Raw genomic sequence first — 57671 nt, 5'->3', positions numbered from 1 at the left:
ACATTGATGCAAATTCGTGCAGATAGAATTCTCACAACCAGAACCGCGTACGATGCTCAGATTTGCACACTTTTGGGTGGGTTAGCCGCCGAGAAGGTTGTGTTTGGGGAGATCAGTGATGGCAGCGGCGGCGGATCTCATTCTGATCTAGCAGAAGCGACCCGAATTGCAATTCGAATGGAAGCCTCGTTCGGCTTTGGCAAAGGTCTAGCTTTATTAGCTACAATGAATTTGTGCGACGACAACCTGTTACGTCAAAATTCCCACCTCGAACAGCGTGTGAATGAAATCCTTCAAACTCAGTTTGACAGAGCGGTCGACATCATCGAGAAAAAAGCAAAAGCCGTTTCCGCAATTGCCGCGAAGCTTGAACGTTATTCGGCACTCAACGAAAGGCAACTGAAAAGGATATTCCTGCGCGAATAGGTATCTATTGAACCGCAGAATAACCTGCTAATTGAATCACGATACAGCCCAAGTATTTGCTGCATATCTGTACGAGAATGGCGTCAAATTCCAGGAAATACGATCAATTGACAGACTTCAGTAATTACGACGTTATATCACTTCTTATTTACATGGGGTTTGTCGAGACGACGTCAGTGTAAAATGCAAAAACCATGACAAACTTCCTGAAAGATAGATTTTACAATCCTGCAATAAATCGGATCACTAAACTTCTGACATCTAATTATTCAATAAATAAATGAATTTCACATTTCCGCCGATGGGAATTTCATTTATTAATATTTACTATTAGAAAAATTGGTTTTGGTAATGTTTTTAGCATATAGCATAGATACACGTTGGAAAAAAGGACAATTCGAGTGTTATTTCGATATTGGTCCCTATAGGGACGCACATCTTGCTGCCCAGATCGCCGAAAAAGTTAATCTATTAAGCACCTACTGCGATAGAGCAGTAGTTGAACTTACCGATGGCGAAATTTTAAATGTAGATCACAGGAATGTTCATATAATAAGAGTTTTTGATAACGGAGATATTGACTATGGCGTTAATCTTCCCGGCGGCTTAGAGTCACTAATAGATAATAATTTATCGTTCACGATGATTTCTAAACCGATAGTTACACCGGTCAGTGTTCTGTTCGAACGCGACATACTTGATGCCTAGAATTAACTGTTATATTTAAATTTCTGAAAGCCCCATTTGACGAAATATTGTTTACCGCTGCAAAAATTAGGTATGTTCCGCTTTCTACGAATAGCGCCGCTAGGACCGGATCGCTTACCCAGATCGTGGGGGCGAAATAGACCATACTTCCATTTTCGTCGATATGTTCTCCATGACAATTAATAAGATAGTTCGCTTTTTTTTCCTTTGGAAAAACTTTTTTGACGGTTATCTCCATCGCAATTGGAAATTCAATTCCTCTATTTGCCTGACGATAAAGCCGCAGATTTCTGTCAGATGGAAAATAGAAATCTCGCCACGGAATTGTCCTTCCTTTATGGTCCAAATTGATCAATTCGCTAAGCTCCGCAGTATTCTCAATTCTGCTAACTAGCCCCAGAATGGCTTTCGCTGTGCGTAACGACTGCGATCTCACTCTCTGTGGACTGATCACTACGTTTCCTTCAGCGTCACGTACAGCTTCTGGGAGTAAGCCAGATTTCTCTAATCGCAGGATTCCTCCGATTACCTGCAGAAGAAATTTAGCCTTTCCGTCATTACCCAACGCGATAGGTTGCTGGTTGGAGAATTCAGTGGAAAATCGAACGATGCGGTTAACTCGCTGGCTCTCATTGTATTTGCAAACGCCATGCGAAACTCCCGCCCGACGCCGGTAGAAAGCGCCAACCGCAGCATTGTGCCTTTGATAAGGGGGCATATGAACAAGGCGAATGCCGCAATACGGACAATGAGCAGGTCCTCCGTTGTATGCGGTAGCGTGCACCAGCGTACCGAATACATCCGCTTCCATGATCCGACCAGCCATATAACCTCCATTGGAAAAGTTGTTTCCCATCGCTGATACCGAACCGTTAAGGTGCACCTCACAACGAAAAGTCTGATACTCATCCCAATAGAGCCGATAAAATTATTATATGGTTAACTCAAATTTAGATATTGCAATCAAATTGAAATGCTGCCATATGCAGCGCCCTGAGCTTAAACGCTCAAGCAAAAGGATAATATCACCATGATACGCAAACCGACTACCCAGTGGAGCACAAGCAAGGCCTAGTATTGGCGTCGGTTTAATACCCGTTGCGCAATTGCATCGGCTTATCCTTGTGTTCCCCATTTGACAGACTTTCGGCCATCCTGGCCACCAGAAGCTTTCAGGGGACAGCTATGAATTTTTCTCGTCAAGTATCTCGAAATGTCAGTCTTCAACGTGCTGGTCTCGGTTTCATCGCCGAAGCTGATGCTTCACGTGATCTGCAGCAGCTCATTGACCAAGATTGTCACGGCCTGACCAAGGTCGGGGGCTTGGAAATATAAGGCAACCTCATCCGAAAGTGGCGGCTCTTCCATCAAGTTTTGGAAAGAACCCTGCCCTGGATTTGCAACACGTGAACCTCAGCAGAAGAATGCCAAAACCGCTCGTGGTTCCACCGTTCATGAAGTTACAGTTGTCTTCCATGAAAGTGAACTTGAGCACCGGGTTTCGACATTAATTCAGGCGCGACGAGACGTTCAGGAACTTCATTCACAGTACCCGGTAATGGGCTACGTCGACGCTTTTGGCGTCCGACGAAAGCATATCTTTGACTATTACGTGGTGCTGAAAAGCGGAGTGCAACTGGCCATTGCAGTTAAGCCGTTCAAGAAAAAGGCGGCCATGCAAGATGTGCTGGACCGCATTCAACAGGCAGGCATGGAATGCGTCGGGACACTGGGTGAGATTGAAGCTCTACACCCCGACATCAAGCTAAGCCTTCTCACCGAAGTCGAGGCTAACATCGATGCATTTTTGAACGCCATGAACATCCTACGCGCCCGTTCTCATTACAATGAGAGCGAGTATCTGGCGCTGGTCAAAGCGATCAAGGATTGGCCGGGCCACTTCCGGTTTGGGCAATTGTTCAAGAACTGCACGAGCCGTTCAAGCCGCTGGACTGCGGCTTGGTCGCTTATCGACCACGAAATTATCAGGCCCGTGAATCCGGGACAGATCAACGAACTCAGTTGGATGACTGTGGTTCGCTAGACGACGACCAATACAGCTACGTTCAAAAAGGAGGTTAACATGAACAGCTATTTTGCACAGCCAGCCACATTTCAGCGCTCTTTGGTGAACATGCGCAAGGTCGACAGGCTTAGCTATAAGAACGCCCATTGGATTCCAGTCTGCAGAGGCGACGAGGGATGGCACATCAAGAGGGAAGACGACAGCCACGAAGTCGTTGTCGGCCATCAGGAGCTCTATAATGAAATTTCTGCTGGTCGCGCCTCGGTTCGGTATGGATATCAGGAACCAGAGCAACAGAAGCTACGCATTATCTTCGGCGATAAAAAGTTCTCTGATTTCCCTGAGAAGGTTCAGAAGCTGGCTCTCGTTCGTGAAAAGCTGATCAACCGTTATGACGCGGAATTCCCGGAATATGGGCGGAAACGTTGGAATAATGAGAAGCTCCAGCGTCTTCTGAATACTTGGCACGCCGAGATCCAGTCAAACCTTCTCCCAAGCGCCAGTCGCGCAGACAGGCCGATGGAACTCACGTTCTATCGCGCCCCATCGGTCAAGACTTTCTGGAGAGATTACACCAAGTACCACGGATGCGGAGGCGACGTCCTCGGATTAGTTCAACGTCACCATGGTCCTGGAATCTATTATCGTTCCGCTGATCCGGAATCGATTGCATTCGCTCATAGCGAAGCTCTTCGGTACATGGATAACAGGAAGAAATCGAAGGCACAGGTTTATCAGGATTATCTGGCCAAGCTTTTTGAGATGAACTCATCACCGGATTCTCAGATCAAAAAAGTTTCGCGCACAAAATTCGAGAGCATCATTGATGGTTTTGATGAGTACGCGAAGGTCGCTGGACGACATGGGGAGGCGTACGCCAAGAGACGACTTTCTTCCGTAAAGCGGAGCTTCCACTTCGAGGTGCCGGGTGACCGGATCGAGATGGATTTCTGGAATGTGGAATTGATGTCCTTGTTCGTAGAAACGGGGATGTGGTCCCTGTTACCAGAAAGCTATCGTAATCAGATCGGAAGCACTCGCATTTGGTTCGTTGCCGCCATCGACGTGTCCACTCGCTATGTGTTGGCTTTTAAGGCGAGCACCAATCCGAATGCGGCCAATGCCGTCGAAGCAATCAGAATGATCATGTCCGACAAAACGCATATTTCCACTGCGTTGGGTTGCGAAACGCCCTGGATTGGACGCCTTCGTCCTCGCCAGATCTATTGCGATAACGGCAAGGAGTTCGTCAGCCAGCGGACGCAGGAAGTTTTGAGGAATGCGCGCATTGCGTTTACCCGACCACCAGCGGGTGAACCACAAGCCAGACCATTTATCGAACGGCTTTTCAAGACCATTGGTCCGATGGTGGCCCACCATTTTGATGGCCGAACCTTCGGTTCTATTCACGAGAAAGGAGACTACAATCCGGAGGAACGCCTAAGCCTGCAGAGTGATGAGCTGATCAAGTTCTTCCTCTACGCGATCTGCGATATCTATCACAACAAGAAGCATGCAGGGCTCGCGGATGGTACACCACACAATGCTTGGGTGAAGGCGACATCCCGATATCCAATCGACGTCGCGCCTGACGAAGAAGAAATGCTTCACATCTTTGGGGAGAAGGTTTCGCGACGGATTTCGTCCTATGGCGTGTCTTTCATGGGCATTCCTTATTCGAACGATGAGCTAACGCGCCTTCGCCTGAAACATGGTCAGACGGATTTTGAGATCAAGTGCGATCCAGCGAATCTGCGTTCCATTGCCGTCTATGCAGGCAAGGATAAGGGCTGGTTCTCAGTCGAAAACCAAATCGGACTGGACGATAACGTTTCGCTTGAGGAATGGATCGTAGCACGGCAGCAGCTTCGTCTGGCTAATGCCAAGGAAAGCGAGTCTGGTCTCGCCGCTATGTACCGGGCGATCAATAAATTGCGGACCTCCGGTGACGCCGCGATGATCAGGGCAAAGCTGGGTGCGCGGTCATTAGATAGCAATGCACTGGCAAGGCTCGAAGCCGAATTGTGTGGCAGTTGGATCGCAAAGCCGGATGACCAGATGCAGGGACTAGAAGCGCTCGCTTCTCTTCCAGGGGATCTGAAGCTCTCCGATGAATCGGCCTTTGTCGAGTACCAAACGGTCCAGAAGAAGGAGATCGCAGCTGCAAAACGGGCTGCGAAAAGCGAGCGGCTGGAAACCAGGGCGAACAATACAGATACCGACCTTCAAACAGAACCTCCTGTTTCAAGGAGCGGCTATTACGACGAATTTTAAGAAGGGCGGGACCAATGAACACTGACGAATTGAAAGAACTCAAAAGACATATCTACAGCACATATCTCGAAAGTCCGCGCGACAGAAAATTGCACAATATGCTGCAAGGAATGGTTGATAACGTTGATGATCACCTGAACGGTGGCGGCGGTTCTCGGCAGACTGCATTATTTGTAATTGGTGAATCCGGGAGCGGCAAATCCCATTCATTGAAACACCACTGTGGTCGCATCGCAGAGTTTCAGCCGCGAGAAAATGAGTTTGGCGAAACCATCACGCCTTTTCTCAGTATCGAGGCATCAAGCTCATCAACCATGAAGGGGTTTGCGATCACGCTGTTGTCTGCGATGGGGCTTCCAGCAAACTCCAAGCAGACTGAGACCCAGCTGTTTTCGGCTGTGAAAACTCAGTTGAAAGCGAGAGGTATTCTCTATCTGCACGTCGATGAGGCTCAACACCTCATTCGTCACGATAGTCAGAAGGTGATTACCGAAGTCCAGGACGGGCTGAAGAGCCTTATGCAGATTCCTGACTGGCCTTTGCATACGATCTTTTCGGGTGTGCCGGATCTTGCCAAATTGCTGACAAATGATCTCCAGCTCGCGAACCGTAGCAAGGTCATCCGCTATGTTGAGCAGAGCCCTACTGATGATCAGCAATTCATCAACGATGCCATGACAAAAATTGCCGAACAGATGTGTGGCCTGAAGATCGCGGATGAACTGCGAGAAGCAGACTTTGTGGGACGACTGTGTCACTCGGCTCAAGGCGGGCTAGGCAAGATTGTTGAAACTATCCGTGCCGCTTGCATCCTGACCGTTAAAAACGACAGGACGGTGCTCGAAAATCGTGCATTCGCATTCGTCTATCAAGAATCGAGCGGTTGCCTACCCGAACACAATATCTTCTCAGCCGCACGTTGGTCAGAAATCTCGCCTGAACATGTGCTCGCCGATCTGTCTGCGTCTAACGAGCCCAAGAAAAAAGGAAGGACCAAGAAATGACATTGCCGGTTACCCTGCCCTTCCATGAAGACGAAAGTCCGATCAGCCTCGTGTCGCGCCTGGCGCGCGCGAATAGCTATGATTCCTTGCAATCATTGCTCGGTTTCACACACACGAGCCGAGAAGCTATTGTTCGTGGAGATCATGACGCGCTTGCGGAAATCTCGGAGCTTTCAGGGATTTCCATTGAACGCTTAGCGAATGCAAGCATCGTCCATCAACATCCGGGTTCCAACTGGAAGCTTGGCCACGCTATTTTCAATAAAGAAATGCGTCCGGGAAAGATGCTTCGCTACTGTCCGCATTGCGTTCTCAATGACATGGAAACAGGCATCGGTCGGGCAATCTAGCGACCTTATGCACGCTCGTGGTGGAGCTGTCGGGGTATCGAAGGATGTCCAAAGCATGGGCGTAAGTTGGTCGAGCACTTTGTAACCTCTTTTGACCAGCGCGACGACTTTGCTACGTTCGTCGAGCAAAATGTCCAGACAATCCGCGATCAGGCGCACGATGATGTGCGGAGCTCGGCTCCAATGCTGGACAGGTTTCTGCGTGACCGCATTTTCAAACGCGCCGAAGCCGACGATTTGGTCGACACATTGGACGCACATATCGTTGCTGAGCTTTCTGGTTATATGGGAAAGTTCATTGCGATTCATAAGCTCACCCACTTTCAGGACGAGGCGACGGACCAGCGTGAATGGGGATTTAGGCTTATCTGCGAAGGGCAGGCTGAACTGGAGCGCATTATTATTGAAACCATCGAGCAGAAAAGGCCGATGGTTCGTTTCGTCGAGCAGTTCTTCGGTCAGCTTGTCGATTGGCTTCGCCGCAACAAGCTGAAGCCAGCATACACGCCTCTCGTGTCGTTGTTCCAAGACATTGCCGAAAAGAACATGCCATTTGGTCCAGGCATGACCTTTATCAATCCCGTCGATCACCGCTATGTCTATTGCGTGAACTCTGCTCACACAGACTTCGGTATTCATAAAAAGCGCATTAAGACCCTGCTTGTCTCGCATGGACTAACCGACCGCATCAACCAGCATGACTCGGCTATCTATTTTGATGCTGAGAGGGCCCGTCCAATTTTAGAAGCCGCTCGCGAAACCCTTACATCTACGGCTGCCGCAGAAATTCTCGGCGTGGATGAAGAACAGTTCCGGACGCTGGTGAAAGTCGGGTTTGTAGGCCAGGTTGAAGAACGAGAGAACGAAAGGGGATATTTGCGTATTCCTCAAGCGGAATTGGACAGCTTTCAATCCGCGTTGCTCGCAAACGCGGAATCGGTCGAACATGACGAAGACGAGTGGGGTTCGCTAATGGAACTCGCCCACGCTTTTACGATGGCTTTTGAAAACATTCTCCAACTGATTATCGAGGGTTCTGTAGACGCTCGTGTCGTTACTGGCCAAGGCGGCCTGCTTACAAGGCTACGGGTGAGTAAGCTCGAAGTTCAACGTGTTCGACTCCAGAGCCTGTCTGACATGCAAGAAAATTTCGTAACTTTCGAGCAGGCTCTCGACTTACTCGGTACATCGGATGTCACGCTATCGCAGCTTCTCAGGCGAGGTTATATCAAGGAGAAGGATTACAAGCGGTCATCAAAAATGGCTCGATTGATTAACGAAGACTCGCTTCAAGAATTCAAATCCAAGTTCATTTCTCTTGTAGATTTCTGTCAGAAGGTCGGTGTGAACCGAGTTGGGATGAAGAAGCGATTGGCAGATATCGGCATCTCGCCACTTTTCGACGATAATAAATTCGTGGCTAGTTATTACAATTTGTCCGATCTTGAAAAGCGAGGAGCCTTCGCTTTGGGACGGTGAGAAAATCAATTCCGAAACTTACGAAGCCCGCTTAGCGGGCTTTTTTTTGTATCTTCCCTTTAAAAGAGACAAATCAAACAAAGCGAAATGGCCTTACCTTTCCGAAGGTGATTGAAAAAACATAATAAAAACAATGGATAGAAGCTGAAAAAAGACAAACCAAGGCAGCAATTACAATGTAAAGACGCTTTTCATCCTGATAGTGGTCGAAGGGAAAGTGTGATAAGCGCCTGCAAGCAACAACAGGAGTATAATGGTGAGCGAACCTACTGTAGCGGAAGCGACAGACCGAATTTATGAATCGCTTCAGGCGGATAATGTCGACATCGATTTACATATCGCCGCCCTGAAAGCAGCGCTTGAGCGCGCGGGCCTAAAAGAGGCTGTGTTCGATCCGGCCAAGCTGGTGCAGAACAATCGCTCCGGCAGGAAGCTCATGCAGGCATATTTTCGCCAGCGTGGTGTTATGGTCAAGTTTGCGGCTTCGTGAATGGTCATTTTTGACCGGTAACGCGAGCTGAACGGTGAAAATCACGCCGATTGCGTAGACCGGATGACCACATGTGAGACATGAGAAAGGCGGCAATTCTGCCGCTCTTCTGCTAGTCATCGACCCTTGAAGGCTTACTTGACCCATACAACACGGCGGGTCTGCGTATCGATCAGAGCCGGACGATCTTCCACATAAACATAGGAATAAGTCGGCTGCTCCGGAACAGCCACCAGCGGCACATCCTCGGGGATGACCATGCCTTCGGCTATATCTCCTTCGATGATGACTGGATCAACCGGATTGGTTTCGATGTAAGTCACGACTTCATTCGGCACCAGCGGACCGGCATTCGGCCCTTCGGTATAATAGACGACCTGACGGCTCTGCATGGAAACGATCACCGGTTCACCATTGACATAGATGTAACCGAAACCCGGATTGTCGGGGATCGGATGAACCGCGATTGCATCAGGGAGAACATAACCGTCACTGATTTCGCCCTCAATGACGACCGGGTCCGAAGGATTTGCGATGACATAATCGCGTGCTGCCTGAGGCACTTCGATAAGCACTCGATCCTGCGCCAGCGCAAAACCGGAGCTAGCGAGAAACGCCGCTACGGTCAGAACAAGAGCTTTTTTCATTGTCAGCCTCACTTTCGCATCAGAGCGAACTCGATCTGATTGGATCAGACCGGCGCTCCATCTGTTCGTTCTGGGCACATCTTGGATGCGCCATCAGTCGCAAGGCTGGAATAACCCCGTCGATGCGTCGAGGTTCCCACTCCACGGCACACTTCATGCAACAGGCTGAAACATTCGGACCTGCCAGGCGGAGTTCGCTCTGACTTCGATCTGGCCGAGGCCGCACATTCGTGGATGCACACATATACCCAAATTAAAAAGATGACGGCGAATAACTGTGAACCGTAGTTTCATTGTCCAAAGCCGCCCCAGAGCGCACTTGGCGAGACACAAGTCGATACAAGTTTTCAGGAATCCCAGAACGAAGCCTTCCGGAAGCTTCCTTGCGGATAAATCAGTTATTCCAAAATTACATTTCAATATTTAGCGCTAGTTAAATTAGGCAATAGAGATTGAGAAATCTTACCCAGCAAGTTGCTATTTTAAGATCGATCTAAATCCAGTTAAGATGGCCTTGTTTTCAATGAACAGGAGGTTTTAAAACTTTTTCTTATTGCTAAGCGCGACCCGTTCTCGCCCTGCAAGCAACATCTGTGTTGGTGGATTAGACCAAACACAGCCTGCAGAGCAAAAATGGAGGATGCAAAATGGCTTGTATATTTCCGATACAAGATAGGCTGTTCCGTCATTCCCCGTATGGCGTCAAGGTCTAGATTGCATTCTAAAAGCGTTGATTTTTATATATATTTTTCATTACGAGCGAATAGGCTGCCCTTGTCTATCCTGTCAGTCAGATAAGGGCAGCCACATTTTCAAACTTCACACACCCGCAATCAAAACGACTGTCGCCCCATTCGTGCGAGGATGGTTCGCAGCTCTTCGACAGACTGATCAACCTCGTCCTTTTTCTTCTCAAGCTCGACCAGTTTTTCCTTGAAACGCTTGCGTAGCTTCTCCACTTCGACAGCGTCGCGGGTCTCATTTTCCCACACGCTGATCAACTGCCCCATCTCGCTCAGCGTGAAGCCGATGCGTCGTCCAAACAGGATGAGACGCAAGCGTGTATGGTCGTTGTAATCATAAAGTCGCGTCACGCCCGCGCGACGCGGATTGAGCAATCCCTTGTCTTCGTAGAAGCGCAAGGCGCGCAACGTCAGGTCGAACTCCTCCGCTAGATCGCCGATCCGGTATAGTTGACCGCCTGACTGACCTTCCTTTCGCATATTCACGCTTGTGCCGGTTAGCAAATCCGCAATTGCTAAATCTGCGACCAGCCCTGGTGCGTTAGCCTGTTTACTCATGTCCTACCCTGTTTCCGCCCCCGGAAACGCCCGGTCACCGCGCGATTGCGCGATGGAACCACTGTTGATGACAGCTCACATTGACATTGCTGTCAGTGCCGTAGCTTCGATTTACATTTTACCGCCGCGGTTCACGCATCTTTCGTATTCGATAGATCCGCTTTTCATGCCGGGTCGCGTTTGACACGCTGAATTCAGCCCGCTCAACCATGGGATGCTATTCGGCATCCACGAAAGCACTCACTTAGCCGCATATATTAACGAGTTATTTACCACGTTTGTACAAATGTAAGCAGAGCAAATTCTTGCCTGTTGCGCTGGTGAAATTTGCTCCCGGCGGCCTCTATCATTAGAAAAAGTGAATTTATCATGGCAAATCCAGATATGGCGTCAGGTTCACGATCAATTATTGACGATTTGAATGCCCGCCGCGAGCGCCGAGCGTCATCACCTGCCATGGAAGAACTTAACCGCACGCTGGCGAGCCTTGAGAAACGCCTGATGGATCTGGAGCACGACAGCGCCCCGGACGTGCGTGATATTCTGCGTTCCGAACGTCACCCAGTTCGCCATCCGGACGAGACTGTAACCGGCCTCGCCGAGATTGCCGAAAATCTGCGTCGGATGCGCGGTAGCCATGAAGAGCCGCAGCCACATTATGCCTCAAGCGCCGAGGTCAGCCGTGCCAGCCGCGAGATGACCCGCCTTCAGCGCGCCGCAAGCGAAGAAGGCTTTTCACAGCAGATGAGCGATGATTTCGAGCGTATCAACGACAGTGTACGCCTTCTCGCCGAACGCAGCAGTGAGGCAAACGCGCAGGCGCTCCGCCGCCAGCTCGAAGAGCTCAATCGCACCGTCCAGGGCCTCGCGCGCGAAGAAACACTGCATCGTCTCAACAATCGTTGGGATCGCTTCGACGCGCGTTTCGAGGCCTTCGAACAGCGCCACAACGCCGTCGATCCGGCGTTGGATGCGATAGGCTCGCGACTTGAGCAGGTGCGCGACGCCATCGGTACGTTGCCCCAGTCGAACCGCCTGAGCGCAATCGAGGATCGCATCGGCCAGCTCGCGAATTCCATCGAGGAATCGCTCAGCCCACAACACGCGTCGTCGCTCGATCAGAGCCGTCTGCAGCAGATCGATGAGCGGCTGGACGAAATCAGCCGCGCTATCATTGCCACCAGCCGCGCCCAGCGCCCGGATCAGGACAGTGCGCGCCGACTGGAGCGTATCGAAAGCCGTTTGGCAGAGCTCGCAGAACAGCTCGCCACTTCGGCAACGCAGCAGAATTCCGACACGCTCTATCGCAAGCTCGGCGAACTTTCCTCTCGCATCGACGGTCTTTCAAGCGGCTCAGCGCTACCGGAAGGCGTCATCGACCAGCTCGCGCACCAGATTAACCTGCTTGCCAATCAGGTTGGCAAGGTCATGGAGAATCTGAACCAGTCCGACTATCACGCTGTAGAGGCACGTCTTGAAGCCATCGGCGAGAAGCTCGACGCTGCCGAGCGCCGGGTAGCGGAGCCTCATCCTTCCGTTCTGGACAAAATCGACCGCCGCTTTGCAGAACTGACCGAGCGTCTCGACGCGCAATATGCCACGCAGCATGTCGACAACAGCGCGATCCACACTCTGGAAGGCCGCCTCGACGATCTTTCGCAGCAGATTTCACTGGGTCTGCTTCAGGCGCCGACCTATGACGGCCCTGGACTGGATGTGAAGGCAATCCGCAGCCTCGAAGATCAGATTGCAAATATCGCCCATCATCTTGCGCAGCCCGTTGCCGAGATCGCAGAATTGAAGCCGCGTCTCGATTCCATCGAGCGCTCCATCGCCTCCAATCGCGAAACAGTGCTGGATGCAGCGCGCGAAGCTGCCGAAAGTGCTGTCGCGCGCGTTCTGCAGCATGGATCACATGGCGACAGCGTGATCGCCCGGCAACTCGCCGAAGACATGAAATCGCTCGAGGCCCTGGCGCGCAATTCCGACGAGCGCAACGGCAAGACATTCGAGACCGTCCACGACACATTGGTCAAGATCGTTGATCGTCTGGCCAGGCTTGAGCAAGACGTGGCAGGCAAATCAGACACGTCGGACACTGAAAAACCGGCCTTCACCAGCCCCAACGCTGGATCGCCGCGTCCGTCGGCACCACGTTCCCCGGCTGCAGCGGCAGCGGAAGCAGCTTTTGCAACCGTCCAGAGCGAAGCCGGTCCCGCCGATACGCAGGCAGGTGACTTGACCGGGAAGTCATCGCTCTTCGGCGGTTTCGCGAAAGCTATACGCGGTCGCCGCGCCGACAAATCCGTCGGAAAGAACGACGAAACGCTCGAAGCCAGCGCTTTTGACGCGACGCTTGATGCGCCAGCCTTTGAAAGCGATCTTGCGGCCATCGAGCCGATCACACGCGAAGAACCGGAGCTGGAAACGACACCATCCCCTCGCCCTCAGGGCGAAGGCATGCCGGACCTCAATTCGATTATGAAGCGGGTGCGCGAAGAACGCCGCCAGCGCGAAGATGCTGCCGATCTGGCCCTTGCCGCCAACGGCAAGGTGGACTTCATCACGGCAGCGCGGCGCGCCGCCCAGCTTGCGGCCGCCGAATCCGAACAGCTTCAGAAGGGCGCGACCAAGCGCACCGGTAAGAAAAAGTCATCAGTCGGCGACATGATCCAGCGCCAGCGCAAGCCGATCCTGATGGCAATCGGTGCTGTGATGATCGCGATGGCTGGCCTGCAGATCGGCTCAGCTTTCCTCAACCGCGACGAGCCGGTGGAAACGGCAATCGATACAGTACCGCCGCAGATCGACACCACTGCCACCGACAACACGCCTGCGCCAGCCGACGAAATCGCTGCAAAAATCGCGTCGGACACCACACCTGCCCTCGAACAATCCGCGGAAACCACGCCCGCGATCGCAGAGCCCCGCGCGGAGAAAGTTGCGCAGGAAGAAATCCCGGAACCAGCAAACGAGCAGCAGGCAGCGGTGGAAATACCGACAGAGGTTGAACAGCCTGCCGCAACAATCGCCAATCCGGTGAAGCCTGTTGAAACGGCGGCATCGGCCGAACCTGCCGCAAAGCCTCAGGCGGCCATTCCGCCTGTACCGGAAGAAGCCGGTCCGGCAGCGCTTCGCGAGGCTGCGGCCAAGGGCGATGCTCGTGCGCTCTTCGAGGTCGGCAATCGCTATATGGAAGGTCGCGGCGTTGCCGCCGACTTTGCCAAGGCGGCGAAATGGTATGAGATTTCTGCAGGTCAAGGCTTTGCCCCGGCGCAATATCGTCTCGGCAACTTCAACGAGAAGGGCCTTGGCATGGCCCGCGATCTCGAAAAGGCCAAGACCTGGTACCAGCTTTCAGCGCAGCAGGGTAACGCCAGCGCGATGCACAACCTCGCCGTCCTTTTCGCAACCGGCGCCAATGGCAACCCTGACAATGCTTCCGCCGTGCGCTGGTTCACCGATGCCGCCGAACTCGGCGTGAAGGACAGCCAGTTCAATCTCGGAATCCTTGCGGCCAAGGGACTGGGCATGCCAGGCAATCTGGAAGAAAGCTACAAGTGGTTCTCGCTTGCCGCCAATGCTGGAGACAAGGATGCTGCCGACAAGCGCGACCAGATTGCCAAGGCATTGAAACCGGAACAGCTTGAACGCGCCAAGGATTTGGTCAAGCTCTGGAAGGCCAAGCCGCTCGATCAGGCAACCAACTCCATCGACGTCCCGGAGGCTTGGACCGAGAGCAAACCGCTCACCACCGGCTCGGTGGATATGAAGAAGGCTGTTCGTAACATCCAGCTTATTCTCCAGAAGAACGGCTACGACGTCGGCACCGCCGATGGCTTGATGGGCGGCAAGACCCGCGCTGCAATTGCTGCCTTCCAGAAGGCGAATGGCCAGACGCCGACCGGCGACGTTGACCAGAAACTGGTTCAGCTTCTTCTCGAGAAGAACAAGTAACACATTGAAGTAAATCGGATTTTTCGAGGGCAGCAGAAGCTGCCCTTTTTCGTTTGGCCACAAGCGTCTGAAAGAAGTGACAGGTTGAATCGACTCGTTGAGCCTTATTATCTAAGCCCTATCAACGAGGGGATAGACGATGCTCTTGCACGTAAACAACGACATGGAAAACGGGATCATCGCGAAGATTCCCCTCGCGCTCGACAAGGACATCAAAAGCTTCCAGGGAGATGCGATCGACTTTGAGATTTCTTCCGGCGACAAGCAACTTATCCCTGCCGAGGATATTCATCCGTACAAATCCATTTTCAAAGTCCTATCCGGCAGTTTCGAGCTGAAGAACATCTTCATAGGCGTGTCGTTCAATGCGAATTTCACCACACCAGACGGCAAAAAGACCTGTCTCACACGGTCCAGCCCTATGGAAGAATGGAATGTCATGAATGGCAACTACTATGCCGAAAGCATGAACTGCTTTGGCTTCAAGTCCAGCAGCCGCTTTGCTGGAAACTTCAGCGTAAACCTGACCAATCCCTATCTTTATATCATAAAGAACGGCAGCCTGACCGACAGTAAAATGTCCGACAACATTTCGATCCGTGCACAGTTTTACCCATCGTCTGGCCATTCCGTCATCACGCCGAAAGAAGATATCAATATCGTCATCAGCAACCGACAGAACGCTACCGACTGATCGACAGTGCATCGTGGCCAGATTGCGCTCATGTATTTCCTATATATTCTATGGGATTATACCAACAATGACTGTTTTAAGCTCTCTTCAAGGCTCTTTTTGTTGTTCTTAAACAACACCTAGCATTTTTCCTCGAATAGAGTTTCGCGAGATAACTTTATCAGCAATCGGCGTTTGACTTCGCGATGGCGACAGAGCAAGACATTATGAGGAGTGGTCGGGCTGAAACTCACGTGTGGAGTTAAGCCTAACTACTTGTTTTCATGCATTTCCGCACGCAGAACAGTTTCATAATTTTGCCGGAGATGTTTTAGTAGAGTGAAACATCTTGCGGAGAAGCGCGGCCGCAAGCAGCTGTGTGTCATGCGTTCGTGAAAGCCGGGTTCGGAATTGGGTATTTATCTTCCCATTGCGGAATTATCGGTCAACATGCTGGTTCTTCTCGGCATGGGCGCCGCCGTGGGTTTTCTCTCCGGACTGTTCGGCGTCGGCGGCGGCTTTCTGATCACGCCGCTTCTGATCTTTTATAACATTCCACCTGCAATCGCGGTCGCCACCGGTGCCAATCAGGTCATCGCCTCGTCGGTTTCCGGCGCACTGGCGCATTTCAAACGTCGCACGCTCGATATCAAGCTCGGCCTGTTTCTCGTGGCGGGTGGTATATTGGGTTCCCTCGTCGGTATCTTCGTGTTCTCGTGGCTGCGCGATCTCGGCCAGTTGGACCTGATCGTTTCCATCCTCTACGTCTTTTTTCTCGGCACTGTCGGCGGTCTGATGCTGGTGGAAAGCCTGCGCGCCTTGCGCCGCGTAAAAAAGGGACAAGCAGGTGCTGTGCGGCGGTCCGGCCAGCATACGTGGATACACCGCCTGCCATTCAAGATGCGGTTTCGCGCCTCCACCATCTATGTCAGCATCATTCCGGTTCTCGGCATCGGCTTCTTCATCGGCCTTCTGTCATCGGTGATGGGTGTCGGCGGCGGTTTCATTATGGTTCCGGCGCTCATCTATCTGCTGCATGTTCCGACCAATGTGGTTGTCGGAACCTCGCTGTTTCAGATCACCTTTGTGACCGCAGTCACGACCGTCCTGCAGGCAACGACCAACCAGTCCATCGATATCGTACTTGCTTTCCTGCTGATGGTTGGCGGCGTGATCGGTGCGCAATATGGCGCACGCGCGGGCCAAAAACTGCGCGGCGAACAGTTGCGCCTTTTGCTGGCGCTTCTCGTGCTTGCCGTTGGCCTGCGCCTCGCCTTTGGCCTGTTCGTGCGGCCCGACAATCTGTTTTCCATTTCGATTGCGGATATCTGACATGCGGAGCCTTACGCTTTCCTCCGCATTGATGTTCCTTCTAATGACGGGAAGCGCACTGGCGCAGGTCGATTCCAGCGGCAACGGCAACACGGTTCCGCAATTGCAGAACCCTGCGGATGAAACCATCGAAATCGGACTTTCAACCGAAACCATCGCCATCACATCGAATTTCGGCGGCACTGACCTCACCATATTCGGCGCGCTCGACAATGCCGATCCGATGATCCAACGACAAGGCCGTTACGATATCATCGTCGTGCTACAAGGCCCCTCGCGCGATCTCGTGGTGCGCAAGAAGGACCGTTATCTCGGTGTCTGGGTGAATTCGGATTCGGAAACCTTCATGGGCGTGCCGCTCTCCTATTCGCTGGCATCCACCCGCAATCTGCAGGACATTACCGAAGAAAAAATCTACCGACAACTTTCGGTGGGCGTGCGCAACTTCTATCTCGTCCCGGAAGACCCGGGTAGCCTGTCGGGCAATATCCCGACATTCGGCAACGAACTGCGCGAAATGAAAATCCGGCAGGGCCTCTATACGCAGCGCATCGGCGGCGTGGAGTTCATTTCCCGCACCTTGTTTCGCGCCACATTGAACCTGCCCGCCAATGTGCCGGTCGGGCGCCACAAGGCTCGGGCGCTTCTGTTCCGCAACGGTGTTTTTTTGCGTGAAGCCAATGCCAGTCTCGAAATCGTCAAGGCTGGTTTTGAACAGAGCATCTACAACGCCGCCCACCAGAACAGCTTTCTCTACGGCCTTTTTGCCGTTTTCCTTGCCGTCTTCACCGGCTGGTTCGGACGCATTCTGTTCCGCAGGGATTAACCCCCATAAAGCGCGCCGCGCGCAATCGGGTAAACCTTGCCCTGTCCCAGCATATAGGCGCGCAGGGTCTCGTCAGCGAACAGCCCTCGGAAAGCGCGATCCAGAATATTCAGCGCACCCGTATAGGCGCCGAAAGCAGGCATAATGAGCCTTTCCCCGTCGCTTACAAAACAGGGGCGGCGTACTGACCGTCCACGTCGCACGATGCGGGCCGCGGGGTGAAGGTGCCCTGCAATCTCGCCCTGCCCGGCCTTGCGCGATGGTTCATGCCGGAAGGTAAGCGGCCCGATTGCCAGTTCCTCCACACAATCGCCCGGCAAGTCGACCGGGCGATCCGGATCGTGATTGCCAGTGATCCAGAACCAGTCCCGATGCTCCATAAGCGATTTCAGCCGCATGGCATAAAGCGACGGCAGGCGTTCGCTGGCGGTTGCATCGTGAAAACTGTCGCCAAGGCTGATGACGGTTCGCGGCTGATAACGCGCGATGGCCAGCGCCAGCATATCGAGCGTCGCTGCTGTGTCATAAGGTGGGATGAGCTGGCCGCGCCGGGCAAAGGATGAACCTTTTTCCAGATGCAGATCGGAAACGATGAGCATATGCAGGTCGGGCAGGAACAGTGCACCGGATGGATCGCACACAGCTGCAACGCCACGCACTTCCGTATGGGCCAGACTGTAGGCCTCTCCATTGCCCCATACCGCAGTCTTCATCGCATCGCCTCTTTGATCAGATCATCTGCGGCCTCTTCAAGCAGCATTTCCTCGCCATCGCCTGCCACACGCTCACGTCCGATTTCGAGCATCACAGGCAGCGCCAGCGGTGAAATCCTGTCGAGCGGCTTGTGCAAAAGATGACCTTTCACGCGTGCCAGCATGTCGCCAAGGCGCTTGATATCCAGAAGCCCCGTCGCGGCATCCGCACGCGTCGCCTGCAGCAATATGTGGTCCGGCTCATGGGTCCGCAGCACGTCATAGATCAGGTCGGTGGAAACCGTAACCTGACGGCCTGTTTTCTCCTGTCCCGGATGACGGCGTTCGATAAGCCCTGAAATCACGGCACAATTGCGGAAAGTGCGTTTCAAAAGGTAGCTTTCATCAAGCCAGGCTTCGAGATCGTCCCCCAGCATATCCTCGTCAAACAGACGGGTGAGATTGAGCTTTCCCGTGCCGATCAGCGCGCCCATATCCTTGAGGCCCCAAAGCCCCAGCGAATAATCGGTAGCGACAAAGCCAAGCGGATGCGCGCCCATGCGTTCCAGACGGCGCGTCAGCAACATGCCGAGCGTTTGATGCGCCAGCCTGCCCTCGAACGGATAGGCGACCATGTAGAAGCGATTGCCGCGCGGAAAGGTTTCGATCAGCAGCTCATCCGTTGCAGGCAGCACGGATTTCCATTGCTGCACTTCAAGCCATTCCCGCACCTGTTCCGGCAAAAACTGCCAGCGCGTGCGGTCGGCAAGCATGGCGCGCACCTGCGCGGCAAGATAGGTGGAAAGCGGAAACTTGCCGCCTGCATAGACAGGAATTTTGGCATCCTGCCCGGCAGCATTGGAGGCGATGCACTCGTTTTCACGGATGCCTTCAAACCGCAGCACCTTTCCGGCAAACAGGAACGTGTCGCCAGCCGTCAACGTCTCAAGGAAGTATTCTTCGATGCGACCAAGAACACGTCCGCCACGCGCGTTTCCACCCTTGCCGCCACGAGTAAGCCGCACATTCAGCTCTGGCGCTTCGACAATCGTGCCAATATTGAGCCGATATTGCTGCGCGATGCGCGGATTGGACACCCGCCACGTGCCGTCCACGGTCTTGCGGATTTTCGCGAACCGCTCATAGGTCTTGAGCGCGTAGCCGCCAGTCGCCACGAAATCCAGAATACGTTCGAACGTGTCTCGCGGAAGGTTCGAATAAGGTGCAGCACTCTGCACTTCACGATAAAGCTGATCGGCGTTGAAAGGCTCGGCACAGGCCATGCCAAGCACGTGTTGCGCCAGCACATCCAGCGCCCCGTCGATCAGGAGTGGCGTATCCTGCGCGCCCAGATAATTGGCGTCGAGTGCGGCGCGGCACTCCATCACCTCGAAGCGATTGGCGGGCACGAGAATGGCTCGGCTTGGCTCGTCCATGCGGTGATTGGCACGACCGATACGCTGCGCAAGGCGGCTGGCCCCCTTCGGTGCGCCGACATGAATGACCAGATCGACATCACCCCAGTCGATCCCCAGATCAAGCGTCGAAGTCGCGACCACTGCCCGCAATGTGTTGGCGGCCATGGCCTGCTCGACCTTGCGGCGCTGGCTGGCATCAAGCGAACCGTGATGCAGCGCAATGGGCAGCGTGTCCTCATTGACCCGCCACAGCTCCTGAAACAGCATCTCCGCCTGACTGCGCGTGTTCACGAACAAGAGCGTCGTTTTGTGCTGGCGAATTGCCTCGTAGATGTCGGGAATAGCATAGCGCGAGGAGTGGCCAGACCATGGCACCCGTTCGTCGGAATCGAGAATGGTGATTTCCGGCTTGGCTCCGCCGTCCACCGTCACAAGACCGGCCATCGGCCCGGTGCCGTCCTGTTCAACCAGCCAGCGGCGCAGTTCATCGGGCTCAGCCACCGTTGCGGAAAGGCCGATGGTCTGCAATTGCGGCTGCAGGCGGCGCAGACGTGCCAGCCCCAGCGCCAGCAAATGCCCGCGCTTGGAAATCACCAGCGAGTGCAATTCGTCCAGCACCACATAGCGCAGCCCCTTGAAGAACTGTTCCGCACCTTTGGACGCGATCAACAGTGCAAGCTGCTCCGGTGTGGTCAGCAGAATATCCGGCGGCGCCAGCTTCTGCCGCTGGCGTTTGTGTGCGGGCGTGTCGCCCGTCCGCGTCTCAATAGTGATGTTGAGACCCATTTCCTCGACCGGCACCGTCAGATTGCGATGAATATCGACGGCAAGCGCTTTCAAGGGGGAAATATAGAGCGTGTGAACTCCGCGCTTCGCCAAGCCGGGCTTTAAGCGCCCACGTTTTTCCAGATCCACCAATGCAGGCAGAAACCCGGCCAGCGTCTTGCCAGCACCGGTCGGTGCAATCAGCAAGGTCGATTGCCCCTGTTCGGCACGGGCCAGAAGCTCAAGCTGATGCGCGCGCGGCGACCAGCCCTTGGCCGCAAACCATTCAAGAAAACGGTCCGGCAAGGGAAAAGCGGCAGATGCGGCAGCGGGTTTCAGGTTCAGTGTCACGCCGTCAATCTAATGGCAGCGAGGCAAGCCGCCAAGGTGTTTGTTCACTTTTGTTCTCATTTTGTCAGCAGACGCAAGCTCCCTCTCTTTTCGGGGCGAACTTCGTGACCTATCTTGAAACCATGCGTTTCAACCAGCTTCTCTGCTCCTCTCCCAAAGGCCTTTATTGCCCGCCCGGCGATTTCTACATCGACCCCGTGCGTCCGGTGGAACGCGCGCTCATCACGCACGGACATTCCGATCATGCCCGCTCTGGCCACACCCATGTACTGGCAACGCCCGAAACGCTCGACATCATGGCGCTACGCTATGGCGCAAATTTCGCAGAAACCACGCAACCGATAGGCCTCGGTGAAACCCTGACGATCAATGGTGTCCGGGTCAGTTTTCATAGTGCAGGCCATGTGCTCGGCTCAGCCCAGATCGCTGTGGAGAAGGACGGAATCCGCATTGTCGCTTCGGGCGATTACAAGCGCGCAGCCGATCCAACATGCGCGCCGTTTGAACCTGTCGCTTGTGATGTCTTCATCACCGAAGCAACCTTTGCGCTGCCGGTATTTCGTCACCCGGATGCGTCACACGAGATCGCGACGCTTCTCAAATCAATCCGGCAATTTCCTGAACGGGCCCATCTCGTCGGTGCCTATTCGCTGGGCAAGGCACAGCGGGTTATCAAACTCATACGCAATGCAGGCTACTCGGAACCGATCTATATTCACGGTGCGCTGGAAAAGATCTGCGATTATTACCAGGCACAAGGCATCGATCTCGGTCCGCTTGAACCGGCAACCCTGGAGCGTGACGAGGCGCAGCCCGATTTTGCGGGCAAAATCATTGTCGGTCCGCCATCGGCTTTTTCCGACCGTTGGGCGCGGCGTTTTCCTGATCCCATTTCGGCCTTCGCCTCCGGCTGGATGCGCATCCGCCAGCGCGCCAAGCAACAGGGCGTTGAACTGCCACTCATCATTTCCGACCATTGCGACTGGGATGAACTGACGGCGACAATTACGGAAATTGCACCCGCCGAAGTGTGGGTCACGCATGGACGCGAGGAAGCGCTTGTTCGCTGGTGCGAGCTGCAGAACATACCAGCCAAGCCGCTGCATCTCATCGGCTATGAGGACGAGGGCGATTGATGCGCGCTTTCGCTGAACTTCTTGATCGACTGGTTCTGACACCGCAGCGCAACGGCAAGCTTCGTCTGCTTGTTGACTATTTCCGTGCTACTCCCGACCCCGATCGCGGTCTGGCATTGGCGGCAATCACGCGCGATCTCGAACTGCAAAGCGTGAAGCCCGCCATGCTGAGGGCGCTGATAACCGAACGCACCGATCCCACCCTCTTTGCCTATTCCTATGATTATGTGGGAGATCTCGCCGAAACGATTTCGCTCATCTGGCCCGGCCCCAGTGAAACCGCGCTCGGCGCAAATCTGCCACTTGGGATCGTGGTTCACGAATTGCAGAATGCCTCGCGCCGCGAAGGCCCGATGCTCGTGGCCGGATGGCTCGATCTGCTTGGCATTTCTGAACGCTACGCACTATTGAAGCTCGTCACCGGCGGCTTGCGTGTCGGTGTTTCCGCTCGCCTTGCCAAACAGGCGCTCGCCGATTTCGGCGGCGTCAACGTTGTCGAAATCGAGGAACTCTGGCACGGCCAGTCACCACCCTATGAGGTGCTTTTCGCCTGGCTGGAAGGCCGTGGCGAAAAACCTGCTGCCACCGCAGCCGCACCGTTTCGCCCCGTCATGCTGGCGACAGCGCTTAATGAAACTGAAATCCCCTCGCTCGACGCATCCGCCTACAGTGCCGAGTGGAAGTGGGACGGCATTCGGGTTCAGGCTGTTGCGGAAAACGGCGTGCGCCGTCTCTATTCACGCACCGGTGACGATATTTCCGGCGCATTCCCGGACATTCTGGAGGCTATGGATTTCGAAGGTGCCATCGACGGCGAACTGCTCGTCGGTCATCACGGCGAAACCGGCATAGAAACCGCCACGTTTTCCGATCTGCAGCAAAGACTGAACCGCAAGACCGTGAGCGTGAAGCAATTACGCGACTATCCGGCTTTCGTACGGGCCTATGATTTATTGCAGGAAGGGAACCAGCAGACCGGAGAAGACCTGCGCCCCCTGCCCTTTTCCGAACGCCGTGCCCGCCTGCAAAAATTCGTCGGCAAGCTCGACCCCCGCCGGTTCGATCTTTCGCCGGTGCTGCCTTTCGCTGACTTTCAGGAACTGGCGCAGTTTCGCGCCAATCCACCCCATCCCGTCATCGAAGGCGTGATGCTAAAGCGCCACGACAGCACTTACCTGCCCGGACGCCCGAAAGGGCCTTGGTTCAAATGGAAGCGCGATCCTTTCACCGTCGATGCAGTGATCGTCTATGCCCAGCGTGGACACGGCAAGCGCTCCAGCTATTATTCAGACTTCACCTTTGCCGTCTGGACGGGACCGGACTACGAGCCAGTGCTGGTACCAGTCGGCAAGGCCTATTTCGGCTTTACAGACGAAGAACTGAAATTGCTGGACAAGTTTGTGCGCGAGAACACCACCGAGCGCTTCGGGCCGGTTCGGTCCGTGCGCGCCGAGCCCGATCATGGCCTGGTGGTGGAAGTTGCTTTCGAGGGTCTCAACCGCTCCACGCGCCATAAATCCGGCGTTGCCATGCGTTTTCCGCGTTTCTCACGGCTTCGCTGGGACAAGCCGCCCCGCGAAGCGGACCGGCTTGAAACACTGGAAATGCTGCTAAGCTGATTATTCAGCCGCCGTCGAAACGCGGATTTCGTAGATATTCACCGGCTTGCCGGAACCACTCAAATCTGAGTTGACCGTGATCGTGCCTGCGCGACCTGCCTTCTGGCCGGACGAAATATCCATATCGAAAAGGAAGTCGCTCACGGAATCGCGAACGTCGTAGCGCCTTCGCCCACAATCGCCAAGACCACCGAAATCACAATTGACTGACATCTGGGTCGTCTTGCCATCATCCGCTCGCGCAACAATGTCGAAGGTCGCCTTCTTTCCTTCCAGCTGGTTCAAAATGCCTTCGCCCACATCGAATGTGACCGTATCTTCGGCACCGGAAGATTGTACACGTGCGAAACTGCGTGTGCCTTCCTGCCTGATTTCCGCCGTCGCACGTCCCTTGACGGACATTCGTGTCGCCTCAGACGGCTGGAAAATCGTGATCCATTTCAATCCGCCGGGCTCTTCGCCTTCTTTCAAAGGCGCAATACTGCCATCGCTATGCAGCGGATTGTTCGCCGGTCCGCGGCTCAAATCGATAAAGCTATTATAGAGCGAATAACCGATGAAAGCGGCAACAGCGAGCACAAGCGCCGGAATACCATAGCTATAGAAAGGCGAATGGCGTTTCTTTTTCCTGCGGTCCTTACGCGAAACTCCGCCCTCATAACCGAGATCGGCATTGCTCCGCTTCTTCTGCCGCGAGGTCGCACGGATGTCGCTGGTATCGAGTGCAGGCGATGCCTCTTCCGCCTTACCGCCAAGGATCGGATCTTCCCTGTGCTGAGCATCAAGTGATGGGTCGTGACGCTCAGTCTTGTCACCACCGGTCTTGAATTCCTGTTCAATGTGCGAGATCGCGTCCTTAAGCTTTTGGCGGCGCTGTTCCTTCTGCACATCGCTGAGCGCGGTATTTGCCGCAAGAGCGCGCTCATGCGCACCCCAAGCGGATTCATAGATTCGCTGGCGGGTCGCCGGATTATGCGCATCCGCCTTGGCAAATGCATTCCTGATCGCGCGCTCAATGCTTTCCAAAGGCTGCTCTTCCCTTGTTCGTTCTTCCCGCCGTTTCGTCACGCCCTCAACAGGAGCAAGCGGTCTCCGATGCAGACGATTTCATAAGCCTCAGCGAAATTAACGTCTGAATCAAGGCATTTAGCTGTTCATCACCCGCTTTGACTAGCCAATAAGCATGTCGGAGACACCAAATATTAACTCTGACTGCGGTTTTCCCCCATCCGTATGGTTTTACAGCGCCAAACTGCGCCATGCGAATGAACGAGACATCCCAAAGTATGTTGGCGATTCCCTCCCCCCTCCCGGCATTTCCGCTTACCATAGAGTGTCCGTGCATCAAGAATGTCCCAATCAGCTGGTTTCCGTCGCTTCCTGTCAAGATTCTCGGAAAACCGCGGGCGACCTGTATTGATAGGTCGGCTCGCGCGCTTTTGATATTGCCGTTGGACAAAGAGCTGTTAGAAATATTACGTTTACGGAAACGTCAATCACGGAGGACGATTGAAGATGGCCTTGCCGGATATCCTGAAAAGCAGACTGCGCATCCCGGTGGTTGGTGCTCCCCTATTCATCATTTCACATCCGGCTCTGGTCATGGCGCAGTGCAAGGCAGGCGTCGTCGGTTCCTTTCCCGCACTCAATGCCCGTCCTGAAGCACAACTCGACGAGTGGCTGGCAGAGATCACGGAAGGGCTTGCCGCTTACGACAAGGCCAATCCGGATCGGCCATCCGCGCCCTTCGCAGTCAACCAGATCGTGCACCGCTCCAACAAGCGCCTTGAGCACGATCTCGGCCTTTGCGTGAAATACAAGGTGCCGATCGTCATTTCCTCGCTCGGCGCTGTGCCGGAAGTGAATGCGGCAATCCATTCCTATGGCGGTATCGTCCTTCACGACGTCATCAACAACCGCCATGCCAATTCGGCAATCCGTAAGGGCGCGGACGGCCTCATCGCGGTGGCTGCCGGTGCTGGCGGTCACGCCGGTGCGCTGTCGCCCTTCGCGCTTGTGCAGGAAATCCGTTCTTGGTTCGACGGCCCCTTACTCCTTTCGGGTGCCATCGCCAATGGCGGATCGATCCTCGCCGCTCAGGCCATGGGTGCCGACCTCGCCTATATCGGCTCGCCCTTCATCGCCACGACCGAAGCGCGCGCGACAGATGCCTACAAGCAGATGATCGTCGACTCGAATTCATCCGACATCGTCTATTCCAACTACTTCACCGGCATCGGAGGCAATTATCTGAAGCCGTCGATCGCCAATTCAGGTCTCGATCCGGAAAACCTTCCGGAAGCCGATCCATCCAAGATGGATTTCGACAAGGCTCAGCAGGAAGGAGCCAAGGCCTGGAAGGATATCTGGGGCTGCGGTCAGGGTATCGGCGCCATCCATGAAGTTGCGCCTGCCGGACAACTGGTCGACCGGCTGGAGCGTGAATATAACGACGCTCGCCAGCGTCTTTGCACGGGCGTTTGATTCTTTGATCGTCACAGAACTGCGCCCGCTTAAGGGCTGGCGCAGTTCCAGCGTTTCACATTCAACGGGTCATTGTCGCATGCCCGCTGTAAAAACCGGTTGATTTCCGCCCTGCCTGACGCTGGCGGTATACATGTTGTGAAAGCTTTTGAACAAACAACGAGATTGTTTGATTTGGGCCTTGCTTTCCTTCATGCTTTTGGTTATCAGCGCACCGTTCAACCGGAAACGGTTGGCTTCCTTCGGGAAATTGGAATGTAATGTTCCGGGCCGCTTTAGCTCAGTTGGTAGAGCACATCATTCGTAATTAGCGGGTCCGCTAGAGAATGATGTTCGAGATCAGTGAGTTAGAGGGTGAATGAATAAAATAGTAGGGCGATAGTAGGTCGTCCTTGGCTGGTAAGCCGCTTTAGCTCAGTTGGTAGAGCACATCATTCGTAATGATGGGGTCGCGTGTTCGAGTCACGCAAGCGGCACCACTTCCTTCTGCGAGGAACATGGAAGTGTCTGGTGGTCCTTATGATCCGAGAGCCATCGCCAACCTTATGTTGGATGAGGCCGATTGGTCTGGAATCAAAGTCACCAACCTCGCACTGCAAAAGCTCCTGTACTTCGCCCATTCCATTTTTCTAATCGAGGCCAAGCGCCCTCTGGTGAGCGGCTATTTCGAGGCGTGGCAGTACGGGCCGGTGCATCCTGCCGCCTACTCAGCCTTCAAAACGGCTGGCGGTTCCCCCATCGACTTCCGCGCCACTGGGCAGAACGTGATGACCGGAGAGCGTATAGTCCTTGATCTTCCCGAAGACTTGACCGTACGCCGCCATCTGGCCCGCATCATGTCATCCTATGGGCAATTATCCCCCGGTCGCCTTGTCGATATATCGCACGCCAAGGGTGCGCCATGGGATTTTATCGTGGACAAAGGCAGAACATCGGTTGCATTGGGTTTAAGAATCCCCGATGCTGTCATTATCGACCGATTCAAATATCATAAGGTTTCGGTTGGAGTGGCCCCCGTCATGGGAGAACCGGATGAAGATACGCCGCTTACCTGAAATCGATCTTGCTCGCATCGCGCCGCTGGCGACCGACCAGAAGCGCTGTGCCCTCGAGCGATTTAAGCTTGGCCATCCGACACTCACCTACAAACCGGTACGCGCGCTATTTTCCGGCATTTTCAATGTCCAGCTAGACATGTTTGTCGCTATCGCTCCGACCGGATGGCCAGTTCTTGAACGGCTAATCCGGGCAAAGGCAACTTCCGACGACGAGTTTAATGCCAATCTGTTGGTCGCCAAAGGGTTGCATGACTTTGTGCAAGCCAAGGCTCTCCGCAGCCGCTCTCATCCATTTTTCCCGTTATCCCTCAGCGTCGGCGAGAAAGTTGAATACTGGTTGCCCATGGTGACCGCGCTGGATGGTGTGCCTCTCGTCATTTTCATCGACCCACGACGCGGCAAGAAGCTAACCGCCGAAGCAAGACGCTTCGTTTTCTCGATGATGAATGAGCATATTCGGGTGGCCAATCCCGACTTCGCAGAGGCTCGTCTTGGCATTCTCCAGTTCGGCGACGTGGTCGAAGACCAGCGGCAGGTCAAATTCTGGACTGATACCGGGATAGCCCTTTATGGCTTCGATGAACTCGACCAAATGGTTCGGGAAACCTATGACATTTGGCGTGAGGTCAACGAGGCACGCGAGAGCGAGGTTCGGCGTAAAGCCGCTGGCGGTGGTCACGGGCCGCTGTTCGGCTAAGGACATTAGCGCTTTTCCAGTCGCTGCCTGATGGCCTTCCGTACCCGATGCCAATAGGTCTGTTCCGCACTGTCGCTGCGGTTCCATGCGCGCTGATGGCGGGCGAATGCCTCAAGTTCCGGGTCAGAATAATTGGCAATTATGTCTGCGGCAACGCGGTCGATATCGGCGGCAGGGATCAGCCTCGGCTTTACAGCGTCGGTCCAGACGTTCCACAGGACCAAGCCGATAAAGATGAGAATCTGCCCGCCGAAAAAGACCAACAAGAGCCAGCTTAAAGCGTAAAGCACCGTATCGAACGCCATCATGATATGGAACCACAACACCCTTCTTATAAATATGAGAATTTATAGTTCCTATTTTCGAGAATGCAAAGTTCTTATTTCTCGATTTGCATAGCCGATTGCCGCTTCCGTTAAGAACGAGGTGAGCAATGGAGCTTCAACGCCTATTTGGTGCGAATGTGCGCCATCATCGAAAAGTCAAAGGCTGGACCCTTGAGCGGCTTTCTGAACAAGTGGGGGTTTCCCGCGAGACCATTGGCAAAATCGAGCGGGGTGTTGCCGCGCCACTTTTCGAGACCGCGGAAAATATAGCGGCAGCGCTGGACGTGTCTGCGCCGGTCTTGTTCGGCGTCAACACTGTACCCGGCATCGGTGAACGGGCACGACTACTCACCGAGATCAACGGCACACTATCCCGAATGAACGATGACCAGCTTGGTCGCGCTGCGAAGATGCTGAAGGCGTTTGTGGGGTAACGACCTCGGAGGCCGTTTAAAGGCCACCGGCTGCGGCGGCACCCTATGCACCCAACCCATGCCAGCGGCGCTCTGAGGGCAATCGGAAGCCCTCTGAGGCGTGCCTTGCAGCCCCGTTGCCTATACCCGGGTTGGCATTGCCGCAAAGCCTGTTACCTACACCCGTAACTTAAGGCTCAAAACACACAAAAAAGGCAGGGGGAGTGGTCAACTCCCCCTGCCTGCCGCTAAAGGTTTTGCTACCTGCTAGGTTACAGGTTGTAAGTTACACAAGGCCGTTAAAATGGGCCGTTCGCGTCCGTGTGCTCGCTGATGGCGTGAAGGACGGCGATGCCGCCTTCGGTGCGCTTGGCGACCCATTCGGTCTTCTGCTCGTCGGCATTGCCGCGTGCAAATCCCTTGCGGGCGCTCCGCCCGGTGCGACCGAGATCATGAAGCCTGTGGGTTCCGTATTCCCACCCCAGCACGATCATCGCGCCGGTAATACGCTGGAATTCGCCGGCGCTCATGCGCCCGGCCTCATAGCCGAGAAGCAGTTTGACGCTTTCCATCGACACCCGGCCTGTGCGCTCGCCAAATGCACCTTGCAGCACAATGCCTATAGGGTCTTCGATCATGCGGCTGGCCTGAAGTTCGTCGGCAACCTGCCATAGATGCCGGGGCAATATGATCGGCTCTCCGGCTTGCTCCCGTACAACAGCTTCGGCCCATAGCTGATGGACGTCGCGGCTGAAAGCGTCCATATCGATGCTGCCAACCTTGACCGGCCAGTATCGCCGGTTTCCAGTCGAGTCGCGCAGATATGCGTCTTCGTTGGTGGTGCCTATAATAACGCAATGCCGGGGAAAGGAACCGGCAGCGTGGGCATAGGCAGGTCGATAGGTGTCGATAGGCGTGGCGAGGAATGCCTTGATTGCATCCAGCGTAGCCTTGCGAGCGCCATCGAGTTCCTGACACTCGACAATCCAAGCGCGGGAGACAAGCTCGGCCTTGGTCTTAGCATCTGCACTCAGGTTTAGATTGCCACAGAACCACTCGTCACGCACCGCGAGTCGAGCCGCCAGACGGGATTTCCCCACGCCCTGACGACCTTCCAGAACCAGCATCGTGTCAAACTTGACGCCGGGCTGTTTGATCCGCCGCACGCCGCCGATCAGGAACCGTGCGCCAAATTCCCGATTGAGTTCGGTGTCGTCCGCCTCGCAATAATCCCTGAGCCATGTATCGAGGCGCGGAACGCCATCCCATATCAGCCCGTCAAGATAGTCGATGACGGGATGGTAAGCACGCTCATAGGCAATTGTAATCAACTCACGGCGGATGACGGTTACTCTGGCGCGAAAATCCAGCTTGCGCTCAAACATGCTGCACAGGATTTCGCAGATGTCCGAAATGTCACGTCCTTCCAGCCCCAGTCCGGTCACCTCATCGAAGTGGGTGAACATATTGCGGCGCGCATCGACATCGAGCGTGGCGAGAGCGAACCGCACATTTTCTGGCTCATGCGCGGCCGGATATCCGTGCTCATCGACTTTCGGCCATCCCCGTCCTCGCAGGTCAATGGTTTCCATCGCTCGCACAACCTGACGACGGGCATAGCGTAGCGGATTGGGATTTTCCCGGACGTGAGCGCTAATACCGAAATCGGGGGTGGTCAGGATCGACACGATATGACCGGGCGCGACATTGTGGCCGAGCAACCAGAGAGTCGCCGCAAAGACCAGTTCCGAACGAGACTGGTAGTTCTTGTCTGGCGGGTTCTTGCCCGTAACGATAACTTCCGACCAAACCGGATCGAGCGGTATAACTTCGCCCCGGGCATCCGGCAGAGGCAGCGCCTCTATGTCATCCAGATTGGCAAGTGCCTTACTATCGGTCTTGGGCGTGTTCGATTTGTCGAGACGCAGCCTGAAATCGGCAAGCGTATAGTTTCTCGGTTCAGTGCTGAACGAAATCGGTTCCATCAGGAACGCCTTGGCCGGTTCCCGGCCTGTCGCCCGTTTCCTGTCACTCAACCAATTTACGGTTCCGGGCAATCTGAGAAGTCGGCTGACGTCGATTGTACCGGCCCCGCCTTGAAACGCGACTAGCAAAGCGCGGTTGTACGCCTCGGCATCTTCTGCGGGAACTGGCTCTGTCATGCGCCAGATCGCCTGATAACCGCCGCCTGTAAACCAGAATGCAGTCGGCTTCGGTACGCCTGACGGACGCAGTTGGTCTTCGCTGAGCAGGCCAAGGATTGTATCGCGCTGGTGTTCCGCACTGCCGGGATAATCCTTGCAATCGAGGTCAACCCAGAGGAAGCGCGAGGCCGATATATTCGCCTTGGCGCGCCCGCCCGACATCAGTTCGGCATTGGGCAGGAAATAGACGTTACGCCGATATTCGTCGCCGTTGTTGGCGGCGACAAAACGTTGCGCGGCGTCAGCGGCATAAGGCTGATAGTCCTTCGGCTTTGGCCGCGCTCCGCCCGTGCTTTCATGGGTCTCCAGATAGAGGGGAACTTGCGGGGTGAGCCAAAGCAGGAAGGAAATCGCTGCTTGCGCATCGGGTTGGAGAAGGTCAGCCATGATGCGCCTCCTCCGGGTTGCGTTGCTGGTCCTCGACCCATTGGCGCAGGGCGCTGAGTCGATAGCGTATCGCGCCAACTTTTGAGCCGGGTCGGCGCAAGCTGACGAAGGGAGGACCGTAGAAATATATCCTTCCCTTTTCCAGCCATGACTTGCTCATGCCGATCTCGTGGGCGGCCTGAGCGGTATTCAAGAACCGCTCCGTTGGCTGTGGACTGTTTGTATTGCGGAAAGGAATCGCAGCCTGTCGGGCGCGATCTCGGATGGTCGTTGTCATGTCGCTAGCTTTCTGATTGGCGCGACTGAGCGCGCACGGGTCAAGGTGAAGCCGGAGTAGGCAATCAGTCCCGTTCTCAGTTCTCAGCTATTTGACATGGCCGGGAGGTATTTCCCGCGAAAGTATAGTCCGTCAGGCCTCAGCGATGTCCGCTAATCCTGGGGTTACTCGCCACCGGATTTCTCCGGGCGGTGGATGTCAATTCATCCGCACGTATTTCATCGCATAAGGTTGATCGGCGTTCAATGGGCGAAATCGGCAATGAAACAAAATGCCGATAAGTCATTGAATACTATATGCGGGTAGACACGCCCCATTCCGCCAGTTCGTCGCAGAGCCGTTGCACGGCTTCCGCTTCAAGTGCTTCGCGGACTTCGTCGTGCTCCCGCGCATGGATTCCAAGCCGATCTTGGAACATGGCACACAGCAGGTGGGCGGTCGGCACCAATTCGGCCACCGTTGTACGGCCAAGAATCCCTTTCGCTGCGGCCTTGGCCAGTTCCGGGACCGAGCGTGCCGTTGGGTCCGAGGCGTGTGCTTCCGGGTGAAATGCACGCATCTCAATATCGCAGATGTCCTTCTGCCTTTCCCGCACCATGAAAAGCAAAGCCTTTTCCAGATCGTGTTCTTTCGGCGTCTAGGGTCCGACTAACGCGGTCACCGCTGCGTCCAGCCGTTCCCGTTGACGCCCCTCGGATTCAGCATCCGTGTGCGCATTTATGATGGCCAGCAGAACGCGCTCCAATACCGTCGCGTTTTGCGTGGCAACTGCCGTGAAGGTGGAGTCACTGACTGACATTGACCAACTCCAATATCCGGGTTGCAACCAGTTCCACCGGCCCGCGCAGGCGCTCGGCGTTAACGACGATATAACCGCCTGTGACATCGCCGGTGGCGCGGTGGTTCAGCAGCCGCTTGAGCGCGTAATAAGGAACGTCGAGGCTTTCAGCGATGGTGATAAAGGTTCGCCGCAGGTCGTGCAGCGTGAAGCTGACACCGGACCCAGTAGAAACGCGAAGTAGAAACTTCTTGGTTTCCACGAGGTGGCCGTCTTTACCGGGACCGGGAAACACATAAGGCGAGGCATCAGCCCGCGCAGAGCGTTCTGCTAAAAGCTCCACTAGGAATGTCGAGAGCGGGAGGTTCAGGGGATCGCCGTTTTTCGTCTTCGGCAGATGCAAAGTGCGCGCTTTGAGATCGACATTGTCCCAGCGCAGCGCCATCAGCTCGCCCCGGCGCATTCCGGTGAACAGCGCCATGAGCAAGAAATCGCGGGAGTAGTCCGGCTCCGCCATGACTGCCTTCCACCACATAGGCAGGTCAAGCGCCGTTACCAAGGTTTGCCGCCGCTGCTCGCGATGCCAAGCGCGTGCCTGCGTCAAAATCTGCACCGGGTTGGGCGGAAATTCGTCATGAGTCGCGGCAGCGAAATTGTAGACCGAGCGCAGATGCCGCATGACATTGTTGGCGGTAACCTTGCCGTTCTCAGCCGAAATTTCCTGATGCTTCTTCAACACCATCTGCCGGGTGATTTCGTTGATCGGCTTCTTACGCCATGCCTTGAGGTAGAGCTTGGCGGTTCGTGTGTAGTTCCGCACACTGTACGGGGACAGGTGGGGGCGGGCGGCGAAAAATGTGTCGAATGCATCGGCGAGTGTCAGCTTGACCACCGTTTCCCTGCGCTTCTCTGCATTCGGGTCCAAGCCTTCCGCCATTTCAGCGAGCAACGCCATGGCCTTCTTCCGCGCGACTTCTGGCGCGAAGACATCGGCCCGACCGATGGTCACACGGCGCGTCCGGCGGTTTACCTGCCCCTCGGCATAGTAAACCTTGGATTGAGTGCCCACACGCAGACCGAAGCCGGTCAGCAGGGTATCACGGTAGTAAACTTGGCCGCTGTCAGCATGTGGAAGATCATCGATCGCGCGGCGGGTGAGACGTAAATTCGGCATTGAGACCTCCTGTTGGCCTCAACTCGAAATAACATCTGAGTCTATAAAAACAAGTAATTTCAGATAGTTATCTAATATTTTCCAATTTGATCCAATACGATGAAACACGATCTATCGCCTGCGCACGCGCGATCGGACGAACATGAGCAACGCCTGTTTCAGTTTAGCCTTTCACGATAGCTCAAACTGGCCATATTCACTTGTCCATATCACGAATTGCCTGATCTACCATCCGCTCAAGCCGCATCACCTGCCGAACGATCCGCTTCGATCCAAAGGCATCAGCGGCCCGCCTAGCGTATTTAGAGAAATTCCGCGCACCAACCGGTGCAAAGCGTTTACGAAGGCGCTTGGTATAGATTTTGTCAGCGTTCCCTTTGGCTATTGCTTGTTCACCAATCCGCTTCGTGGTCTTTATTGCTCGACGCGCCTTGCGCCACTGCCTCGCCAATGAGGTCGGACGAATTACCGCTCCATCTTTCGACACGTTGAATCCAAGGTATTGAAAGATGTCTTCACTGCCAGACCCAAACAGCGCGCGCTCCGTTTTCTCGTCCTTGATTTCGAGCTTATGCGCGATAATGACTGATTTAAGCGCATCGATGATTTCCGTCTCGTTGTCAGGCCTGCAAACAATCAGAATGTCATCGGAATAGCGCTGATAGAGCGCCCTGATTTTTCCACAGGCGGTCACCATGGCTGCATCGACATCCATCATGTAAAGATTCGAAAAGGCGCTGCTGATCGGCGTACCCTGCGGGATTCCGAACTTGTTCGGGTTGGGAGTAATCACAATTCCGGCCTTGTGAAGTTCCGTGATCGTCGCAATCGGCTCGCGAGTGTCCCCTTTGATCCTCGTCGAGAATACTGGGTGCGCCTCAAGCTCCTGACGTTCCACTTTGTGGAACTTCGTAACGTGCCGAAATACAGCATACCAATCAGGCGGCAATTCATCGACCCCAAGCAGGCGCTTCAGTCGATTCTTAAGGATGGTATGGTCCAGATTGTCAAAAAAGCCGGTGATGTCGAAGCACAACACAACGCAAGGTTCATGCTTCTGGGCGAAGCGATAGGCATCTGCAGAAAAATCGTAGTTTCCCCGACCAAGTTTGCGATAGGCGATTACATGATTGCTTAAAGCGGATTTTATGTAGTGCTGATCGAGAAGTACACTGAGATCAAAAGCGTATTTCGCAAGAATACAAGCGTCTCGATGGGAGGCGAACATGATGTCACGGTCTTTGTAGACGGTTTTGCCGTCCTTTGCCTTGTAACGTTTGACGCGCTTGACGTAGTGAATGAGCGGGAGCCAAGAATGCTTGGCGACGAACTTCGAACTGTCGACTTTGGCCGCATATGATGGACCAACTGGCGCGTCGAAATGGCGATATCCCCTCGTCTTGAACCACTCGTGCCCCAAATATTCCCCCAAGTTTTTGCAGTGATCGGGGGACTGGCTCCAACCCTGAACCTCGGCTAACGCCGAACGCCCCCCAATCGCACGCCTCTATCCGTCGGCTTCTTCCCGTTGTCTCAAACAGGCTTGCCCCCAACGCGGGTTTCTAAAACGCATGGCGGTATAGTGTAGCCGTAGGAGTGCGAACTATGTTCACAGTCTCATGGGACGACCTTGCCAGCCTGACGATGACAATCGTCGTGGCCTGCGCGGCAGTCATGTTTCCAGTTGACCGTCCAAACGACCGTGCCAACTGGCCAATTCCAGAGGCAGCATAAATATGGGAACAGCCGCAGCGTTCTGCAAGTGATGCTTCTATTTTGTTCCCCGCAATCGAGTAGCAAAATCAAAATTGCATCTGACGCTTATGGGAGCTGTCATATTTGCAGACGATCAGGATAAAATCCTGCATATCCCTTGCGGTCCGTCGCCGAGATGTTGCCCTCGCGCCGCATCGTCTGGCACAAAGTGGCATGAGCAAAGCAGATCGAATCGACGAAACCTCACCTGATTTGAAAACCCAGCTCCTGGAGCGCTTGAAAAGCGTGGTCCCGGAGGCGTTTTCAGACGGGCAGCTTGACCTTGATCGTTTGGCTGAACTGGCAGGCGATGCGGTAGCGGCGGGGCCGGAACGCTATGGGCTGACGTGGCCGGGCAAACGTGACGCTATTTCCATGCTGCAAGCGCCATCGCGAGCAACCTTGGTGCCCGACCGGACCGAAAGCGTCAACTTCGACGATGCGCAGCATGTCTTTATCGAAGGTGAAAACCTCGAAGTCCTGAAACTTCTCTACAAGTCCTACTTTGGGCGGGTGAAGCTTATCTATATCGACCCGCCCTACAACACGGGCAACGATTTCATCTACGACGACGATTTCACCGACCCTTTGGCCGCATATTTGAAGCAGACGGGCCAAATGACCGAAGAGGGTGACTTGGCAACCAGCACGCCGGAAAAGGCGGGCAGGCTGCACTCGCGTTGGTTGTCGATGATGTATCCCCGCCTGTCCATGGCACGGCAGATGCTGAAGGACGAAGGCATCATCCTGATCAGCATAAACGACGCGGAAGCCGCCAATCTGAAGCAACTATGCGATGAAGTGTTCGGCCCGGAAAATTTCATTGCTCAAATGGTGTGGGAAAAGGGCCGGAAGAACGACGCCAAGCTGCTTTCGGTCGGCCATGAATACATCCTGGTCTACGCGCGGCTGTTGTCGTCGCTGAAAGACGCCAAGACTATTTGGCGTGAAGAAAAGCCCGGTGCCCGCGAGATTTGGGATGAATACGTTCAGCTTCGCGCCAAGTACGGCGGCGACGACAAGACCATCGAAGCACATCTACAGCTTTGGTACGCGGCCTTGCCCAAAGGGCATCCGTCGAAGAAATGGAGCCGCTACAAGCGAGTGGACAAGAATGGCCCTTGGCGAGACAGGGACATTTCTTGGCCGGGCGGTGACGGCCCGCGATACGATGTGATGCACCCTATCACCGAACAACCCTGCAAGGTACCAGAACGCGGATGGATTTATAGCGACCCCGATGAAATGCAGCGACAGATTGACTTGGGCTTGGTCGAATTCCGTGACGATCATACCGAACCGCCGTTCCGCAAGTTCCATATCAAGCCGGTCGGCCAAGAACTGTCGGACGAAGACACAGATTTTGACGGCGACGAAGAGGCAGCAGACGAAGAAGAACTGGCAACGCAGGTTCGGGGGTCGGTCTTTTACAAGCAGTCGCAGGTATCCGTCCGCTACCTCCGCGAGTTGATGGGGGCGAAGGTTTTCGACAATCCGAAGGACCACGAAGAGTTGGCGCGCTTATTCAAATACGTCGCGTCGGATGAACCCACACCAATCATCATGGACTTTTTCGCCGGGTCCGGCTCAACCGCCGAAGCAGTATTCCGGCTTGCTGCTAATGGCATGGCCGAAGCAAAGTTCATTGCCGTCCAGTTCCCAGAGCCGGTGAACCCGAAGGAGCGTACGGGCAAGGCCGCGCTGGCAAAGGGTTGGAAGACAATTCCCGAAGTCACACGCGAACGACTGCGGCGCGCATTGAAGCAGCCTGATCTTCAATCAATCCCGCAAGGTTTCCGTGCCTTCCGCTTAGCCGAAACCGGTATCTTACGCTGGAACGGCGCGAACAGCATCGAACCCGAAGACTACCTGAAGCAGATGGATGTCTTCGCAGACACGCTCAAACCCGGCTGGAAGGCCGAAGATTTGATTTGGGAAGTAGCGTTGCGTGAAGGCTTGGCGCTCACCTCCAGGGTGGTTTCTGTGGAAGGTGAAAAGCCCGGCAAGCTGTGGCGTGTCACCGACGACGAACAGGGCAAGGCATTCATTATTTGCTTGGCCGATGCCATCGATCTACCGGACCTGAAAGGGCTGGGGCTGACCAAGGATGTCCTGTTCATTTGTCGTGATACAGCGCTAACTGACACGGTTGCCGCCAACCTTGCCCTACAATGCCGCCTGAAGGTGTTGTGAGCGATGGAATTCAAGTTCGACTCCACCCAACAATTTCAGCTTGACGCAATCGCCTCAATTGTCGGCCTTCTTGATGGGCAAGGCCATATAGGTTCAGCGCTGGTTCCCGCTGCCGGATCAACGGTGGTTCCAAATCGGCTAGAGCTGAGCGAAGACCAACTGCTTGCCAATCTGAACCGCGTCCAGACCGACAATGGGCTGAAAGCCGATACGGCGCTCGCCACGATCGAGCAGGACGCGGACCTATTTGAAGGTGTAGGCAAGGTTCGGTTTCCGAACTTTTCGGTGGAGATGGAGACGGGCACCGGCAAGACCTACGTCTATCTACGCACCGCATTGAACCTAGCCCACCGCTACGGGCTGACCAAATTCATTATCGTTGTGCCATCGGTCGCCGTCCGCGAAGGCGTACTGAAGACGATCCGCCAAACCAAAGCCCATTTCTCGGTGCTGCCCGGCCTGCCGCCTTTCCATCATTCGGTATACGCCGCCCAACCAGGACAGGTCCGCAGCTTCGCCGCATCGAATGCTGTCGAACTTATGGTGATGACCATTGACGCGTTTTCGCGGGAACAGAACGTCATCCGCAAACCACAAGAAGGCAATCCGCCGGTTATCCATCTACTTCAGGCCGTTCGGCCTGTCCTGATACTGGACGAGCCGCAGAACATGGAAAGCGAAGGCCGAATTGCCGCCTTGGCCGCGCTCAACCCACTGTTCGCACTGCGTTACAGCGCAACGCACCGGAATAGCTATAACCCGGTCTACCGGCTGACCCCGTTCGATGCCTATCGGCAAGGCTTGGTGAAGCAAATCGAAGTTGGCGCAGCCCTCGAAGAGGAAAACGCCAACCTCCCCTATGTTCGTGTCGAAAGTATCGATACGACCAAGAAGTCGCTGACAGCGCAAGTGACAGTCGATGTGCAGGCGAAGTCAGGGGCAATCACGCGGAAGACGATCAAGATCAAACCCGGCGACAAGCTTTGGGAGAAGACCAAGCGCAACGACTACGAAGGCTTGGAAGTCGCCGAAATCAATTTCCAAGCCGGGTATGTGCGTTTCACTAACAATGCTGAGGTCGCACTGGGTGCGGAAACCGGGACGCAACGGGATGCGATCTTGGAAGCGCAAATCCGGTTCACGGTCGAGCGACATTTCCAGAAACAGAAACGCATTCGCGATTTGGGCTTCAACGTCAAGGTTCTATCACTGTTCTTCGTCGATAAGGTCGAAAGTTTTCGCAGCGAAGACGGGTTGATACGTAAGCTGTTCATCAAGGCGTTCAATGAAGCCAAGACCGCTTATCCCGAATGGCGCGACAAAGACCCGAATGATGTTCAGGCGTCCTATTTCGCGTCGACCACCAACAAGAAGGGCGTGGTTTCAGTCGTCGAAAAGGAAGTGCCAACCAACGACAAGGACCGCGCGGCGCAAGCGCGTGAATTCGACCTGATTATGCGTCGGAAGGAAGATCTAATCAGCTTCGACGAACCTGTTGCATTCATCTTCTCTCATTCGGCACTGAAGGAAGGTTGGGACAATCCAAACGTCTTCCAGATTTGCACGTTGCGCGAAGTCGGCAGCGAAACGGAACGCCGCCAACAGGTTGGGCGCGGGGTGCGGCTGCCTGTCGATAGCCTGACAGGCGAACGGGTGAAGGATAACCGCGTCAACATTCTCACTGTTAGTGCGAGCGAGACCTACGAAAGCTTTGTGACCCGCCTGCAAAGCGAAATCGAAAAGGAATACGGGAAGGAGGGCGTGCCACCGAAGCCCGGCGATGCCCGCAAGAAGATCAGCCTGAAGCTGCGCAAAAACCACCTGCTAAAGCCAGAATTTCAAGAGCTTTGGAACAAGATCAAATATCGAACACGCTATGCGGTGAGCGTCGATAGCGCCAAGCTCATCGCCGATGTGATTGCAGAAATGGGCGCAATCCAAGTACACCGCCCACGCGTCGTGGTCCAAGTTGCTGGCGTCAACGCGAAGAAGGGCGAAGACCTTTTTGAAGCCATCCGCCTAGCTGACGCGAACGTCGCCATTGATCTCGAAGGCCGCTATCCTGTCCCGAACGTCGTTTCCATCATTGAGAACCTGATGGAGGCTACCTCACCGCCAATGCGCATCGGCCGCAAGACGATCCTCTCAATACTGAAAGGTGCGCCCTACCCGAAGGCCGTTGTGGACAATCCTCACGAATTCGCCAGCGCCTTGACCAGCATCATCAAAACGAAGCTCGCTGACCAACTTGTCGGCGGCATCAAGTATGAGCGCGACGGCACATGGTATGCGCAAACGCAGTTCGATGATTTGATAGAAGCCTTTGCGGAGAATGTGGTGAAGAGCGAAGCGAACGCGTTTGCAGGCGGTACGCATATCTATGATGGCGTAAACATCGATTCCGAAACGATTGAACGCCCCTTTGCCGAAGCGTTGGAGAAGGACGCCCGCGTTAAGCTGTATGTGAAGCTTCCCAGCTGGTTTTTGGTCCCGACGCCGATTGGCGGATACAATCCAGATTGGGCTATCGTCATGGATATGGGCGGCGGCCAAGATCGCCTCTATCTGGTTCGCGAAACAAAGCCTTCAACTAATTTAGACGAGTTACGGCCTGATGAGCGGCGCAAGATAGAATGCGGCAAGAGACATTTCATCGACACGCTGGGCGTTAACTATGCTGTTGTGACAACAGCGACCGTCCTTCCGTAGGATATTGGGGCACAAACAACAATGAGCATTGAAGCAACGACCACCGGCCATATCGTCCAAGCGCCGCTTTACCCGCTGTATTCGGACGTTGCCCATGCTATACGTCTATTGGATGGCGAACCTGTCCAACGGGTACGCGACATGCTTAACGCGATATTCGAGCAAACTGGGACCCCGCAAAATCCAGTTGATTGGTCGGATCCCGACACGTGGATAAACGAACGTCTTTCTGACGAGCTTCAAGATTTGGCTCGGGAAATATGGGTGGGGAGCGGGAAAACGATGAACCCCCGCTACCTAAACGGTTGCTACCTTTTCATCAATCGCTTGCGGCTTTTAGATCGCGACACTGGAAGTTATCAGATTGGAGAGCGAGGTAGGCAATTTCTAGCCAATGATGAAGCAATGCTCCGAGAACTCGACACAGCTGAAGGTATCCCGAAGCTGCTATCCCTCGTAGCTGAGCGGTCACCTTGCAAACGTGGTGACATCCTGCCGGCATGGTCGGATTATCTAAAAGCGGTTTCGCTGTTCTCAACGCCAAAGACATTCGCCGACACGCTGCGAAGACGATTGGTCAGCATCGCCGAACGTGGGCTGATCACGCGCGAAGGCAATTTCTACGCCATCACCGATGCTGGGCTGCAATGGTTGAAGGGTTTCAGCGGAGGCGCCAAGCCAGTCACCGTTGCCACGCCTTCTTCAAGGCGCACAACCGTCGCAGAAGCTGCTCATGCCCATAACGAGGAGCAGCTGGCGGCATTCCGCGAACGCTTAATGCAACTTGAACCGGTGCAGTTTGAGCATTTTATCAAAGAACTCCTCGACGCAATGGACTATGAAGACGTTCGCGTGACAAAAGTCAGTGGCGACAAGGGTGTAGATGTTGTTGCCCGCGTACAGTTCGGCATTACGGAAATCACCGAAGTGGTTCAGGTTAAGCGGACGGAAAGCACTATTACCCGACCAAAAGTCGATGAGCTTCGGGGCGCGCTCCCGTATTTCAAAGCCATTCGCGGTACGATCATCAGCCTTGGCAATTTCGCAAAAGGTGCTCAAGAGGGAGCACTGTTTGTCGGTGCAGCTCCTATCACGCTGATTGATGGCAAACGCCTTTTAGACCTTTGCATCAAGCATCAGGTGGGAGTGAAACGCCGACCAGTGGAAATATACGAAATAGACGAAGCGTTTTTCTCCGAGAAGTTCACCCGTGAGGAAGTCGAGGATGCTGCGCCGATTACCGACGACACAGAGTTACAATAAGGCATCGGGCACTGTCGGAGCGTCACAATGACTGAGACTGAACTAGAGGGTAAGGTTGAACAGGTAGAAGGGACGGCTCCTTTCTGGCTTCAGGCAACGCCTGATGACATTGCGGGGTTAGAGTTTGAAGCCCCCATCATCGGGTGCAATTCTGCCGATTGCGGTGAATTGAGCACCCTGTACCGCAAGGAAGCAAAGGGGCTAAAGGAGACGCAAGGCAACGAAGCCGCTGCGAAGGTGTTCGCGATGCTGTCCGCCGCTACGGACCTTCACTTCAAACCTAATGACCGCAACGCACCCTTCGGCGCGATGATGATCATGGGAGACCGACGATCGGCCATTCCAGAAGACTTTCGCGGTGTTCCGGTGTCGGTACTTGCCTATGCGGCCGTGAATGCCGCTAACCCGGTGCTGAGGGCGCGGCTATGTGACCTTTGTTGGCTTCTGGAGCGAAAGCGGCATCAATTGGGTCGTGCCGCAATCGCATCCTACGTTGCAATCGCGGAGGGGCTGGGTTCGGGCTCCCTCAAGGATCGTCTTGACCGCGATGATCCGCTCTTGGGGCTTACAGCACGGGATGTTCTACGACGAGCGTTGTCGATGGGTCGGCCACTCGGCTGGAATAGTGACGAGGTTATCGCCGCGCGGACGCTGCTGTCGGCAATAAGGGCGCGAGCTGTCACAAGCAGCAATCCAGTACCAGTCCATTGGTTTTTCGAGATGGACTTGGATTTTAGCATATCCGATCCGAGCGTCATCGCGGCGGAAATAGAGGCTTATCTGACAGGGGGCGTTCCCGAACCCGGCTCCCACATGATTGTGGAGCTTTGGCGCTTGGCGGCTCGTGGGTATCATCACGCGAGGGACGAGAATGGAAAGAATCGGTGCCGGACAGGTGCCGCTGAAGCGCTGGTTGCCGAGTCTGAGAAACACACTTCGGCGATGCTGGCCTCGCACTGGCTCAGCGAGGCAATTGCCGAATATCATGGCGTGCCGGGGCAGAGAGAACGACGCACCCAACTTCGTCACAAATTAATCGACGTCCAGTCCGGTATTGCGGACGAAATGTCATCATTCTCCCACCCGATGGACCTCAGCGCAATCGCGGATCAGGTCAAGGGGCAGCTTGAGGGCGAACGTGATCTCATCGACTTGCTGTTGATATTTGCAGACTTGGAACGATCCCCATCGCCAAAGAAGCTCATGGAGGATGCTGTGAAGTCTATCAACGACCATCCGCTTTCTTCTTTGTTCGGTGCGTCATTTCACGACCACGAAGGCAAGGTGATTCACAAGTCCGAGGGTGGAGGTTTCGGAGATGGTGACAACGGCGATGCTATCCGCGTGCAAATTTCTCAGCATGAAAGTATGCGCAGAGGTATCCACGTTTCAGGACAAGTTCAGATAGCGCGTCAATATATCACCGGGAATTATTATGTCGGTGAAGATACATTTCAGGCTCTTATCCGGCATAGTCCATTCGTACCGAACGATCTGGTCAACACTTTCAGTCGGGGCTTTGCTCGCTTCTTCGAAGGAGACTGCGTAAGCGCTCTCTATATCTTGACGCCCATGCTGGAAAATTCTCTTCGCCACATTCTGAAACTGAACGGCCATGACGTCACAACGTTCGACGATGCCAAGCAGGTACAAGAAGATCGCACCATATCGGCGCTTTTTGAGCAGATGCGTCCAGAATTGGAAGAGGCGTTCGGCGACGCCATCACGGCAGACATTGACAACGTCTTTTTGTCCAAACCGGGACCAAGCCTTCGCCATGCGGTTGCTCATGGGCTTTTGAACGACAGCAGCCCCTATGGTACTGACGCGATATATGCTTGTTGGCTCATTTTTCGCCTTTGTTGCATTCCGCTTTTTGGTCAGCGGAAACATCTGACGCTTCCATCCTAGACAGGCGCTTGGACCATCATTGTTTCTCGCTGTTTGAACACACCTATCTGAAAGAGTTTGCTGCCGATGTCTGACGACAACCTCATCCTCTACACCACTGAAGACGGCCGTAGCCGGATCGAATTGCGCACAATTGATGGAACGGCATGGATGACACAAGCCCAAATGGCTGAATTGTTCCAGACGTCTCCACAGGCAATGACCCAACAAATCAGCAGCATCTACGAGGAGCAGGAGCTGAACGAAGAGGCAACTTGTAAGGAACTCTTACAAGTTCGAACCGAGGGCAATCGCACGGTTTCCCGTGCGTTGAAGCACTACAATCTCGATATGATCCTCGCCGTGGGATATCGTGTTCGGTCGGCGCGGGGAGTTCAGTTCCGCCGATGGGCCACGACGACACTGACCGAGTACCTGATCAAGGGATTCGTGATAGACGATATCAGGTTAAAGCAGCCGGGTTATGACTATTTCGACGAACTGCTTGAGCGCATTCGCGACATCAGGGCGTCGGAAGCTCGCTTCTACCAAAAGGTTCGCGATATTCTGGCACTCAGCGAGGATTACGATCCAAACTTGAAATCCGTGAACACGTTCTATGCGACCATCCAGAACAAGATGCTGCACGCAGTCACCGGCTATACTGCCGCCGAATTGATTGTCGCCCGCGCGGACGCCACCGCGCCGAATATGGGACTGACTTCATGGAAAGGGGCGCGGGTAAGAAAGGGCGATGTCGTAACTGCGAAGAATTATCTCGCACAGCCTGAGATTTCAGAACTGAACCTCATCGTCACAATGTTTCTGGACACAGCAGATTTACGCGCCAGACGCCGACAATCCATGCACTTGGTTGAATGGGAAACGGTACTCGATAATTTCTTGCAATCTAACGAACTGAATATCCTCAAAAACGCAGGTTCCGTATCCCACAAGCAGGCCACCAAGATTGCCGAAGCGCATTACGAGAATTTTGATGAGGCTCGCAAAGAAGCCGCACACTTGGAGGATGCGAAGGCAGACGAAGTGGATGAGTTGAAACGCATTGCCGATGAGATGAAAAAAGGTGGAAAGGACAAGGTGTGATCGCGCTTCCTCCCATGCAGGATTTAACAGGCAGGCGCGTTAATAAACGAAATCGCCTTTTCGTTTATTAACGACAATCGCTAATTAAAGGGCGGAAACCAACGCTGCGGATAGTTTTTCATTTCAAGAATCGCCAGTTCCCTGACACCATCGAGACAGCGGATTCCACTCCCCCGCCTGACTGTTGGGACCCGTTGATAGGGGGAGGCCCCGCGCTTGTGGCCCAAATTACCATTTAGTAGGGCAATTTTGAAAGTGTAGTGGGTTAGTAGCGTTACGGGATAATAGGGGATGCAACCGGGTGACACAGTGTGCTATCCTTCAATTCCCGAAAGCGGAGTCAATCCAAAGGCTTGTACAACGATGTCTAACCAGATAGCAAGACGTCTAACTATCTGAAATCATTACGAATTACAATTCGTAATGATGGGGTCAGGTGTTCGAGTCACCTAAGCGGCACCATAAAATCAATGATTTAGCCAGTTTTCGTTTTCACCACATTGACGCTAGCAATCAAATAGCAATCATCGTCGTGTAGCGCGCAAAATCGAATGACAACAGTTTTACGATTTCAAAGAACTGAGCGGAACGTTCATTGAAGCCCCACTAAAGGGGCCGTTAAGCCCTCCCGCTAATTATCAGTTCGTTGACCACCTTCCCCTTACCGTCAGCCGCTGCGTAGGTCAGGTCCACATCTTCGATGTCGAAGACCGAAAAGATCGATCGGATCTCCGGCACGTCGTTGATGGACATGATAAAGCGACCCTTGATGCGACCGAGGCGCTCGGCCATCACCTCGTATTGGCCTCGGCTGAACAACTCCTTCCCATAACAGTCCTCGCTGCCCCAATACGGCGGATCGAGATAAAACAGCGTCTCCGGTCGGTCGTAGCGGTCGATGAAGGCGCTCCAGTCGAGGTTCTCAATGACGCCAGACGCAAGGCGTTCATGGGTTCTGTCGCAGTGGCGTCAGTCTCACTGCATGAAGCGGGCAATAGCACCACTACGCGGCTGAACCGAAAGGTCTTCATCATCCTGATCGGTTTCGAGCCGCTGCAGAATCGGGCAATGGGGGCGATGGTCGCCGTGACAGGCGTTGACCAACGTCGTGAGTGTCTGGGTCATGTCTTGCAGATCGGCGATCTTCTTCTGGAGTTCGTCGATATGAACTTGTGCCAAACGTTTGACTACCGCGCTCTGTCGCGTCTCGTCACGCCATAACCCGAGAAGATCACCTATCTCCGCAACGGAAAAGCCGAGATCTCTGGCTCGCCGTATGAAACGGAGCATATGCACGTCTGTGTCCGAATAGTCGCGGTAGCCGGAAGCTGTTCGGTCGGCAGCAGGTATGAGGCCGGTCTGCTCATAGTAGCGGATCATCTTGGCTGATACGCCGGATGCTTTAGAGGCTTGTCCAATATTCATGTAATCACTCCCGCAATCTTCAGGCCAGCAAAGCCTTAAGAGCATTTTCGCGAGAGCCGATCTGGAACGTGCAAGTATCGCCTTTATTGGGTAGACAGATTGCTGCGTTCCTCGTCTCTGGAGTTCTAACAAGACCATTCATAGCTGACTCCTTTTTCGTTCCGAAATTCAGGTTCAGTCGAAGTATGGTTCTTCCAACCGTGGGAAGGTCAATGATATTTTTCTTGTTTTTTCCGCTTGACCTTTCCACGGTTGGAAGAACCACCTTGCATGTCATGAGACCCAAACAAGGAGAAATCTCATGGAATTGAAAATCGAAGGCATGACCTGCGGCGGGTGCGCCAAATCTGTAACTATGGCGATCCAATCGGTAGATTCCGGCGCTAAGGTCGACACCAATCCGACAGAGCGCGCGGTCAAGGTCGAAACAACTGCGACACTGGCGTCTGTCTTGAAGGTTCTCGAGGAAGCAGGTTATCCCGCAACCGCTAACTGAATAGGAACAAGATCGCGCTGATATTCATCACGGATGTGCTTGCGATCAGCGCGGGCATGGCGATCGCACAAGGCTAGATGACAACGGATAATCCATGCACTGTCACGATATGTCTGCAATGTAGAAGCCCTTTGTCGAGCAGCCCTTCGACAAAGGCTTCTACAGTCTCCATGGATACCATGATGAAGAAATGAATCGCCGATCACAGCGACTAGCTGCCTGGAACCGCCGCCGCGTATCATGACCATACGCAGCGGCGGCTTTTTATTTCAGTATTATTCTCCGCCGGAAATCATCGGTATGGGGCTGTCCTGTCTGGAACGCATCTCGGAAAAAGTGAAAAGGTTTCGAACAGGTCGGCTTTCGGAGCAAAGTTAAAGGGCGCAAATCTGATCCAGACCTGCGCTCTATCATCACGTTGTCCACTTCGTCGATTTGCACAGCGATTTTAGTGGCGAGCAACAATACTCTGAGTTTTCGCCGCCTGCTGCCGGCTCATCTGTTCAAGCAAGGCTCGCAACTGGTTTTCATCCACAGCATCTGCAGCCATGACCGCGCGGATTATGGGATCCGAGAGTAGTTCCTGAGCGGTTGGCTCCGGGTAACAGTCGAATCTATTGCACATATGAATTCTCTCCCTTCATACTCTCTCTCTCAGGATTGACCCTTGATCCAGTTCACTGGGCTGGTGTTTGGTTAGGCCCGTCATCGGGCGTGAAAAACACATCGGCATGCATGTCCTCAACACGTAATCCGCGCGCCAAGGCGAGCTGAATGGCAGCGTCAACCATTCCCGGTGGGCCGGCGACATAGGCCTTCCACCCATCAAGGTCCATCAGGTCGTCGGCAACCGCCTTTGTCACAAAACCACAGCGGTACTGTGTCGCTTCTGCCTCGGATAACACCACCACAAAGGTAAGATTGGCATACTGTTCGGCCAAGGACTGAAAATGCTCGACGAGGTAGAGATCACACTCGCTGCGTGCTCCGAAATAAACATGGATCGGCTGCTTCATGCCGTGAGCAAGGGCGGTCTCAACGATCGACTTGATCGGCGCAAGGCCGGAACCGCCAGCGATGCACAGCATCGGGCCGGAATGATTTTGGCGCAGATAGGAGGAACCAAGGGGAAATTCGAGTTCAACTTTGTCACCGGACTTCAGCGCGCCGTGTATGTGTTCGGACGTAATACCTCCTGCGACGCGGCGAACGTGAAATTCCAGACTGCCCTCACCTACACGGTTGGCCATGGAATAGCTGCGCATCGGAGTTCCGGTAAATCTGATCTGGGCATATTGTCCGGCGGTAAACGGCAAAGACGAGCCATCTGCAGGCGCAATTCGTATCAGTTTGATGTCGTGCGTGAGGTCATATAGTCCGATCACGACCGCATCAAGACGCCGCGGAGCCTCCACGGCCTTTTCGTCGCTGACAAGCCACGCGACAGCAACATCCGTTTGCGGCAATGCGCAGCACGCGAGGATCAAGCCGTCGGATTTCTCCTCCTCAGTCAGTGCAAAGCGCGAGTGCTGAAGCAATTGAACCTCACCCTCGATCAGGCGCGATTTGCATGAACCGCAGCGACCGGATCGGCAGCCATGAGGATAGGAAATACCGGCAGCGAGTGCAGCTTCGAGGATTGTTTGTCCGTTCGAGACTTCCAGTCGGGTCCGTGTCTGTCGTATATCAACGTTTCTTCTGGTCATCCGGCTTTCCTTACAGTCCATCATTCAATCCGAGGGCCTTGAGCAAACCTGGCTTCTGCCGCACGAATGTTCCGTAGAAAATTTCGGAACCGACAATCGTGATCGGAGCCACCCGAACCCCTGTGCGCGCTTTGGCTTCCTCGGCAATCTCCGGCTCACTTAGGTCGCGCTCCTCATAGGAAAGCCCCTGCTCGGAGAGCCAGCGCTTAAGGGCATGACAGTCCGGACAAGTCGGGGTTGTGTAAATGAGAATGTGTGGCGTACTGGTGTGCGTCATATCTGGGCCTTTCACTCGGTGGACGTGCTTGCGTTCCCAGTCCGGCCGACAATCGACTGGCGTTCTGAGCGGAATTTTTGTCAGCCTGCAGCTTCCAATACTTGTAAGGTCAAGACCGTTTTTTTGCGCAGGGACGTGACCCGATCACGAACAGTGCGAAGGCTCCGGCCCTCACATGCAAGAGCAGCATCGTTTGATCGATCGCTTCTTCTCTTTCCCGGAATATTGGCGAAACAACGCGCGAGATTGGCCGCCAAACGAGGTTGCAGCTGCCACCAATACTCTCCTTGGGAAAATAACTCTCAGGGCCTTGACCTTTCCACCGTTGGAAACAGCAAGGTCGTCAAATGACCGTCGTCATGTCCCGCTGGCAGACGCTGCGGCCCTATGAAGGAGAACGAGAATGAGTAATAGAGCCGCCGCCCTGTTCCTGGCCGGCGCCGTCATCGTTGGTGGTACCTTTTATGCGGTCTATCGAGACGATATCGAGCCATATACCCAAAGATTCCTCTCGCTTGTTTCATCCGCAGCCGCACAGCCCGCTCAAATGCCTGCTCCCCAAGTACCGGTTGCCGAGGTCGTCACACGCAATGTTGCCCCATCCGTAGAGTTTACCGGTCATACCGAGGCCACAAGGACAGTTGACCTGCGTCCACGTGTAGGTGGGGCCATAGTTAGCGTCAGCGTTCCTGAAGGCGGCCTTGTTCGACCCGGCGATCTTCTGTTCCAGATCGATGCAAGGCCGTTCCAGGTCGCATTGGATGCAGCCAAAGCTCAATTGCAGCAGGCTATTGCTTTGCTTGATCAGGCTGAGATCGATTTCAAACGCGCTGAAGCGCTGGCTCCGAATGGGACTGTATCGCGTAAGACCTTTGATGATGCGAGGGCTGCACTTAGGCAGCGCAAGGCTCAGGTGGAGATCGTCAAGGCTGCCATTGCAGCTGCAGAACTCGATCTGTCTTTCACGCGTGTCACAGCACCGATTGCCGGTCGCGTTGATCGCGTTCTTGTCACAGAAGGCAATCTCGTTACCGGCGGCAATGCGGGGGCTGCCACGCTTCTCACCACGATTGTTTCGACCGATCCACTCTATGTTTATTTCGATATCGATGAAGCAACCTATCTGGAATTCGCAGCTCGTGGACGCGCATCCGTGACGGAGGGCGAAGCAGACAGGCTTCCGGTTAAGGTCGGCTTGATGACCGATAATGGCCACCCGCTTGTCGGCGAACTCGATTTTCTCGGCAACCGCATCGACCGGGGCACAGGCACGATCAGAGCCCGTGCAATCGTTCAGAATTACGACGACAGGCTGGCTCCTGGCCTTTTCGTCCGAGTGAAGCTCGTGACTGCCGAACCGACCCAAACCGTACTCATTGATGAGCAGGCGATTGCCGTCGACCAAGGGCGACGCTATGTGCTGGTACTCGGAGCGGAGAATAAGGCAGAGTACCGCCCGATTGAACTGGGACCGATGATCGACGGAATGCGCGTTATTTCTGCGGGACTCAAGTCCGGTGAAAAAATCATCATCAAGGGGCTCGTTCGCCCCGGAATGGAAGTCGATCCGCAGATAGTGCCGATGCTCTCCAACCAGCAGGGCGAAGCTGCCCAGGCTGCAGCAGATGTTCGGGAGGCGCATCGATGAACATCCCGCGCTTTTTCGTAGATCGCCCGATCTTTGCGGTTGTCCTCTCTGTCCTGATGTTGATTGGTGGAGGACTCACACTCCTGAAGCTGCCCTTGAGTGAGTATCCGCAGGTAACTCCTCCAACGGTGCAGGTTACGGCGAACTATCCGGGTGCCAGCCCTGAAGTGATCGCCGAAACGGTCGCCGCGCCGCTGGAGCAGGTCATTAATGGCGTGGAGAATATGCTCTATATGAGCTCGCAGGCTGCCACCGATGGACGTATGACGTTGACCGTGACGTTCCAGCAGGGCACGGATCCTGACATGGCGCAAATTCAGGTGCAGAATCGCGTCTCACGCGCGCTTCCGCGTCTGCCGCAGGAGGTTCAGCGCATCGGCGTGGTGACGCAAAAGACTTCGCCCGATATCCTGATGGTGGTTCATCTCGTATCACCCGATGATCGCTATGATCCGCTCTATCTGTCGAATTTCGCCACCTTGCAGGTACGCGACCAGCTTGCGCGTATCTCGGGTGTAGGCGACGTGCTTGTCTGGGGGGCTGGTGAATACTCCATGCGGGTCTGGCTTGATCCAGCGAAAGTGGCCGCCCGCGGTTTGACCGCTTCGGACGTCGTGGCAGCAATTCAGGAGCAGAATGCCCAGGTAGCCGCAGGCTCGGTAGGCCAACAACCAGATGCCTCGGCTGCACTTCAGGTTACGGTCAATACACTCGGCAGGTTATCCAATGAGGAACAGTTCGGCGATATCGTCGTCAAGACCGGCGCTGATGGTCAGGTTACCCGGTTGCGGGACGTTTCACGAATCGAACTAGGGGCTGACGGCTATGCTCTACGCAGTCTTCTCGATGGAAAACCGGCACTGGCGATGCAGATCGTCCAGAGCCCCGGCGCCAACGCACTCGATGTAGCCAGTGCCATTCGCGGCACCATGGAAGAACTGCAGAAGGGGTTTCCCGAAGGGATCGAATATCGCATTGCCTATGATCCCACAGTCTTCGTGAAAGCCTCCCTTGAGGCTGTCGTGATGACATTGCTTGAAGCCATTGTCCTGGTCGTAATCGTTGTCGTGCTCTTCCTTCAGACTTGGCGTGCTTCGATCATTCCTTTGGTCGCCGTGCCGATATCGTTGGTCGGCACATTCGCCCTCATGTATATGTTCGGTTTCTCGCTGAACACGCTATCTCTGTTCGGCTTGGTGCTGTCCATCGGAATTGTGGTTGATGACGCTATCGTCGTCGTCGAAAATGTCGAGCGTCACATCGCGCTCGGCGAAACGCCCAAGCAAGCTGCTCGCAAGGCTATGGACGAAGTGACGGGACCAATCATTGCCATTACGTCTGTGCTCTCGGCGGTCTTTATCCCCTCCGCATTTTTGTCCGGCCTGCAAGGTGAGTTCTATCGCCAGTTCGCCCTCACAATCGCAATTTCGACCATCCTGTCGGCAATCAACTCCCTCACACTTTCTCCTGCGCTTGCAGGTGTGCTCTTGAAGCCGCATCACGGCGACGTGAAACGTGATCTCCTGACACGGGTGATCGACGGTTTGTTCGGCTGGTTCTTCAGGCTCTTCAACCGGTTCTTCGACAGTGCATCGACTGCCTATGTCTGGTCGGTGCGACGGGCCTTGAGGTTGAGCGCGTTCGTCCTGTTCGTCTATGCTGGCCTGCTCGGCATGACATGGATGGGGTTCCAGACTGTACCCAGCGGCTTTGTTCCGGCTCAGGACAAATATTATCTCGTTGGTATTGCGCAGCTGCCAACGGGAGCGTCGCTCGACAGAACCGAGGCGGTGGTTAAGAAAATGTCGGAGATCGCACTTGCCGAACCCGGCGTGGAAAGTGTCGTCGCTTTCCCGGGGCTTTCGGTCAATGGCATGGTCAATATCCCGAACGCTGCTGTCATGTTCACGATGCTCAAGCCCTTTGACGAACGTAACGATCCCTCCTTGTCCGCCTTTGCCATAGCAGGCCGCTTGATGGGCAAGTTCAGCCAGATACCTGATGGTTTTGCCGGTATATTTCCGCCACCGCCGGTTCCTGGCCTCGGTACGACTGGAGGTTTCAAAATCCAGATCGAAGACAGGGCCGGCCTGGGGCTTGAAGCGCTTGCCGGGGCGCAAGGGGCAATCATGGCCAAGGCGATGCAGGCACCGGAACTCGCGGGCATGCTTGCAAGCTTCCAGATGAATGCGCCACAGGTTCAGGTGGATATCGACCGGGTGAAAGCCAAATCGCAAGGTGTGCCCCTCAACACAATTTTTGAAACGCTGCAGGTGAACCTTGGTTCTCTCTATGTGAATGATTTCAATCGTTTTGGCAGGACTTATCGGGTGGTTGTCCAGGCAGATGCGCCTTTCCGGATGCACCCGGAAGATATTGGCCGACTGAAGGTGCGCAACATGGCGGGCGAAATGATTCCGTTGTCGGCGCTTTTGACGATCCAGCATAGTTCGGGACCGGATCGTGTCATGCATTACAACAGCTTTCCATCAGCTGATATCAGCGGCGGTCCGGCCCCCGACTATTCGTTCGGACAGGCAACAGCCGCAATAGAACGCATCATGACAGAAACCCTGCCATCCGGCATGGCCTTCGAATGGACGGAGCTCGCCTATCAGGAGAAGCAGGCCGGAAACACGGCAATGTATATCTTCCCACTTTCCGTTCTACTCGCTTTTCTCATTCTGGCTGCCCAGTATAATAGCTGGTCATTACCGCTTGCTGTATTGCTGATCGCGCCGATGGCTCTCCTTTCGGCAATTGTCGGAGTCTGGCTTACCGGTGGCGACAACAACATTTTTACTCAGATCGGTTTCGTCGTTCTGGTTGGCCTTGCTGCCAAGAATGCGATCCTGATCGTCGAGTTCGCGCGAGCGAAGGAAAATGAGGGCGTCGATCCGTTAAATGCGGTGCTAGAGGCGGCACGGCTTCGACTTCGACCCATCCTGATGACTTCGCTCGCCTTCATTGCCGGTGTCGTGCCACTTGTGATCGCAACAGGAGCGGGTGCCGAAATGCGGCATGTCATGGGCATAGCCGTGTTTTCCGGCATGCTCGGCGTCACGTTGTTCGGGCTGCTCCTGACGCCGATATTCTACGTCGTGGTGCGAAAACTCGCATTGCGTCGAGATAAAAATGTTGCAGGATCGGCACAAGAACAGAAACCATGACAATAAGCCGAAGCAACCTGACATAAGGGAATGCAGAAGAAAACTTGGACTATCAAGAAGATGGTTCATGTATTCATACGAAGACAATATCCGAGCAAAAACACATTAAACGGCCAATTCCAAGAATACGGCGTCGGCTTGATCTGCGTTCAGAGTTTGCTCCCCGAGCCCTGAATACTCAAATGTTCACAGGGGCCGTTGTTGAACAGTTTAAAAGAGAAGGCGGTGCCATAACGGCGAAAGGCACTAGCCGGAACTCCAACGGATTCCGGCTAGTGCTTCGTTCTCTCTTTGCCGTCCGGTTATCATGCCTTATGGAGCGATTGCCCGTAGCGATCGTGACGGCGCACCCAGTCCATGCCTCCGGCTTCGTTGCGACCTTTCGGAGCGAGATCGAGCATATTGTAAGTGCCCATCATTACCTCGACGCCGCGCCCATAAGTGGAGTAGGTCCGGAAGACCTCGCCCGCATCGTCTTTGTAAAAGGCGCTGACGCCCGGCCATTCTTCACCGTTTTCCTTCCATTCGCCGAAATTATAGTCAATTTTTCCGCTGGCGACCTCATCGGGTGAGAAGCTCACCCGAAAATCGTAGTTGAAGTCAGTGTCAAACGACGACACCCATTTGAACTCCCAGCCCATACGTTTGCGGTAACGTTCAATGTCGGCAAGCGGCGCGCGGGAGACGGCGATCATGGTGACGTCGTGATGCGCAAGGTGCTTGTTCATACCATCGGTGTGGTCAGCCATGAAGGAGCAGCTGGGGCAGCCTTCCTTCCATCCCGGCGCGAACATGAAATGCTGCACCAGAAGTTGAGACCGGCCATCGAAGAGATCTGCCAGCGTGCTTGAGCCGTCCGGCGTGTCGAAGACATATTCCTTGTTGATGCGCACCCACGGCAAGGCGAGCCGCTGCTGGGCAACCTTGTCGCGAAGACGCGTCAACTCCTTCTCCGCTTTCAGGAAATCCCGGCGAGCGGTCAGCCAGTCATCATGTAAAACAACAGCGTGTTGCATTGTGAGTCTCCTATGGTTTGGTATTGGGGAGTTGGAAACGGGCGGCAAAAAGCTTCATCCACGGCGGTAGGTGAAAGAGGCTCATCAACACGTACATCACGGCCATACTGTTGACGGAGGCGAAGGTCGATGCGCCGGAACACATCATTATGTCCTGCGAGCCGGATGCAGAAATCCACGCCATCAGCGCGAATGTCGGAGTTGCGGCGAGCCCAATCCAACCGGACGCTTTGCTCGTCAGTCTGGACGGCGAACCGACCTTTCCTGTTACGGTGTGCATTGGCATTTCCGCTTCTCCCATCGAATTGCCGTTTCCAGCGGTTGCGATACAATGAAGCTAGCTCGGATGGAGGCGCGCGTGAGAGTTACAAGTGTGACGGGATTTCAATGGACCCGCTGATCGCCGCCGCTGCAAACGCTCTCTCGGCAGGCGATCCCCTCGCCGCGCTGAAAAGGGTTGCATTACGTGATGACCCGCCAGCGTTGGCGTTGCGCGGCATCGCAATGGCGCAACTCGGAGACTTTGCGCGCGCTAGGGGGCTTCTGCGAAGCGCTGCGCGTAATTTCGGCCCGAAAGAACTTGTAGCCCGTGCGCGTTGCGCCGTTGCCGAAGCCGAAATCGCACTTGTTTCGCGTGATCTCGGCCGGTCATTGCAAAGGCTCAATGCAGCCCGGTCGGCACTTCAAGCGTTCGGTGACCGCAGCAACTCGGCGCACGCCGGCTATCTCGAAGCTCGGCACCTTCTCCTGATTGGCCGTCTTGATGAAGCCGAAGCATTGCTCAGTCAATTGGATGACAGCGCTCTGCCTCGCGCGTCGCTGGCCGGTCGGGAACTCGTGGCGGCTGGCATAGCCATCCGCCGCATCAGGACCGAACCGGCGAAAGCAGCTCTGGAACGGGCAAGACAGGCGGCGACAGACGCACGTATTCCGGCGCTCTCGACCGAGGTCGACCGGGCAGCACAAGCATTCGGCGCGCCAGCAGCTCGCTTGGTAACCTGTGGCAAAGAGCGTTTGCTCCATCTCGAAGACATCGAAAGGCTTTTGGCGTCCGATACACTCATAGTGGATACCTGCCGCAATGTGGTGCGTGGAGGGACAACAATAGTTCCACTCATCACTCGTCCGGTGCTGCTTAAACTCATGCGCGCTCTGGCGGAAGCTTGGCCGAAGGATGTAGCACGTGAGACGCTTCTCAAACGCGCTTTCAACGCGCGGCAAGCTGATGCGTCACACCGCGCGCGCCTGCGTGTTGAAGTTGCCCGGCTGCGTGAGGCCGTCAAACCGCTGGCGACACTGAATGCAACCAGGGACGGGTTTGTTCTGCAACCTCACACCACGCGCAATGTCGCCGTGCTGGTGCCGCACGTAGAAGGCGACCGTACCCAAATCCTAGCTTTGCTCAGCGATGGGGAAGCCTGGTCGAGTTCGGCATTGGCACTGGCCTTGAACGTGAGCCCACGTACAGTGCAGCGAGCACTCGAAGAGCTTGCCCGCGACAGCAAGGTTGAGACGTTCGGGCGCGGAAGAGCATGCCGCTGGATCGCGGCGAGTGTACCCGGATTCCCGACAAGCTTGTTGCTCCCCACCACGCAGATTTACAGTTAGGATGAAGACATGAAACACTCAACCGCTGAAATCATCCGTGAATATGGCCCCTTCCCCGATGCAGATGATGTGGCCGGGGTCAGCTTCGACGGCAATAAAGTTTGGTTTGCAACGGGCAAGAAACTGAATGCTCTTGACCCCGAAAGCGGGGAGATCCTGCGCTCGCTCGACGTCGCGGCCGATGCGGGAACCGCGTTCGACGGCGAGCACTTGTTCCAGATCGGTGATTCCATCATCCGAAAGATCGACCCCAAGACCGGGGAGATAGTCGCCACAATACCGGCTCCCGGAAATGGCGGAAATTCCGGCCTGGCCTGGGCAGAGGGTTCGCTCTGGGTCGGACAGCATCGCGACCGCAAGATACATCAGGTGAATCCCGAGACAGGAGAAGTACTGCGCACGATCGAATCCGATCGGTTCGTCACTGGTGTTACCTGGGCCGACGGTGAACTTTGGCACGGCACGTGGGAAAACACCGGGAGCGATATTCGCCGTATCGATCAGGAAACAGGTGCCGTGCTTGAACGTTTGGACATGCCGGACGGAACCGGAGTATCAGGGCTTGAATCCGATGGCGGTGACCTTTTTTTCTGCGGCGGCGGAAGCAGCGGAAAGGTAAGAGCCATTCGTCGACCCCGGCATGACATCAAATGAGCGCATCGTGGCGGAAGCGCCGGTATAGGCTGAGTGCTGTTCGGGGCACTACTACATCCGACAGCTGGACATAATGAGCGAAAGCCTTCGCCATATGCGTTCATTGTAAACAAAAGGGTCAATACGATCAGACTAATTGCAACAGGTTGGTGCATGACGAATGGGCATCCAGACAGGGAAGCCGATGGCCCACGACAAGCCTGACGCCTATCGTCTCATGTTGGGGCGATTTGAAAGCATCCCTCAGCTTCGTAGACCGGCTAACACTGGGAGGCGCATCGCCGCTTGTCATACCAGAAGCCGCCCTCGCCTTTTCGTAAGCTGACAATCCTGTCGAAGTCTGCCTGTCACCGATTTGATTTCATCTGCAGTTTCCTTAACTGCTGACCCACAAATTGAAGTGCGAACTCATAGATGCCTTCATAAGAGATTTTCTTTTTATGTTGTGTAACAATGCCTTATGGACACTCTTCTTACTCTCAAATACAATTGGCACCATCATTTGACATTAGTCAAATCGTATGCTTGTCGTGTTGATTGAAAGACTTTTCTGTGCAACTCAGTCACAACAGAGACAGTAGGAAACGAGTATGACATCGGGCGCTCAAACACCGTCTGCGCATGCCATCCCGGCCGAGTTCGATGACGCCATCGTCTGGGCGGCATGGCTCTATTACGAGAACCAGCTGACCCAGAACGAAATTGCACAAATGATTGGCGTTTCACGCGCAACCATAGTTAACTATCTGCAGGAAGCGCGGCAAAGAGGCATTGTACGCATCCTGATGAATCCTGAAATCGCGACACGCACGCATATCGCACGTAAATTGGCTGCGCGGTTTGGATTGTCGGAAGTGCTCGTCATTCCATCGGAAAAATCATTCACGACAGAAACGCGTCTGAAAACGCTGGGCGCAGGTGGTGCACGTTTGATGGAACGCATAGTCAAGCCAGGCCAAACCATCTGTGTTTCATGGGGACGCACAGTACTCGCCGTCGCCGACGCTATTTCATTGCCGCAAGCCATGGAAGGGGTGATCGTAGTGCAGGTCACTGGTTCCTCCATCGGCAAAAGAGAGTTTTCCGCTGAGCTTTGCACATCGATCATGGCGCGAAACATGGGAGCAACCAGCGTCAATATGCTGGCTCCGGCAGTGCTGAGCACGGCCAAGCTACGGGATGCCCTTATGAGCGAACCCGTACTCCAACGACAGTTCGAACTGATCGGCCAGGCCAATATGATCGTGTTCGGTGTCGGCGGCCTGGCCGCCGACAGCACGATGCGCATAGCCGATGTGACCAGTAATGAAGAGATTGATGCTTATGCTCGTGAGGGGGCCGCAGCGGTCCTGATATGCCGCTTTCTTGATCGCGACGGTAACCAAATCGTCCGCGAATTCGACCAGCGCGTTATCGGCATCGAACTGGATGAACTGCGTGGTGTGCCAACGAGGCTCTGCGTTGCGGGTGGAGTCCAGAAGG

At 54.6% G+C, this 57671-nt stretch carries 46 protein-coding genes, 1 tRNA gene and 4 pseudogenes (2 of these 51 running past the window's edge); 31 read left to right on the top strand and 20 right to left on the bottom strand.

Annotation, left to right across the window (positions count from 1 at the left end):
- Positions 1-426, top strand: partial view of an AAA family ATPase gene (locus OHI65_RS06185; protein ID WP_123218518.1) — the end only. It extends 1437 nt beyond the left edge of the window; only the last 426 of its 1863 coding nucleotides appear in the window; its start codon lies off the left edge, out of view; its stop codon occupies positions 424-426.
- A 670-nt stretch (positions 427-1096) separates the two neighbouring features.
- Here OHI65_RS06185 and OHI65_RS06180 read toward each other — a convergent pair.
- Positions 1097-1960 carry a hypothetical protein gene (locus OHI65_RS06180; protein WP_140018857.1) on the bottom strand — a complete coding sequence of 288 codons (864 nt, stop codon included), beginning with the start codon at positions 1958-1960 and terminating at the stop codon, positions 1097-1099.
- A gap of 359 nt (positions 1961-2319) precedes the next feature.
- Here OHI65_RS06180 and OHI65_RS06175 point away from each other — a divergent pair, with 359 nt between their 5' ends.
- From OHI65_RS06175 to OHI65_RS06145, 7 genes are all read left to right on the top strand, one after another.
- Positions 2320-2469 carry a hypothetical protein gene (locus OHI65_RS06175; RefSeq protein WP_158295673.1) on the top strand — a complete coding sequence of 50 codons (150 nt, stop codon included), beginning with the start codon at positions 2320-2322 and terminating at the stop codon, positions 2467-2469.
- A 223-nt stretch (positions 2470-2692) separates the two neighbouring features.
- Entirely contained in the window at positions 2693-3178 is a 486-nt protein-coding gene (locus OHI65_RS06170) for a hypothetical protein (protein ID WP_123218521.1), read from the top strand.
- A gap of 39 nt (positions 3179-3217) precedes the next feature.
- Positions 3218-5434: a DDE-type integrase/transposase/recombinase gene (locus OHI65_RS06165; RefSeq protein WP_123218522.1), complete on the top strand. Its 2217-nt coding sequence runs from the start codon at positions 3218-3220 to the stop codon at positions 5432-5434.
- 14 nt (positions 5435-5448) lie between these two features.
- On the top strand, positions 5449-6438 hold the full coding sequence (locus OHI65_RS06160) for an ATP-binding protein (RefSeq protein WP_123218523.1): 990 nt from the start codon (positions 5449-5451) through the stop codon (positions 6436-6438).
- A complete protein-coding gene (locus OHI65_RS06155) occupies positions 6435-6788 on the top strand; it encodes a TniQ family protein (RefSeq protein ID WP_264358543.1) in 354 nt (117 codons plus the stop codon). The genes OHI65_RS06160 and OHI65_RS06155 overlap by 4 nt, the downstream gene beginning before the upstream one ends.
- Before the next feature lie 66 nt (positions 6789-6854).
- A complete protein-coding gene (locus OHI65_RS06150) occupies positions 6855-8267 on the top strand; it encodes a hypothetical protein (RefSeq protein WP_264358542.1) in 1413 nt (470 codons plus the stop codon).
- A gap of 253 nt (positions 8268-8520) precedes the next feature.
- A complete protein-coding gene (locus OHI65_RS06145; RefSeq protein WP_029926552.1) occupies positions 8521-8757 on the top strand; it encodes a hypothetical protein in 237 nt (78 codons plus the stop codon).
- Positions 8758-8891: 134 nt separating this feature from the next.
- On the opposite strand, the gene OHI65_RS06140 is transcribed toward OHI65_RS06145, so the two are convergent.
- Both OHI65_RS06140 and OHI65_RS06135 read right to left on the bottom strand, forming a co-directional pair.
- Positions 8892-9404 carry a DUF1236 domain-containing protein gene (locus OHI65_RS06140; RefSeq protein ID WP_125300997.1) on the bottom strand — a complete coding sequence of 171 codons (513 nt, stop codon included), beginning with the start codon at positions 9402-9404 and terminating at the stop codon, positions 8892-8894.
- Between the two features lie 833 nt (positions 9405-10237).
- Complete coding sequence (locus OHI65_RS06135; protein WP_029376010.1) at positions 10238-10705, bottom strand: MerR family transcriptional regulator; 468 nt, start codon at positions 10703-10705, stop codon at positions 10238-10240.
- Between the two features lie 369 nt (positions 10706-11074).
- Here OHI65_RS06135 and OHI65_RS06130 point away from each other — a divergent pair, with 369 nt between their 5' ends.
- The 4 genes from OHI65_RS06130 to OHI65_RS06115 all read left to right on the top strand — a co-directional run bounded on the left by OHI65_RS06130 (position 11075) and on the right by OHI65_RS06115 (position 17493).
- Positions 11075-14662, top strand: coding sequence for an SEL1-like repeat protein (locus OHI65_RS06130; RefSeq protein WP_125300999.1), 3588 nt, complete (start codon positions 11075-11077; stop codon positions 14660-14662).
- 139 nt (positions 14663-14801) lie between these two features.
- Entirely contained in the window at positions 14802-15356 is a 555-nt protein-coding gene (locus OHI65_RS06125; RefSeq protein ID WP_012093372.1) for a hypothetical protein, read from the top strand.
- Between the two features lie 429 nt (positions 15357-15785).
- Complete coding sequence (locus OHI65_RS06120) at positions 15786-16667, top strand: sulfite exporter TauE/SafE family protein (RefSeq protein WP_029926549.1); 882 nt, start codon at positions 15786-15788, stop codon at positions 16665-16667.
- A 1-nt stretch (position 16668) separates the two neighbouring features.
- Positions 16669-17493, top strand: a complete 825-nt coding sequence (locus OHI65_RS06115) for a TIGR02186 family protein (RefSeq protein ID WP_010659221.1) — start codon at positions 16669-16671, stop codon at positions 17491-17493.
- Here the strand turns inward: OHI65_RS06115 and pdeM are convergent.
- Together pdeM and OHI65_RS06105 are read right to left on the bottom strand one after the other, a co-directional pair.
- Entirely contained in the window at positions 17490-18206 is a 717-nt protein-coding gene (pdeM, locus tag OHI65_RS06110; RefSeq protein WP_264358541.1) for a ligase-associated DNA damage response endonuclease PdeM, read from the bottom strand. The two genes, OHI65_RS06115 and pdeM, sit on opposite strands and share 4 nt — an antisense overlap.
- The gene (locus OHI65_RS06105; protein ID WP_125301001.1) at positions 18203-20719 is read right to left on the bottom strand and encodes a ligase-associated DNA damage response DEXH box helicase; all 2517 of its coding nucleotides are present in this window, start codon (positions 20717-20719) and stop codon (positions 18203-18205) included. Before OHI65_RS06105 ends, pdeM begins: the two co-directional genes overlap by 4 nt.
- Positions 20720-20841: 122 nt before the next feature.
- On the opposite strand from OHI65_RS06105, the gene OHI65_RS06100 reads away from it, so the two are divergent.
- Together OHI65_RS06100 and OHI65_RS06095 are read left to right on the top strand one after the other, a co-directional pair.
- A complete protein-coding gene (locus tag OHI65_RS06100; RefSeq protein ID WP_125301047.1) occupies positions 20842-21855 on the top strand; it encodes a ligase-associated DNA damage response exonuclease in 1014 nt (337 codons plus the stop codon).
- Positions 21855-23474 (top strand): cisplatin damage response ATP-dependent DNA ligase, encoded by a 1620-nt coding sequence (locus tag OHI65_RS06095; RefSeq protein WP_125301002.1) that lies wholly within the window; start codon positions 21855-21857, stop codon positions 23472-23474. Before OHI65_RS06100 ends, OHI65_RS06095 begins: the two co-directional genes overlap by 1 nt.
- On the opposite strand, the gene OHI65_RS06090 is transcribed toward OHI65_RS06095, so the two are convergent.
- Positions 23475-24500 (bottom strand): hypothetical protein, encoded by a 1026-nt coding sequence (locus OHI65_RS06090; protein ID WP_125301003.1) that lies wholly within the window; start codon positions 24498-24500, stop codon positions 23475-23477.
- Positions 24501-24989: 489 nt separating this feature from the next.
- Between OHI65_RS06090 and OHI65_RS06085 the strand changes: the two genes are divergently transcribed.
- The 4 genes from OHI65_RS06085 to socB all read left to right on the top strand — a co-directional run bounded on the left by OHI65_RS06085 (position 24990) and on the right by socB (position 27713).
- Entirely contained in the window at positions 24990-25958 is a 969-nt protein-coding gene (locus tag OHI65_RS06085) for an NAD(P)H-dependent flavin oxidoreductase (RefSeq protein WP_125301004.1), read from the top strand.
- Between the two features lie 403 nt (positions 25959-26361).
- Positions 26362-26437: transfer RNA gene (locus OHI65_RS06080), tRNA-Thr, on the top strand.
- A gap of 18 nt (positions 26438-26455) precedes the next feature.
- On the top strand, positions 26456-27013 hold the full coding sequence (gene socA, locus OHI65_RS06075) for a type VI toxin-antitoxin system SocA family antitoxin (protein ID WP_125301005.1): 558 nt from the start codon (positions 26456-26458) through the stop codon (positions 27011-27013).
- Entirely contained in the window at positions 26991-27713 is a 723-nt protein-coding gene (socB, locus tag OHI65_RS06070; protein WP_125301006.1) for a type VI toxin-antitoxin system SocB family DNA replication inhibitor toxin, read from the top strand. The genes socA and socB overlap by 23 nt, the downstream gene beginning before the upstream one ends.
- 5 nt (positions 27714-27718) lie before the next feature.
- On the opposite strand, the gene OHI65_RS06065 is transcribed toward socB, so the two are convergent.
- Positions 27719-28021 carry a hypothetical protein gene (locus OHI65_RS06065; RefSeq protein ID WP_104755279.1) on the bottom strand — a complete coding sequence of 101 codons (303 nt, stop codon included), beginning with the start codon at positions 28019-28021 and terminating at the stop codon, positions 27719-27721.
- Positions 28022-28146: 125 nt separating this feature from the next.
- Here OHI65_RS06065 and OHI65_RS06060 point away from each other — a divergent pair, with 125 nt between their 5' ends.
- Positions 28147-28473, top strand: coding sequence for a helix-turn-helix domain-containing protein (locus OHI65_RS06060; RefSeq protein WP_125301007.1), 327 nt, complete (start codon positions 28147-28149; stop codon positions 28471-28473).
- 265 nt (positions 28474-28738) lie between these two features.
- Here OHI65_RS06060 and OHI65_RS22950 read toward each other — a convergent pair.
- The 7 genes and pseudogenes from OHI65_RS22950 to OHI65_RS06035 all read right to left on the bottom strand — a co-directional run bounded on the left by OHI65_RS22950 (position 28739) and on the right by OHI65_RS06035 (position 34692).
- A pseudogene (locus tag OHI65_RS22950) lies at positions 28739-28982 on the bottom strand (hypothetical protein).
- 165 nt (positions 28983-29147) lie between these two features.
- Positions 29148-29837 (bottom strand): annotated as a pseudogene (locus OHI65_RS23010) (VapE domain-containing protein); the annotation flags it as partial.
- Between the two features lie 1198 nt (positions 29838-31035).
- Positions 31036-31320, bottom strand: coding sequence for a helix-turn-helix transcriptional regulator (locus OHI65_RS06050; RefSeq protein ID WP_125301009.1), 285 nt, complete (start codon positions 31318-31320; stop codon positions 31036-31038).
- 292 nt (positions 31321-31612) lie between these two features.
- Positions 31613-31879: a hypothetical protein gene (locus OHI65_RS06045; RefSeq protein WP_264358540.1), complete on the bottom strand. Its 267-nt coding sequence runs from the start codon at positions 31877-31879 to the stop codon at positions 31613-31615.
- A 226-nt stretch (positions 31880-32105) separates the two neighbouring features.
- On the bottom strand, positions 32106-33035 hold the full coding sequence (locus OHI65_RS06040; RefSeq protein WP_413541917.1) for a tyrosine-type recombinase/integrase: 930 nt from the start codon (positions 33033-33035) through the stop codon (positions 32106-32108).
- An 18-nt stretch (positions 33036-33053) separates the two neighbouring features.
- Positions 33054-33272, bottom strand: a pseudogene (locus OHI65_RS23005) (hypothetical protein); the annotation flags it as partial.
- Between the two features lie 196 nt (positions 33273-33468).
- Positions 33469-34692, bottom strand: coding sequence for a reverse transcriptase domain-containing protein (locus OHI65_RS06035; RefSeq protein WP_125301012.1), 1224 nt, complete (start codon positions 34690-34692; stop codon positions 33469-33471).
- A gap of 185 nt (positions 34693-34877) precedes the next feature.
- Here OHI65_RS06035 and OHI65_RS06030 point away from each other — a divergent pair, with 185 nt between their 5' ends.
- The 6 genes from OHI65_RS06030 (at position 34878) to OHI65_RS06005 (ending at position 44189) form a co-directional block, all read left to right on the top strand.
- Positions 34878-35006: a hypothetical protein gene (locus OHI65_RS06030; protein WP_255414836.1), complete on the top strand. Its 129-nt coding sequence runs from the start codon at positions 34878-34880 to the stop codon at positions 35004-35006.
- A gap of 195 nt (positions 35007-35201) precedes the next feature.
- Positions 35202-37220, top strand: coding sequence for a site-specific DNA-methyltransferase (locus tag OHI65_RS06025; protein ID WP_125301013.1), 2019 nt, complete (start codon positions 35202-35204; stop codon positions 37218-37220).
- Between the two features lie 3 nt (positions 37221-37223).
- A complete protein-coding gene (locus OHI65_RS06020; protein WP_264358538.1) occupies positions 37224-39929 on the top strand; it encodes a DEAD/DEAH box helicase family protein in 2706 nt (901 codons plus the stop codon).
- 21 nt (positions 39930-39950) lie between these two features.
- On the top strand, positions 39951-41192 hold the full coding sequence (locus OHI65_RS06015) for a restriction endonuclease (RefSeq protein WP_125301015.1): 1242 nt from the start codon (positions 39951-39953) through the stop codon (positions 41190-41192).
- 27 nt (positions 41193-41219) lie between these two features.
- Positions 41220-43103, top strand: a complete 1884-nt coding sequence (locus OHI65_RS06010; RefSeq protein ID WP_235824418.1) for a DUF4209 domain-containing protein — start codon at positions 41220-41222, stop codon at positions 43101-43103.
- A gap of 66 nt (positions 43104-43169) precedes the next feature.
- A complete protein-coding gene (locus OHI65_RS06005) occupies positions 43170-44189 on the top strand; it encodes a virulence RhuM family protein (RefSeq protein ID WP_264358537.1) in 1020 nt (339 codons plus the stop codon).
- Positions 44190-44807: 618 nt separating this feature from the next.
- Here the strand turns inward: OHI65_RS06005 and OHI65_RS23000 are convergent.
- A pseudogene (locus OHI65_RS23000) lies at positions 44808-45140 on the bottom strand (DNA adenine methylase); the annotation flags it as partial.
- 24 nt (positions 45141-45164) lie between these two features.
- Entirely contained in the window at positions 45165-45614 is a 450-nt protein-coding gene (gene cueR, locus OHI65_RS05995; protein ID WP_010659229.1) for a Cu(I)-responsive transcriptional regulator, read from the bottom strand.
- Between the two features lie 301 nt (positions 45615-45915).
- On the opposite strand from cueR, the gene OHI65_RS05990 reads away from it, so the two are divergent.
- Positions 45916-46110 (top strand): heavy-metal-associated domain-containing protein, encoded by a 195-nt coding sequence (locus OHI65_RS05990; protein ID WP_010659230.1) that lies wholly within the window; start codon positions 45916-45918, stop codon positions 46108-46110.
- Between the two features lie 677 nt (positions 46111-46787).
- Here OHI65_RS05990 and OHI65_RS05985 read toward each other — a convergent pair.
- Positions 46788-47816: a 2Fe-2S iron-sulfur cluster-binding protein gene (locus OHI65_RS05985; RefSeq protein ID WP_125301017.1), complete on the bottom strand. Its 1029-nt coding sequence runs from the start codon at positions 47814-47816 to the stop codon at positions 46788-46790.
- Between the two features lie 10 nt (positions 47817-47826).
- A complete protein-coding gene (locus OHI65_RS05980; protein WP_010659232.1) occupies positions 47827-48093 on the bottom strand; it encodes a glutaredoxin family protein in 267 nt (88 codons plus the stop codon).
- Between the two features lie 403 nt (positions 48094-48496).
- Between OHI65_RS05980 and OHI65_RS05975 the strand changes: the two genes are divergently transcribed.
- Together OHI65_RS05975 and OHI65_RS05970 are read left to right on the top strand one after the other, a co-directional pair.
- A complete protein-coding gene (locus tag OHI65_RS05975) occupies positions 48497-49741 on the top strand; it encodes an efflux RND transporter periplasmic adaptor subunit (protein ID WP_125301018.1) in 1245 nt (414 codons plus the stop codon).
- Positions 49738-52911: an efflux RND transporter permease subunit gene (locus tag OHI65_RS05970; RefSeq protein WP_125301019.1), complete on the top strand. Its 3174-nt coding sequence runs from the start codon at positions 49738-49740 to the stop codon at positions 52909-52911. Before OHI65_RS05975 ends, OHI65_RS05970 begins: the two co-directional genes overlap by 4 nt.
- A gap of 305 nt (positions 52912-53216) precedes the next feature.
- On the opposite strand, the gene OHI65_RS05965 is transcribed toward OHI65_RS05970, so the two are convergent.
- Positions 53217-53927: a DUF899 domain-containing protein gene (locus OHI65_RS05965; protein ID WP_125301020.1), complete on the bottom strand. Its 711-nt coding sequence runs from the start codon at positions 53925-53927 to the stop codon at positions 53217-53219.
- A gap of 10 nt (positions 53928-53937) precedes the next feature.
- Entirely contained in the window at positions 53938-54213 is a 276-nt protein-coding gene (locus tag OHI65_RS05960; RefSeq protein WP_125301049.1) for a hypothetical protein, read from the bottom strand.
- Between the two features lie 101 nt (positions 54214-54314).
- Here OHI65_RS05960 and OHI65_RS05955 point away from each other — a divergent pair, with 101 nt between their 5' ends.
- The 3 genes from OHI65_RS05955 to OHI65_RS05945 form a co-directional block, all read left to right on the top strand.
- Positions 54315-55535: an HTH domain-containing protein gene (locus OHI65_RS05955; protein ID WP_264358536.1), complete on the top strand. Its 1221-nt coding sequence runs from the start codon at positions 54315-54317 to the stop codon at positions 55533-55535.
- A 9-nt stretch (positions 55536-55544) separates the two neighbouring features.
- The gene (locus OHI65_RS05950) at positions 55545-56189 is read left to right on the top strand and encodes a DUF5074 domain-containing protein (RefSeq protein ID WP_125301022.1); all 645 of its coding nucleotides are present in this window, start codon (positions 55545-55547) and stop codon (positions 56187-56189) included.
- Positions 56190-56779: 590 nt separating this feature from the next.
- Positions 56780-57671, top strand: the 5' portion of a protein-coding gene (locus tag OHI65_RS05945; RefSeq protein ID WP_125301023.1) for a sugar-binding transcriptional regulator. The gene runs 89 nt beyond the window's last position; the window shows 892 of its 981 coding nt (coding positions 1-892); it begins with the start codon at positions 56780-56782; the stop codon falls past the right edge of the window.

Origin of the sequence: Brucella sp. MAB-22 (assembly GCF_025908475.1) — a bacterium.
GTDB classification, from domain to species: Bacteria; Pseudomonadota; Alphaproteobacteria; order Rhizobiales; family Rhizobiaceae; genus Brucella; species Brucella anthropi.
Note: the sequence above shows the minus strand (reverse complement) of the source record. Positions and strands in the feature narration are given on the sequence as shown.

Bases quoted from the DNA above. Each gene is read 5' to 3' on its own strand.
- OHI65_RS06180 (WP_140018857.1), bottom strand. From the start codon at position 1,960: ATGGCTGGTCGGATCATGGAAGCGGATGTATTCGGTACGCTGGTGCAC.
- OHI65_RS06175 (WP_158295673.1), top strand. From the start codon at position 2,320: ATGAATTTTTCTCGTCAAGTATCTCGAAATGTCAGTCTTCAACGTGCT.
- OHI65_RS06170 (WP_123218521.1), top strand. From the start codon at position 2,693: ATGGGCTACGTCGACGCTTTTGGCGTCCGACGAAAGCATATCTTTGAC.
- OHI65_RS06165 (WP_123218522.1), top strand. From the start codon at position 3,218: ATGAACAGCTATTTTGCACAGCCAGCCACATTTCAGCGCTCTTTGGTG.
- OHI65_RS06160 (WP_123218523.1), top strand. From the start codon at position 5,449: ATGAACACTGACGAATTGAAAGAACTCAAAAGACATATCTACAGCACA.
- OHI65_RS06155 (WP_264358543.1), top strand. From the start codon at position 6,435: ATGACATTGCCGGTTACCCTGCCCTTCCATGAAGACGAAAGTCCGATC.
- OHI65_RS06145 (WP_029926552.1), top strand. From the start codon at position 8,521: ATGGTGAGCGAACCTACTGTAGCGGAAGCGACAGACCGAATTTATGAA.
- OHI65_RS06140 (WP_125300997.1), bottom strand. From the start codon at position 9,404: ATGAAAAAAGCTCTTGTTCTGACCGTAGCGGCGTTTCTCGCTAGCTCC.
- OHI65_RS06135 (WP_029376010.1), bottom strand. From the start codon at position 10,705: ATGAGTAAACAGGCTAACGCACCAGGGCTGGTCGCAGATTTAGCAATT.
- OHI65_RS06130 (WP_125300999.1), top strand. From the start codon at position 11,075: ATGGCAAATCCAGATATGGCGTCAGGTTCACGATCAATTATTGACGAT.
- OHI65_RS06125 (WP_012093372.1), top strand. From the start codon at position 14,802: ATGCTCTTGCACGTAAACAACGACATGGAAAACGGGATCATCGCGAAG.
- OHI65_RS06120 (WP_029926549.1), top strand. From the start codon at position 15,786: ATGCTGGTTCTTCTCGGCATGGGCGCCGCCGTGGGTTTTCTCTCCGGA.
- OHI65_RS06115 (WP_010659221.1), top strand. From the start codon at position 16,669: ATGCGGAGCCTTACGCTTTCCTCCGCATTGATGTTCCTTCTAATGACG.
- pdeM (WP_264358541.1), bottom strand. From the start codon at position 18,206: ATGAAGACTGCGGTATGGGGCAATGGAGAGGCCTACAGTCTGGCCCAT.
- OHI65_RS06100 (WP_125301047.1), top strand. From the start codon at position 20,842: ATGCGTTTCAACCAGCTTCTCTGCTCCTCTCCCAAAGGCCTTTATTGC.
- OHI65_RS06095 (WP_125301002.1), top strand. From the start codon at position 21,855: ATGCGCGCTTTCGCTGAACTTCTTGATCGACTGGTTCTGACACCGCAG.
- OHI65_RS06085 (WP_125301004.1), top strand. From the start codon at position 24,990: ATGGCCTTGCCGGATATCCTGAAAAGCAGACTGCGCATCCCGGTGGTT.
- socA (WP_125301005.1), top strand. From the start codon at position 26,456: ATGGAAGTGTCTGGTGGTCCTTATGATCCGAGAGCCATCGCCAACCTT.
- socB (WP_125301006.1), top strand. From the start codon at position 26,991: ATGAAGATACGCCGCTTACCTGAAATCGATCTTGCTCGCATCGCGCCG.
- OHI65_RS06065 (WP_104755279.1), bottom strand. From the start codon at position 28,021: ATGATGGCGTTCGATACGGTGCTTTACGCTTTAAGCTGGCTCTTGTTG.
- OHI65_RS06060 (WP_125301007.1), top strand. From the start codon at position 28,147: ATGGAGCTTCAACGCCTATTTGGTGCGAATGTGCGCCATCATCGAAAA.
- OHI65_RS06050 (WP_125301009.1), bottom strand. From the start codon at position 31,320: ATGACAACGACCATCCGAGATCGCGCCCGACAGGCTGCGATTCCTTTC.
- OHI65_RS06045 (WP_264358540.1), bottom strand. From the start codon at position 31,879: ATGCGTGCATTTCACCCGGAAGCACACGCCTCGGACCCAACGGCACGC.
- OHI65_RS06040 (WP_413541917.1), bottom strand. From the start codon at position 33,035: ATGGCGGAAGGCTTGGACCCGAATGCAGAGAAGCGCAGGGAAACGGTG.
- OHI65_RS06030 (WP_255414836.1), top strand. From the start codon at position 34,878: ATGTTCACAGTCTCATGGGACGACCTTGCCAGCCTGACGATGACAATC.
- OHI65_RS06025 (WP_125301013.1), top strand. From the start codon at position 35,202: ATGAGCAAAGCAGATCGAATCGACGAAACCTCACCTGATTTGAAAACC.
- OHI65_RS06020 (WP_264358538.1), top strand. From the start codon at position 37,224: ATGGAATTCAAGTTCGACTCCACCCAACAATTTCAGCTTGACGCAATC.
- OHI65_RS06015 (WP_125301015.1), top strand. From the start codon at position 39,951: ATGAGCATTGAAGCAACGACCACCGGCCATATCGTCCAAGCGCCGCTT.
- OHI65_RS06010 (WP_235824418.1), top strand. From the start codon at position 41,220: ATGACTGAGACTGAACTAGAGGGTAAGGTTGAACAGGTAGAAGGGACG.
- OHI65_RS06005 (WP_264358537.1), top strand. From the start codon at position 43,170: ATGTCTGACGACAACCTCATCCTCTACACCACTGAAGACGGCCGTAGC.
- cueR (WP_010659229.1), bottom strand. From the start codon at position 45,614: ATGAATATTGGACAAGCCTCTAAAGCATCCGGCGTATCAGCCAAGATG.
- OHI65_RS05990 (WP_010659230.1), top strand. From the start codon at position 45,916: ATGGAATTGAAAATCGAAGGCATGACCTGCGGCGGGTGCGCCAAATCT.
- OHI65_RS05985 (WP_125301017.1), bottom strand. From the start codon at position 47,816: ATGACCAGAAGAAACGTTGATATACGACAGACACGGACCCGACTGGAA.
- OHI65_RS05980 (WP_010659232.1), bottom strand. From the start codon at position 48,093: ATGACGCACACCAGTACGCCACACATTCTCATTTACACAACCCCGACT.
- OHI65_RS05975 (WP_125301018.1), top strand. From the start codon at position 48,497: ATGAGTAATAGAGCCGCCGCCCTGTTCCTGGCCGGCGCCGTCATCGTT.
- OHI65_RS05970 (WP_125301019.1), top strand. From the start codon at position 49,738: ATGAACATCCCGCGCTTTTTCGTAGATCGCCCGATCTTTGCGGTTGTC.
- OHI65_RS05965 (WP_125301020.1), bottom strand. From the start codon at position 53,927: ATGCAACACGCTGTTGTTTTACATGATGACTGGCTGACCGCTCGCCGG.
- OHI65_RS05960 (WP_125301049.1), bottom strand. From the start codon at position 54,213: ATGCCAATGCACACCGTAACAGGAAAGGTCGGTTCGCCGTCCAGACTG.
- OHI65_RS05955 (WP_264358536.1), top strand. From the start codon at position 54,315: ATGGACCCGCTGATCGCCGCCGCTGCAAACGCTCTCTCGGCAGGCGAT.
- OHI65_RS05950 (WP_125301022.1), top strand. From the start codon at position 55,545: ATGAAACACTCAACCGCTGAAATCATCCGTGAATATGGCCCCTTCCCC.